Raw genomic sequence first — 57,425 nt, 5'->3', positions numbered from 1 at the left:
ACAACACGTTGTGGAAACGGAATGTCGATCCCGGCAGTTTTCAATCGATCGCGGGACTGCTCGTTAAACATGAACATCACATCCCAATAATCCGCCGTTTTAACCCATACACGCAGGGAAACAGTGATCGAACTGTCGCCCAGGGTCGAAATCACCGCCTGAGGCTCCGGATCAGTCAGGACCCGTGGATCCTTGGCCAGCTCCAGCAGCACTTCACGGGCCTTCTGCAGGTCCGCTTCGTAATCAACCCCCACATCAAACACGACCTTGCGGGTTGGCTGACGGTTGGTATTGGTGATGATGCCGTTCGACAGGTTACCGTTTGGCACGATGATGGTTTTGTTGTCGCCAGTGCGCAGCACGGTGTGGAAAATCTGGATGCTGTCGACAGTACCGGCCACGCCCTGGGCTTCGATCCAGTCACCGATACGGAACGGACGGAACAACAGAATCAGCACGCCGCCAGCGAAATTCGCCAGGCTGCCCTGCAAGGCCAGGCCAATGGCCAGACCCGCCGCACCAATCGCCGCCACGAACGAGGTGGTTTCCACACCGATCATCGACGCCACGCTGACGATCAGCAGCACCTTCAGAATGATATTCGCCAAGCTGCTGATAAAGCCTTGCAGCGCCAGGTCGGCATTGCGCAATGCGATCAGGCCGCCAAGCTTCTGGGTCACCTTGTTGATCAGCCACCAACCGATGGCCAGGGTGATCACGGCCAGCAGCACGCGACTGCCGTATTCCATGATCATCGGGATCCAGGCTTGGGATGCCTTGACCAGATTATCGACTTCAGCATTCAAATCCATGTACGTTCTCCTGATTTGCGGCTATCCGGCACGCGAAAAATAGCGGCAGAAAGACCGACCCGATCCGGGTCAATCAGTTCTGCCGTTGCTTGGGCCTCGGACGCCGAAAACGCCGAGAGGTTCCCGTGTCCGGGATCAGTCGCGGAAGTTGTTGAACTGCAGTGGCATGCCGAATTCCTTGGCCCGCAGCACGGCGATGGCTTCCTGAAGATCGTCACGTTTCTTGCCGGTGATGCGCACTTGCTCACCCTGAATGGCGGCCTGCACCTTCAACTTGGCGTCTTTGACGTGAGCGACGATTTTCTTCGCCAGCTCTTTGTCGATGCCTTCCTTGAGGATGGCGTCCTGCTTCATCAGTTTGCCGGAAGCAAACGCATCCTTGACCTCAAGGCACTGCACGTCGATTTTGCGCTTGACCAGGGCCAGCTTGAGGATCTCAATCATCGCTTCGAGCTGGAAATCGGCTTCAGCGGTCAGGTTGACGGTCAGGTCCTTTTCCTTGAACTCGAAGCTGCCCTTGCCTTTCAGGTCATAGCGACGATCGAGTTCCTTGACGGCGTTCTCGACCGCGTTGGTGACTTCGTGTTTGTCCAGTTCGGATACCACGTCGAACGACGGCATGTAATCTCTCCAATAAATAGGGGGCGCTCGATCAAGAAGGAGCACACCTGGCTTGCGGTAAAAATCCGCGCTGATTATAACGGGTCTTTCCCATCATTCACTGCGAGCTGTCCATGCGCGCGTCAAACAGAGCAAAAAGCTGATGTCCACCACCTGGCATGTCCTCGGCGCCGGCAGCCTCGGCACGTTGTGGGCCACTCGTCTGGCACGGGCCGGGGTGCCGGTGCGGCTGATCCTGCGTGACGTCGGGCGGTTGCAGGCCTATGAAGCGGCCGGCGGCCTGACCCTGGTCGAGCATGGCGCGGCGCAGCACTACCCGGTGCCCGCCGAAACACCCGACAGTACGGAGCCGATCAACCGGCTGCTGGTGGCCTGCAAAGCCTACGACGCCGAACACGCTGTGGCGCAACTGGCGCCGCGCCTGGCGCCCGGGGCCGAGCTGATCCTGTTGCAGAACGGCCTGGGCAGTCAGGACGCCGTGGCGGCGCAGGTGCCCCAGGCACGCTGCATTTATGCCTCCAGCACCGAAGGCGCTTTCCGCGAGGGTGATTGGCGCGTGGTGTTCGCCGGGCATGGGTTTACGTGGCTGGGGGATGCCAGTCATCCCGTTGCGCCGATCTGGCTTGAGGACTTGAGCAACGCCGGCATTCCCCATGAGTGGAGTCCCGAGATCCTCACCCGCCTGTGGCGCAAACTGGCGCTCAATTGCGCAATCAATCCATTGACCGTACTGCACGATTGCCGCAACGGTGGCTTGCAGGAACACCATTGTGAAGTCGCCACCCTCTGCGGCGAACTCGGCGAACTGCTCGAGCGCTGCGGTCAGCCGGCGGCGGCCGAGAACCTGCAACAGGAAGTCGAACAGGTCATTCAAGCCACTGCAGCCAATTATTCGTCGATGTACCAGGACGTCAGCAACCAGCGGCGCACCGAAATCAGTTACCTGCTGGGCCATGCCTGCAAAGTCGCCGCCCGCCATCAATTGAATCTGCCCCACCTCAATCAACTGCAACAGCGCCTGATTGCCCGCCTGCACAGCCTTGGATTGCCCAGCGACTAAGCAGCGGCTACGCTGGCCACTTGTTCCTTTGCAGCGATAAACCTGATGCCATTGCGCCAGCGCCTCGAAAACCTGCCGGTCGGCCAGAAACTTCTGGCCGCCCTGTTGGTGCTGTTGACCACAGTTCTGCTGGTCGCCAACCTGACCTTTATCAGCGCCGCGTATTACATCTCCCAGGAAAGCATGGCGCCGCAAGCCTTGCAGACCATCGGCCGCCTGGTGTCCAACCCGAGCCTGATTTCCGAAGCACTGACGTCACCGCAAAGCGCTCAGCGCCTGCTCGACGAACTCAACAGCTACTCACCGTTGCGTGCCGCTGCGTTGTACGACGGCCGGGGCGAACGCCTGGCACAACTGCAGCATGGCGATCACCTGAAATTGCCGGAGCGTTACCGGCATATCGAATCCTGGCAGGCCACCGAGTTTCGCAGCAATCAAATCATCACCCTGCCCCGCCCGGGCGCCGCACCGGGCCATTTGCTGTTGGTGGCCAGCAGCGAACTGCCGATGGCGTTCTATACCGGGACCCTGACCGCCAGCCTCGGGATTCTGATCTTCAGTGTGCTGCTGTGGCTGGTCATCGCGCGGCAGATCAAACGCCTGATTACCCGGCCGATTCATCAGCTTGAAGAGCTGTCGCGCCAGGTAACCCGAGAAGAAAATTACGCCCTGCGAGCCTCCCGGGGCAATCACGATGAAATCGGCAGCCTCGCCGAAGCGTTCAATACCATGCTGTCGCGCATCGAAGCCCGGGAGCAGCAGCTCAAACGCGCACGGGACGATTCCCAGGCCGCCTATGACCAGGCGCAGGGCCTGGCCGAGGAAACCCGCCACACCAACCGCAAACTGGAGCTTGAAGTCCAGGTGCGCAGCAAGATCGAGAAGAAACTCACCGGGTTCCAGAACTACCTCAACAGCATCATCGACTCCATGCCCTCGGCGCTGATCGCCCTCGACGAACAGCTCTACGTGACCCAGTGGAATCAGGAAGCCAGCGCCCTGTCCGGGACGCGCCTGGACGAAGCCTTGAACCAGCCGATCTTCCTCGCCTTCGAGCCACTCAAGCCGTTTTTGCCGCAACTCAAGCAAACGGTCGAGCAACATACGGTGGCCAAGATCGAGCGCGTGACCTGGTTCAAGGATGACGAGCCCCGGCACTATGCTCTGACGTTTTATCCGCTGATGGGCGGCGCCGGACGTGGCGTGGTGATCCGGATCGACGACATCACCCAGCGCCTGTCCCTCGAAGAAATGATGGTGCAGTCGGAAAAAATGCTTTCCGTCGGCGGCCTCGCCGCTGGCATGGCCCATGAGATCAATAACCCGCTCGGTGCGATCCTGCACAACGTGCAGAACATTCGCCGACGCCTGTCCCCCGAACTGCCGAAGAACCTCGAACAGGCCGAACACATCGGCGTCGAGCTATCGACCGTCAATCAATACCTGCAAGCCCGGGAAGTGCCGCAGCTACTCGACGGCATCCAGCAGGCCGGTGCCCGGGCGGCGAAGATTGTCACTCACATGCTCAGCTTCAGCCGCCGCAGCACGCGGCAAATGGCGCCGTGCGATCTTCCGGCGTTGATCGATCAGGCGGTGGAAATCGCCGGTAACGACTTCGACCTGGCCATCGGTTTCGACTTCAAGGGCCAGGCCATCATCCGCCAGTTCGATCCCGCGCTTGGCCCGGTGCCCGGTACTGCCAACGAACTGGAGCAAGTACTGCTCAACCTGCTGAAGAACGCCGCCCAGGCCATTCACCTGCGTGAAGACGACAGCGAGCCGGGACGGATCATACTGCGCACCCGGCTCAATCCGCCTTGGGCGGAGATACAAGTCGAGGACAATGGCATCGGCATGAGCGAAAGCGTGCGCAAGCGCACCTTCGAACCGTTTTTCACCACGAAGGAAATCGGCCAGGGCACCGGCCTCGGGTTGTCGGTTTCGTACTTCATCATCACCAATAACCATAAAGGGCAGATGGAGGTGCAGTCGACCCTCGGCCAAGGCACCTGCTTCACCTTGCGCCTGCCATTGGCGGGCACCCCGCTCGTCTCTCAAGAATTCAATCAGCTTTCGAGGTAACCATGGGCTTTCGCTTGTCGAAGATTTACACCCGCACCGGCGACAAAGGCGAAACCGGCCTGGGCGATGGCCGCCGCGTACCGAAGGATCATCCACGGATCGAAGCCATTGGCGAGGTCGATTCGCTGAATAGCCAGGTTGGCGTGTTGCTGGCGGGGCTGACGGCTGAACGTGCCGAGTATCCGGGATTGCAGGAAGTGATCGAGGTGTTGGCGCCCTGCCAACATCGATTGTTCGACCTTGGCGGTGAACTGGCGATGCCGACATATCAGGCGTTGAACGGGGCTGAAATCGGACGCCTGGAAGCGGCGATCGATGTATGGAATGAAGAATTGGGGCCGCTGGAGAATTTCATTCTGCCGGGTGGCTCGGCGCTGATTGCCCAAGCCCACGTTTGCCGTAGCCTGGCGCGCAGTGCCGAGCGGCGTTGCCAGCAGTTGAATACGATTGAGCCGTTGGCCGGGGTTGGCCTGGCGTATATCAATCGGTTGTCGGACCTGTTGTTTGTGGTGGCAAGGTTGATTGCCAAGCGTCAGGGGGTGGCGGAGATTCTTTGGCAGGCGGCGGCGAAGCCTGAGGTTTAGTCGGCGCCTAGGCCCTCTTCGCGGGCAAGCCCGCACACAGTGATCGCGTCGAACACAAAATCTGTGTCCACCGCTAAACCTGTGGGAACGGGCTTTCCCGCGAAGAGGCCGGCAGCATCACCGCATAATCAGGCCTCAGGCCAAAAAGCCCGAATCCCCGCCACACCTTGGGCACCTGCCGCCCAAGCCTTCTGAACTTCCGCCGGGCCAACACCGCCCAGCAAAAACACCGGTTTGCTGAAGCCCTCAATCAAGGTCGAAACCTGTTCCCAGCCCAGCGGTTCAGCCCCCGGATGTGTCAGCGTCGGCTGCACCGGCGACAAGGTCACGAAGTCCACGCCCATTTCTTCGGCCAGCGCCAACTCTTCGGCGTTATGGCAGGACGCGGCCAACCAGCGCGAAGCAGGCAATGGCCGACCGGCCGCCGCGTATTTGCGCAACTGGGCCGAGGTGATGTGCCAACCGGCGGACGGGAAATCGCCCAGCCACTCGAACGGCCCCTTGATCATCAGCTGCGCCTTGCCGGCACACAGACCTGCCGCGTCAACGGCCAGGTCGCGATACTTCGGGTCGTAACCGTTGGGTGCGCGTAGCTGGATCAACTTGATACCGCCGGCAATGGCTTTCTGGATACCGCGCAGCAAGGCCGGGGTTTCCAGATCTTCCGGGGTGATCAGATACTGCTCAGGCAACCGAGCCGCCGCGACGATCGGCCGGTTGGCTTCAGGGAACTCGTAACCCGACAGTTCACGGGCGCTGACCCAGGCCAATGGCTGACCTTCAGCGCCGTGTGGCTCGCCGGTAAACGCCGATACTTCCCAGACATCCAGCAATACCTGCTTGTCCGGGTAATCGTGGCGAACCTTGATCAACGGGCGCGCCGCGCTGACGACGATGCCCAACTCCTCATTCAATTCGCGGGCCAGCGCGGTTTCCACCGACTCATCGGCTTCGACCTTGCCACCGGGAAACTCCCACAAACCGCCCTGATGCTGGGTATCGGCACGGCGAGCAATCAGGATCTTGCCGCTGTTATCACGGATAACGGCAGCGGCTACATGGACTCGTTTCACCGCTCGATTTCCTCCAGTCCGGCCTTCTGCCAGGCCTTGAACGCTGGCCATTGGTAGAGGGTTTCAACATAGGCTTCGTCTACCGCAGACAGCTTCACCTGATAGGTGCGCAGGCGTACGGCGATGGGTGCAAAAAATACGTCGGCCAGACTGATGCGACCGAACAGATACGGCCCGGCTTCAGTAGCGGCAGCACGGCACTCGGCCCACAACGCCGACATGCGCTGGATCTCCGCCTGCACGTCTGCCGGGACGGGCGTCAGTGGTGCGTCATGGCTAAGGTCGAACGGCATGTTGCCGCGCATGGCGAAGAAACCGCTGTGCATCTGCGCACAGGCTGAACGCGCCTGGGCTCGAGCGGCGGTCTCGGTAGGCCACAAGTTCGCGTCAGGGAACTGTTCGGCCAGATACTCGGCAATGGCCAGGGAATCGGCGATGGTGCCGTGTGCGGTTTTCAGCAGCGGGACTTTGCCGGTCGGCGAATGCTTGAGCAGACGCTCGCGGGTGTCGGGCTGGTTCAGTTTGATCAGCGTTTCGGTGTAGGAAGCGCCGGCCAGATCGAGGGCCAGAGCACCACGCAGGGACCAGGAGGAAAGCAGTTTGTCACCGATGATCAGGTGCAGGCTCATGTTCGGGACCTTTTGATGGGAGACAGGCCAAAATCTTTAGCGTCTGGTCATCCGCCATCGCGGGCAAGCCCGCTCCCACAGTGACCGCGTTGAACACAGTATTTTGTGTTCGCCACTGTAACTGTGGGAGCGGGCTTGCCCGCGATGGGGTCGACACGGTCTTAAGTACGATACTCGGCGTTGATTTTCACGTACTCGTGGGACAGGTCGGTGGTCCAGATGGTTTCGCTGCAATCGCCGCGACCCAGTTCGATACGGATGGTGATTTCTTCCTGCTGCATTACCGCCGCGCCCTGGGCTTCGGTGTAGGTCGCAGCGCGGGCGCCACGGCTGGCGATGCACACTTCGCCGAGGAACACGTCGATCTTGCTCACGTCCAGGTTCGGCACGCCGGCACGGCCAACGGCCGCCAGGATGCGGCCCCAGTTCGGATCGGAAGCGAACAGCGCGGTCTTGATCAGCGGCGAGTGAGCCACGGTGTAACCGACGTCCAGGCATTCCTGATGATTAGCGCCGCCGTTGACTTCAACGGTGACAAACTTGGTCGCGCCTTCGCCGTCACGCACGATGGCCTGGGCTACGTCCATGCACACTTCGAAAACCGCCTGCTTCAGTTTGGCGAACAGCTCGCCTTCGGCGCGGGTGATTTCCGGCAGTGCAGCCTGACCGGTAGCGATCAGCATGCAGCAATCGTTGGTGGAGGTGTCACCGTCGATGGTGATGCGGTTGAACGACTTGTTGGCGCCGTCGAGCATCAGGTTTTGCAGTACATCGCGGGACACTTTGGCGTCGGTGGCGATGTAGCCGAGCATGGTCGCCATGTTCGGACGGATCATGCCCGCGCCTTTGCTGATGCCGGTCACGGTGATGGTTACGCCGTCATGCTGGAACTGACGGCTGGCACCTTTTGGCAAGGTGTCAGTGGTCATGATGCCGGTGGCGGCCGCTTCCCAGTTGTTGACCGACAGGTCGTCGAGGGCCGCTTGCAGTGCGCCTTCGATTTTCTCGACCGGCAACGGCTCGCCGATCACGCCGGTGGAGTACGGCAGCACCTGGCTGGCATCCACGCCAGTCAGCTCGGCCAGCTTGGCGCAAGTGCGCTCGGCAGCCGCCAGCCCTGGCTCGCCGGTACCGGCGTTGGCGTTGCCAGTGTTGGTCAACAGGTAACGCACGGCACCTTGCACGCGCTGTTTGGCGAGGATTACCGGGGCGGCGCAAAAAGCGTTCAGGGTGAACACGCCCGCCACCGTGGAGCCTTCGGCACAGCGCATGACCACGACATCCTTGCGCCCCGGGCGCTTGATACCGGCCGAGGCGATACCGAGTTCAAAACCGGCAACCGGGTGCAACGTTGGCAAAGGACCAAGACCAACAGCCATGAATGCGCTCCTAACTAGATGATGTCTGCACCGCTCGGCAGGAACGGTGGTTTAAATGGCAAAACGCCGCGACGGCTTGAGCCGGTCGCGGCGCGGGTATTTCAGCGATTGAAACGGGTTTTACTGGATCTGCCCGTGGCAATGCTTGAATTTCTTGCCCGAACCGCAGTAGCACAGCTCGTTGCGGCCCAGCTTCTGCTCGTTGCGAACCGGGGCGGTGGCGAGGGCAACATCGACCTCTTCACCCAACACTTCCGGCTGCTCCAGACCAGGGGCTTCTTCGTGCAGGAACTGCATGCGCGCCGCCAGTGCTTCGGCTTCCTGTCGCAGGCGAGCTTCTTCTTCGGCCGGATCTTCGCGACGAACCTGAACGTGCGACAGCACACGGATCGAGTCGCGCTTGATCGAATCCAGCAGCTCGGAGAACAGCGTGAACGACTCGCGCTTGTATTCCTGCTTCGGGTTCTTCTGGGCATAGCCACGCAAGTGGATGCCGTGACGTAGGTGGTCCATGGTCGACAGGTGGTCTTTCCACAGGTCGTCGAGTACGCGCAGAACGATTTGTTTCTCGAAGGTGCGCAGCGCTTCGGCGCCCGCCTGGTCTTCTTTCTCGTTGTAGGCGGCAATCAGTTCCTGCATCAGTTTTTCGCGCAGGGTTTCTTCGTACAGGTGATCGTCTTCGTCGAGCCACTGCTGAATCGGCAGTGCCACACCGAAATCGCTCTGCAACGTCGCTTCCAGACCCGCCACGTCCCACTGCTCAGGCAGCGATTGCGGTGGAATGTGGGCGCTGACGGTCGCGTCGAGCACGTCCTGACGGAAATCGGCGATGGTTTCACCGATGTTGTCGGCGGCCAGCAACGTGTTACGCATGTGATAGATCACTTTACGCTGTTCGTTGTTGACGTCATCGAACTCGAGCAGTTGCTTACGAATGTCGAAGTTGCGGCCTTCAACCTTGCGCTGAGCCTTTTCGATGGCGTTCGTCACCATGCGGTGCTCGATCGCTTCGCCAGGCTGCATGCCCAGGGCTTTCATGAAGTTCTTCACCCGGTCAGAGGCAAAGATGCGCATCAGGCTGTCTTCTAGCGACAGGTAGAAGCGGCTGGAACCGGCGTCGCCCTGACGACCGGCACGACCACGCAACTGGTTGTCGATACGGCGCGATTCGTGACGCTCGGACGCAATCACCTGCAAACCGCCCGACTCGAGCACTTGCTGGTGACGCTTCTGCCAGTCGGCCTTGATCTGGGCAATCTGCTCAGGTGTCGGGTTTTCCAGCGAGGCCACTTCCACTTCCCAGTTACCGCCCAACAGGATGTCGGTACCACGACCGGCCATGTTGGTAGCGATGGTCAGTGCGCCTGGACGACCGGCCTGGGCAATGATTTCGGCTTCTTTTTCGTGGAACTTGGCGTTCAGGACCTTGTGTTCGATGCCTTCCTTCACGAGCAGGCTGGACATGTGCTCGGACGTTTCGATGGTCGCGGTACCCACCAGCACCGGGCGACCGGCAGCCATGCTTTCCTTGATGTCGGCGACGATCGCGGCGTATTTCTCGTCGGCGGTCAGGAACACCAGGTCGTTGTAGTCCTTACGGGCCAACGGCTTGTTCGGCGGAATGACCATGACCTGCAGGCCATAGATCTGGTGGAATTCGAACGCTTCGGTGTCGGCTGTACCGGTCATGCCGGACAGCTTGTTGTACAGACGGAAATAGTTCTGGAACGTGGTCGATGCCAGGGTCTGGCTTTCGGCCTGGATGTTCAGGTTTTCCTTGGCTTCGATGGCCTGGTGCAGGCCTTCGGACAAACGACGGCCCGGCATGGTACGACCGGTGTGTTCGTCAACCAGCACGACCTGACCGTCCTGCACGATGTATTCGACGTTGCGATGGAACAGTTTGTGCGCACGCAGGCCGGCGTAAACGTGAGTCAACAGGCCCAGGTTGTGCGCCGAGTACAGGCTTTCGCCTTCAGCCAGCAGGCCGATGCTGGTCAGCGTTTCTTCAACGTACTGGTGACCGGCTTCGTTGAGTTCGACCTGACGGGTCTTCTCGTCGACGGTGTAGTGACCCGCCTTGGTGACTTCGCCTTCGACTTCTTCGACGTGCAATTCCAGCTGCGGGATCAGTTTGTTGATCTCGATGTACAGCTTGGAGCTGTCCTCGGCCTGACCGGAGATGATCAGCGGCGTACGGGCTTCGTCGATGAGAATGGAGTCGACTTCGTCGATCACGGCAAAATTGAGTTCGCGCTGGAATTTTTCTTCCATGCTGAACGCCATGTTGTCGCGCAGGTAATCGAAACCGAATTCGTTGTTGGTGCCATAGGTGATGTCGGCGGCATAGGCAGCGCGCTTCTCTTCCGGCGGCTGGAACGGCGTGACGACGCCGACCGTCAGGCCGAGGAATTCATACAGCGGACGCATCCAGTTGGCGTCACGACGGGCCAGGTAGTCGTTCACCGTCACAACGTGCACGCCCTTGCCGGACAACGCATTGAGGTAAACGCCCAGTGTTGCCACCAGGGTCTTGCCTTCACCGGTACGCATTTCGGCGATCTTGCCTTCATGCAAGGTCATGCCGCCGATCAGCTGGACGTCGAAGTGGCGCATGCCCATGACACGCTTACCGGCTTCGCGGGCGACCGCAAAGGCTTCTGGCAGCAGCTTGTCGAGGGTTTCCCCTTTGGCGATGCGGGCCTTGAACTCATCAGTCTTGGCACGCAATTGATCGTCCGAAAGGGCCACCATTTGCTCTTCGAAGGCATTGACGAATTGCACCGTCTTGAGCATGCGTTTGACTTCACGCTCGTTCTTGCTTCCAAAAAGTTTCTTTAACAAAGGCGCAAACATATCGGCAGGATCTTCCACACTAAAGGGATGGAGGGCGGCCCCGTGAGTCGCCCGTGCAGCCCTCATGGCCGCATGCGAACGAACATTCTACCCGGAAACGGTGGTGAGGAAAGTGGCGATATTCCACGATGCTGGCACTGCGCTTTGACGGGGCTCACTTAAAATAGGGGCGTTTTGCTCAACTTCAACCCATCCAGGGCAGAAGTTAGTTATTGATTTAATGGGTAAAGCATCCACAAAAGCAATGGGCGAGTGCATTCGGCGCTTTCTGCTACCATGGCGGCTCTGTTACTTCAGGTGTCTGATCATGGCATTTCGCCCTCTTACGGCCAGAGCACCCGCCGTTCTCCTTCGCGAAGCCAAGCCGCTCAAAGCCATTCTCGGCCACGCTCAACGCCTGGGTCATCTGCAACGCCTGCTGGAAAGCCAGCTGCAACCCGCCGCTCGCGAGCATTGCCATGTCGCGTCTTGGCGCGAAGGCAGTTTGCTGCTGATCGTGACGGACGGCCATTGGGCCACTCGTCTGCGCTACCAGCAAAAACGCCTGCAACGGCAACTGCAGATGTTCGACGAGTTCGCCAGTCTCACGCGAATCCTGTTCAAGGTGCAGCCGCCGACCGTTCAGCAAGGTGCGGCCGGACACACCATGGATTTGTCCAATGACGCGGCGGCGACCATTCAAGCGACGGCCGATGGCATCAGTGATCCGAACCTGCGGGCGGCGCTGGAGCGATTGGCGGCGCATGCCCGGCCCAAGGTTTAACCGCCAGATCAAAAGATCGCAGCCTGCGGCAGCGCCCACTGGGGGAACTGCCGCAGGCTGCGATCTTTTGCATTCAGCGGCGTTTGTTGCCACCTAATAAAGACCCCATCAAGCCGCGCACCAACTGGCGACCTATCTGATTCGCCGCCTGCTGCATCGCGGACTTCAGCGCCTTACCCGCCGCCGTGCCGAGAAACTCCCCAGCCTGCTCGGTGAAGCTTGGCTCTTGCGCAGCCGGTTTGCCCGGTGCCGCCTCGGGCTCTGGCGCCAGTCCTTTGCGGCCCATCAGCACCTCATAAGCCGACTCGCGATCAATCGGCTTGTCGTACCGCCCCTTGCACGGCGAACCCGCTATCAGCAGCGTACGCTCGGTCTCGCTCAATGGCCCGATTCGCGATTGTGGCGGTGCTACCAGCACGCGCTGGACCCTCTCTGGCGTGCCCTTTTCCTGCAACGTGCCGACCAGCGCCTCACCAGTACCCAGCTCTGTCAGCACCGACAGCGCGTCGAACGCCGGGTTGGGCCGGAAACCGTCAGCCACCGCCCGCAGGGATTTCTGCTCCTTGGCGGTGAACGCGCGCAAGCCGTGCTGCACACGCAAGCCAAGCTGTGCCAGGACATCGTCCGGCAGGTCGCCCGGCGACTGGGTAACGAAATACACACCCACGCCTTTCGAACGAATCAGCCGCACCACTTGTTCCAGCCGATCCTGCAACGCCTTGGGGGTGCCGGTGAACAACAAGTGCGCTTCGTCAAAAAACAACGCCAGCAACGGTTTGTCCGAATCGCCGCGCTCCGGCAATTGCTCGAACAGTTCGGCCAGCAGCCACAACAGGAATGTCGCGTAGACCTTCGGCGCTTCATGCACCAGCCGACTGGCATCCAGCAGATGAATGCGGCCACGCCCGTCGACCGTCGGCTGCAGAATGTCTTCGAGTTGCAGCGCCGGTTCACCGAACAGCGCCTCGGCGCCCTGCTGTTCGAGTGTCGCCAGGCGGCGCAGCAGGGCCTGGCTGGAACCGGTGGTCATCAGCGCCGCATCATCGCCGAGCAGCTCCGGATGGTCCTTCAGGTGATTGAGCAGTGCCTTCAGGTCTTTCAGGTCCAGCAGCAACAAGCCTTCGCGGTCGGCGACCTTGAACGCGGCGTACAGCGCCGACTGCTGGCTGTCTGTCAGCTCCAGCAGGCTGCCCAACAGTAACGGCCCCATTTCGCTCAAGGTTGTGCGCAATGGATGACCGGATTGCCCATGAATGTCCCACAAGGTCACCGGATAAGCCTGAGGCTTGTGGTTCAGCCAGGGCATCCCGGCGATTCGCTCGGCGATCTTGCCCTGGGGATTGCCGGCGGCGCCCAGGCCACACAAGTCACCTTTGATATCGGCGGCGAATACCGCTACGCCGGCATCGCTGAAAGCTTCGGCCATGCGTTGCAGGGTCACGGTCTTGCCGGTCCCCGTTGCCCCCGCAATCAAACCGTGGCGGTTGGCCAGGCGCATGGCCTGGGCGATAGGTTGCCCCGAGAGATCGGCGCCGATAACAAGTTGCAATGAATCAGGCATTTGGTCACCCATGGTTAAACTTTGATCGATCACTGCCGATATCAGAGGCTGAACTGCGTTGATAATCCGCTAGGGCGAGGACGGAATTTTCAACCTGATTTCACCGTCGCCCGTGACGTGTTCCTTTTATAAAAGCACGCCGTGGGCATTGAGACCTTATCGGAGCCTCAATCCATGAATAAAAATATGCGCTTCAGCCATAAAATCCTGCTTGCCGCCGCCCTCATCGTTACTGCTGTTTTCGCTTCATTTACTTTGTATAACGACTACAAGCAACGTAATGCGATCCGTAATGACCTGGACAACTACCTGCATGAAATGGGCAGTGTGACTGCCAACAACATCCAGACCTGGCTGAACGGAAGCAGCCTGTTGATTGAAAATCTCTCACAAAACGTAGCTCTGAATGCGGACACGAGCAACATTACCAAGCTGCTCGAACAGAAGGCGCTGGCCTCGGCCTTCATGGGCGTCTTTATGGGCAGCGCCGATGGCGTCTTTATCATCCGTCCGGACGCCAGGATGCCAGAGGGTTTTGACCCCCGCATCCGGGATTGGTACAAGAGCGCCCAGCAAGCAAGCGGTTCGGTATTGACCGAACCCTACATCGATATGGCCACCGGTCAACAAGTCATTTCCATCGTCCACCGCGTATTCAAAGACGGTCAAAACATCGGCGCACTCGGCGGCGACCTGAGTATGCAAATGATCATAGACAGCCTGAACGCGCTGGACTTTGACGGCATGGGCCATGCCTTCCTGGTCAACGCCGACGGCAAGATCCTGGTGCACCCGGACAAAACGCGGGTCATGAAATCCCTATCCGAGGCTTACCCGGACAACACCCCTCGCATCAGCAGCGAATTCAGTGAAACCGAGGTCGATGGCAAAACCCGCATCGTCACGTTCACCCCCATCAAAGGCCTGTCTTCGGTCAACTGGTACATCGGGCTTTCGGTAGACAAAGACAAAGCCTTCTCGAAGCTCAGCCAATTCCGCACCTCGGCAATCATTGCGACCATTATTGCGGTAGCGATAGTCATCGCACTGCTGGGCATGCTGATTCGTCTGCTGATCCAGCCGCTGCACGTCATGACCCGCGCCATGGCCGACATTGCCGACGGCGATGGCGACCTGACCAAACGCCTGACCATCGTCAACAACGATGAATTCGGTGCCCTCGGCACGGCGTTCAACCGTTTCGTCGAGCGCATCCATGGCTCGATCCGCGAAGTGTCTTCGGCCACCGGCCAGGTCAACGAAGTGGCCTTGCGTGTGGTGGCCGCCTCGAACTCATCAATGTTCAACTCTGACCAGCAGGCTTCGCGCACCAGCAGCGTGGCTGCGGCAATCAACCAGCTCGGCGCCGCCACCCAGGAGATCGCCCGCAACGCCGCGCAAGCGTCGAACCAGGCCACTGACGCCCGCCACCTGGCCGAAGACGGTCAACAGGTTGTGGATCGCAGCATTGCCGCGATGAACCAGCTGTCGAGCATGCTCAGCGCCTCGAGCAGCAACATCGAGTCGCTGAACAGCAAGACCGTGAACATCGGACAGATTCTCGAAGTGATCACCAGCATTTCCGAGCAGACCAACTTGCTGGCGCTCAATGCCGCCATCGAAGCGGCGCGGGCCGGTGAAGCCGGGCGCGGGTTTGCGGTGGTGGCCGATGAAGTGCGCAACCTCGCGCACCGCACCCAGGAGTCAGCGCAACAGGTGCACACCATGATCGAGGAACTGCAAGTGGGTGCGCGCGAGTCCGTCAGTACCATGAGCGACAGCCAGCGTCACAGTCAGAACAGCGTCGACATCGCCAATCTGGCGGGTGAGCGTTTGGGCAGCGTGACCCAGCGAATCGGTGAAATCGACGGCATGAACCAGTCGGTGGCGACCGCAACCGAAGAGCAGACGGCGGTGGTCGAGTCGATCAACGTCGACATCACCGAAATCAACACGCTAAACCAGGAAGGTGTAGAAAACCTGCAATCGACGTTGCGGGCGTGTTCGGACCTGGAACAACAGGCGGCGCGGCTGAAGCAGTTGGTCGGTAGTTTCAGGATCTAAGGCGCTTTCACCGGCCCCATCGCTGGCAAGCCAGCTCCTACCGGGATCTTTGTGACACTGGAGATCGACTGTAGGAGCTGGCTCGCCAGCGAAGGCGGCCCGCAACCCACCGCAAAAACTCCGTTGTTCCCCTACCCTCCAAACCCCAACCGAACATCTATTCTTCATTAAGGTCAACCCATGGAGAGCAACGGACCGGAGGAGTGTTCATCGTGCATATCGCTGACATAACCATGTTTTACGCCCCTGCCAGCGGTGGCGTGCGCACGTATCTGGATGCCAAACATCATCGTCTGTGTACAAGGCCCGGCATTCGCCACAGTTTGTTGATCCCCGGGGCGGTTTTCAGTGAACAAAACGGCGTCTATACCGTTCCGGCGCCCGCCCTGCCTTTCGGCAAGGGTTATCGATTCCCTCTGCGTCTCGCCCCCTGGCGCAATGTCCTGCAAGACCTGCAACCCGAACTGATCGAGGTTGGCGACCCTTACCTCACCGCTTGGGCAGCCCTCGACGCACGCCGTCAACTGGATGTGCCCGTGATTGGTTTCTATCACTCGGACCTGCCCCTGCTGGCCAGCAACCGCATGGGCAACTGGGTGACCACCAATGTCGAAGCTTATGTCAGCAAGCTTTACGGCAACTTCGACCGGGTGCTCGCGCCCAGCCAGGTCATGGCCGACAAGCTCACCCATCTCGGGGTGAAAAACGTTTTCGTCCAACCCTTGGGCGTCGATTTGCAGACTTTCCATCCCGATAAACGCGATCCAGGCATCAGGACCGAACTGGGTCTGGACGAAAACACCCACCTGTTGATTTTTGCCGGGCGTGGTTCCAAGGAAAAAAACCTGCCGGTGCTGCTGCAGTGTATGAAACGCCTGGGCCGGCGTTATCACTTGTTGCTGGTTGGTTCGTCGATGCCGACCACGGTGCCGGGCAATGTCACCGTCATCGATGAGTTCTGCCCCGCCGCGCAAGTCGCCCGCTTGATGGCCAGCGCGGACGCATTGCTGCATGCAGGCGATCAGGAAACCTTTGGCCTGGTGATACTCGAAGCCATGGCCAGCGGGATTCCAGTGGTGGCGGTGGCGGCGGGTGCTTTTCAGGAGATTGTCACCGCGCAATGCGGCCTGCTGTGTGCACCGAACGATCCGCTGGCGATGGCCAACGCCGTGCGTGAACTGTTCGCTCAAGGCACTGCGGCCGTTGGCGTGCAGGCACGTCGGCATGCCGAGCAGCACTACGCGTGGGACACGGTGGTCAACAGTTTGCTCGGTCACTATCACGCCGTACTCGGCACTCAATGGCCGCGAGTGGCCAATGGTTGAGCCAATGAACACGCCCAGCCTGTTATTGGTCCTGCACGATGTAGCACCGCAAACCTGGGCCGATTACCAACCCTTTGTCGACGCCGTGGATGCACTGGGCAATGTACCCATCACCTGGCTCGTGGTGCCGAACTTCCACAAGCACAACGACCTGCACGACCATCCGGACTTTCGTCAACGCCTTGAAGAACGAATCAAGCGCGGCGACGAACTGGCGCTGCACGGCTATTTCCATTGCGATGACGGATCGTCGGTGAACAATCCGAGAGACTGGTTCATGCGCCGGATCTATACCCACGAAGGTGAGTTTTACAGCTTGTCCCAAGAGGCCGCCCTCGCCCGCCTGCACGAGGGCATCGCCATGTTTGATCGTTACAACTGGCCGCTGCAGGGTTTTGTCGCGCCGGCCTGGTTGATGAGTGAAGGCACCCGTCAGGCCTTGCGCCAACTGCCATTGAGCTACACCAGCGACCCCCAACATCTTTATCGGCTGCCGGATTTCACGACGATCGACGCACCCGGGCTGGTCTGGAGTGCGCGCAGCGCCTGGCGTCGCGGGCTATCCAAGCTCGTCAGCGACGAACGCGAACTACGCTGGCGCCAGGCACCGGTGATCAGGCTGGGCCTGCACCCGGTGGACATGCGCCATGAGTTCTCGCGGACCTACTGGCTACACACCCTCAAGCGCCTGCTCGAAGACGGGCGAATACCCATGACCAAGGCGAACTGGCTGGCCCTGCAAAGCCGGGACAGGGAGCACGCCGCATGAGTCGCGGGATCCTGCTGGTGATCGGCCTGCTCGCGGCGGTGCTGATCCCGTGGCTTTTGGGCGGCAGCGAAACCTGGTCGCGATTGAGTGGTTTTCCACTGAGCGGATTGCTGGTCATGTTTGCCATGATCCTGCTGTGCTGGGTCTTGAACACCCTGCGATTGCGCCTGTTACTGGGGGATCAGCGTAACAAGGTCAGCCCGATCAAAAGCCTCGGGGTGGTCATGGCCGCCGAGTTCGCCTACTGCGCCACGCCTGGCGGTAGCGGCGGGCCGCTGACCATCATGGCCCTGCTGGGGCGCAATGGTGTGCGTCCAGCCAGAAGCAGCGCCGTGTTCGCCATGGACCAGTTGAGCGATTTGCTGTTTTTCCTCTGTGCGCTGAGCGGGATTCTGATCTATGCGCTGTTTCAGCACCTGAGCCAACGCATGGAGTGGCTGTTGATCGTCAGTGCGGTATCGATGTTCGGCGGCTTGATCAGTTGCGTGCTCGTGGCCCGCTATCACCGCCTGCTGATTCGCCTGAGCGGCCGGCTGCTGGTCCGTCTCAACGTCCAGTCCGCCACGCGGATGCGCTGGGCGCGCAAGCTCCTGAATTTCCTGGCGGCATTTACCGACACGCTGAAACTGCCGTTCCAGACGCTGATTACGGTGTTTGGCTTGACGTGCCTGCATTGGATATTGCGCTACAGCGTGCTGTATCTGGCGCTGCGCGGGCTCGGAGCAGACCTGCAATGGGCCTGGAGCTTTTTGATCCAGATGCTCTCACTCAGTGCAGGGCAATTCAGCCTGTTGCCGGGCGGGGCCGGCGCGGCGGAACTGACCTCGGCGGCGCTGTTGGCGCCCATGGTGGGCAAATCCACGGCAGCGGCAGCGATTCTGATCTGGCGGGCGGTGACCTATTACTTCTACTTGCTGGTCGGTGGGCCGGTGTTTTTGCTGATGCTCGGGCGGCCGCTGCTCAAGAAATTGATGAAGCTCAAGCAAGCCTGATCATCTACAGGTCCGCGATCTTATCGTCCGGCTCATGTTGCATCCGCTCCCACAGTTCGGCGGCTCCGGGAAATTCCGTTCCATCCTCCGGGCTCATGTCGTCCGGGTCATATCGACTCAAACAGCCCTCGCCCAACGTGGCGGGTGCCTTGGAAGTAGCTTTGTCCAGTGGATCGACCATGGTCATGTCCTCAGTGCAGAAACGGCGAAGGGCCTGAAGCGATTGAACGCCCAGGCCCTTCGAATTTCAACCGTGTCGTGGGGAAATCAGAACACGACGGTTTTGTTGCCGTGTACCAGCACGCGATCTTCCAGGTGATAACGCAGGCCGCGGGCCAGCACCATCTTCTCGACGTCACGGCCGAAACGCACCATGTCTTCAATGCTGTCGCTGTGGCTGACACGCACCACGTCCTGCTCGATGATCGGGCCGGCGTCCAGCTCTTCGGTCACGTAGTGACAGGTCGCGCCGATCAGCTTCACACCGCGCAACGACGCTTGATGGTACGGCTTGGCCCCCACGAACGACGGCAGGAAGCTGTGGTGAATGTTGATGACCTTGTGTGCATATTCGTTGCACAACTGCGGCGGCAGGATCTGCATGTAACGGGCCAGGACCACCACTTCGGCATCGTGCTGTTTGACCAGACGGGACACTTCGGCGAAGGCCGGTTCCTTGTCCTGGGGATTGACCGGCACGTGGTAGTACGGAATCCCGTGCCACTCGACCATGCTGCGCAGGTCATCGTGGTTGGAGATTACGCAGGCGATTTCGCAGTCCAGCTCATCGCTGTGCCAGCGATGCAGCAGGTCGGCGAGGCAGTGGGACTCGCGGCTGGCCATCAATACCACGCGCTTCTTCTGCTCGGTATCGGTGATGCGCCAGTCCATCGAGAACTCTTCGGCAATCGGCGCAAACGCTTCGCGCAAGGCTTCGATACCGAAAGGCAGCGAGTCGGCACGAATCTCGTGACGCATGAAGAACCAGCCACTGAGATTGTCCGAGTGGTGGCTCGCTTCAGTGATCCAGCCGTTATGTGACGCCAGAAAGTTACTGACTTTAGCAACGATGCCGACGCGGTCGGGGCAAGAAATCACCAGCCGAAAAGTGCGCATGAGGGGGAAACTCCAGAACTTCGCAAAGGCAGCCATTCTAGCGATTGCGCAGCAAAACTGCAGTATTGATGATGTGCAATGCTGCCCGATGGTTGCCGGCGAGGTTCCTGTCGGCATACCAGGCGTGTGCACCAGCCGTGCAGTTAGCTTTCTACAAGCACGGGTTTGTAAATATCTGTAGCGAATGCTTCAAACTATTTAACTGCATCGAAAAGCTGTAGCGAATTTCCGGTTATTTAATTAAATAAACCCGCTTTAATGTTTACTTGATGAAACACCCTGACTATTATTGCGGCACTGTCACCCTGCCATCCAGCGCCCCACATAAGGTAGTAACCATGTCCTTGATCAACGAATATCGCGCCACCGAAGAAGCTATCAAAGAGCTGCAAGCCCGTTTGAAGAACCTGTCCCAAGACGACAAACTGCAAACCGAGCTGGAATTCGAAGGCAAACTGCGCACCCTGATGGGCGAATACTCCAAGTCCCTGCGTGACATCATTGCTTTGCTGGATCCAGAATCCAAAACCAAAGCTCCACGCGGCGGCGCAGTAAAAACTACCGGCACCAAGCGTGCTCGCAAAGTTAAACAATACAAAAACCCGCACAACGGCGAAGTCATCGAAACCAAAGGTGGCAACCACAAGACTCTGAAAGAGTGGAAAGCCAAGTGGGGCGGTGACGTGGTTGAAGGCTGGGCTACCCTGCTGGGCTAAGCCGCCACACCTGTCGCAGATAAATAGGCGACGAAAAATAACGCCAGCTTATCGCTGGCGTTTTTTATGCCCGGAGTTCAGGCCCCGGGTATTTTCGATTTCAAAGATTCAAACGTTTGCGCAACCCTTGAACATGTTGCTGCCATTCACTCAGTACCTGTTGCTGAAACGATGTCGCAGTAACGGCCAGTTGGGCTGCGGCCTCTGCAAAACTTTCCAGGGTATTGGGCGCACCCCATTCAGGGTTCGACAAGCGCTTCTGACAGAAGACCCGCCAGCGCTCTTGCTCTTCAGAATTCAGCGTTTCTGGAAAGTTGCGTGCGCGATATCGAAACAATAATTCAGGCAAACGTTCATCATCGAAAGGCCATTGCTCTTGTGCTAATTGCGCAGGGTCCACCGAGCGCACTTGTTCACATAGACGTCGATCCCGGTCACCGATAAATCCATCGTATAACTGTTGTTCCGGGTCCTGACTGACAGAAAAATCCTCGCGGGCATAAATGGCCGCAACTTTATCCAGCCAGACTTGCTGCGCGTCACTTAGCCGCAGTGCACGTTGCTGATACAGCGGCATATCCAGCCCGAGACGCTGCTGATCTTGCGGACGAAGTACCGACAACGGCGCCACCACCGGGCATTTATTGATGTGGATGAGCTTGAGCGGCACTGGCAACTCACCCTCGGCCAAATCATCGCGACGGGTATACAAACGCTGGCGCAAGGCGTCGGCATCCAGATCGAGCAAGCCCTGCGGGTCGAGATGCAGATCGCAGACAATCAGCGCGTTCTTGTTACGCGGATGCCAGGCCAGCGGCAGCACCACCCCCACATAATGACGCGCCGCAGAGAAGCGCCCGGAAATATGCACCATCGGTTGCAACAGTCGAATCTGGTCCAGCACCTTTTGTTTACTGCGCAACTTGAACAGCCATTCATATAACTTCGGCTGCTTTTCCCGAATCAAACGCGCCAGGGCGATCGTCGCGCGGACATCCGACAGCGCTTCGTGGGCATTGCCATGGTCGATGCCATTGGCGGCGGTCAGGCGTTCAAGCTTGAGCGTCACCCGCCCCTCGTCATCTGTCGGCCAGACGATACCGTCGGGACGCAAGGCATACGCGGCACGTACCACGTCGATCAGATCCCAGCGGCTGTTGCCGCCCTGCCACTCACGCGCGTACGGGTCGAAAAAATTGCGGTACAGGCTGTAGCGGGTCATCTCGTCGTCGAAACGCAAGGTGTTGTACCCCGCGCCACACGTGCCCGGCGCTGCCAGTTGGGCATGCACACGGGTCATGAAGTCGGCTTCGCTCAAACCTCGCTCGGCCAGATTCGCAGGGGTAATGCCGGTGATCGCGCAGGCTGCCGGATGCGGCAGGATGTCGTCACTGGGCTGGCAATAGAGGTTGACCGGCTCGTCTATTTCATTGAGTTCGAAGTCAGTACGCAGCCCCGCCATTTGCAGGGGGCGGTCGCAACGGGGGTTGATGCCCGTCGTTTCATAGTCGTACCAGAAGATGGAGGTCACAGGCGTTTCCTGAACTGAAGATCGACGAAGTCTAGGCGCTCACGTCCCGCTCCGGCCAGCAATCTTGTGATTCAAACATCTGCGGTTACTCAAACCGCACTACATAGTTATGTCGTTTTCCCCGGTGAGGCTGCTAGCATCGGGGAACGAGACAATCCCGATCAGGCCACATCATCAGGTTGCCCATGCTCGAGACCACAGCACTGCGAAGGAAAGCGACGCTGTCCCCGCCACTGGATACGCGGTATCAAGTTGAAACGCCTGAAGGCATCGACTTGCCTCTGCGACCCGCCGGGCTGATGGTGCGTGCGCTGGCGTTCTCCATCGACCTGGCTTTGCGCGGGTTGATCCTCGGCCTGCTGTTCGTTGTGCTGGCAATGCTCGGAAAACTCGGCGCCGGACTGGGCTCGCTGCTGATCTTCGGCGTGAGCTGGTGGTACATGGTGCTATTCGAAGTGCTTAACCAGGGCCGCTCACCGGGCAAGCAATGGATGGGCCTGCGAGTGGTGCAAGACGACGGCACACCGATTGGCTGGTCCGCGTCACTGTTGCGAAACCTGCTGCGGTTTGTCGATTTGCTGCCGTTCGGCTACTTCCTCGGGGCCATCAGCTGCCTGCAGCATCCCGGCTTCAAACGCCTCGGCGATGTGGCGGCCGGCACGCTGGTGATCTACCGCGAACAGCCGCTCACCCGCCCACAACTGCCGCCCGCCGAACCCCGTCGCCCGGCATTTGCCCTGAGCCTGAGCGAACAACGCGCCATCCTCGGATTCGCCGAACGCCAGGGCGAACTCTCCGCGGCCAGGGTCAATGAACTCGCCTCGATCCTTGCGCAACCGCTTCAGGTTCCAGCGCCACACGCCGTGGCCGAGCTCAATGGCATCGCCCGCGGCTTGTTGGGTCCGGCATGAAGCAAAACCTTTTCGAACATCGGCACATGGCCGAGTGGGAGCAGTTTTCCCTCACGCTGCAACGATTGGAGCGGGACCGCAAGGCCGACGGCGTCGGTAATTTCCCGGCTGACTATCGTCGTCTCTGCCAGCATCTGGCGCTGGCTCGGGAGCGCGGCTACAGCAGTTTCCTGATCGATTCGTTGCAGCAACAGGTCCTGCGCGGGCATCAACAACTGTATCGCCATCGCAGCCGGCTGGGCGCCAATGTGCTGGCTTTCATACTTGCCGGTTTTCCCCGACTGGTGCGCGAACAGTGGCGCTTTGTACTGGCCGCCAGCCTGATGTTTTTCGGCAGCCTGATCGGCATGGGGCTGTTGGTGTACCTGTTCCCGGACCTGATCTACAACCTGATCCCGGCCGAGCAGGTCAGCGAGATGCAAAGCATGTACGATCCAAACGCCGAACATCTGGGGCGTTCGGCGGAGCGCGCGGCCAGTGAAGACTGGGTAATGTTCGGCTACTACATCATGCACAACATCGGCATCGCCTTTCAGACCTTTGCCAGCGGTTTGCTGTTTGGCTTGGGCAGCGCGTTTTTCCTGTTCTTCAACGGCCTGATGATCGGTGCAGTGGCCGGGCATCTGACGCACATCGGTTTTGGCCAGACCTTCTGGTCATTCGTGATTGGCCACGGCGCCTTCGAATTGACCGCCATCGCCCTCGCCGGGGCGGCCGGCCTGCAACTGGGCTGGGCATTGATCGCACCGGGGCGCCTGCCCCGCGCTGAAGCCCTGCGCCTGGCGGCCCGCAAGAGCGTCCTGCTGATTTGCGGGGTCATGTTGTTCCTGTGGATTGCAGCCTTCATCGAGGCCTACTGGTCGTCGATGACAACACCAACGCCCATGACCAAATACCTGGTCGGCGCGGTGCTCTGGATGTTGGTCGCGGTCTATCTGCTGTTTGCCGGACGGGTCCGCCATGCGCCTGAGTGACGCCAGTGTGGTGATCCGCCCACGCCCGACCTGGGAAGCCATGGACCTCGGCGTCCTGTTGAGCCAGCGCCATCGACGCTTGCTGATGACCAGTTGGGCAATCATCACCTTGCCGGTTTTTGCCCTGTTGAGTGCTTTGCTGTGGGAGTCGCCATCCCTTGCCGTATTCATTTTCTGGTGGCTGAAACCGGCCTTCGAACGCCTGCCGCTGTACATTTTGTCCAAAGCCATGTTTGGCGAAACGCCCACACTGAAACAGGCCCTTTGCCAATGGCCACGACTGCTCAAGCCGCAACTGCTGGCCAGCCTGACCTGGCGACGCTTGAGCATGAGCCGCAGTTTCCTGCTGCCGGTGGTGCAACTCGAAGGCCTGAGCGGCGAGGCGCGTCAACAGCGCATGCAGGTGTTGTTGCAGCGCGATGCCGGCGCCGCGCGGTGGCTGACGTTGATTGGCGTGCACCTCGAAACCGCGCTGTGGATCGGTTTGATGGCGCTGTTCTATCTGCTGTTGCCACAGCAGGTCGCGCTCGACTGGAGCTGGCAATCGCTGATCGCCGCGGCCACCCAGGACTGGATCTGGCTGGAACATCTGACCAATGCCTTCTACGCCCTGGTGTTGGTGGTGTGGGAACCGATCTATGTGGCGTGCGGTTTCAGCCTCTATCTCAACCGCCGAACCGTGCTGGAAGCCTGGGACATCGAGCTGGTGTTCCGCCGCATGCGCCAGCGCTTGAACGGCACCGCCGTTGCTGTCCTGCTGGCGGCGATCCTGTTGATACCCAGCGGACACGATGCCAGGGCCGCCGATGCACTGGCCACACCCGACAGTCCGCGCTTGCTGGAACAACCACTGACCAGCCAGGCGTCCCGGGACAGCATCAGGGCAATCCTTGACCAGCCGCCGTTCAAGAACAAGGAAACGGTGATCAGTTATCGATTTGGCGAGGACAAGGGCACCGCCGAAAACCCGGATGACGACAACACGCCACAATGGCTCAAGGCTTTGTTCCGGCTATTCGAGAGCCCGCGTTTTGGCGCCCTGGCCTCGCTGATCGAAGCCTTGCTGTGGGGCGTCGTGATCGCCGCCATCGGCTTGTTGATCTGGCATTACCGCGACCTGTTGCAGGCGTTTGTAAGCCGCCGCCCGAGCCCTGGCAAAAAAGCCATGCGATCGCTGCCGCAACAGGCGTTCGGCCTGGATCTCAGTCGCGAGACCTTGCCCGCCGACATCGCCACCAGCGCCGAAAACCTTTGGCAGAATCATCCGCGAGAAGCGTTGGGCTTGCTCTATCGCGCCCTGCTGAGCCACCTCCTGCACGACTTCGACATCGCCCTGAAAGCCGCCGACACCGAAGGCCAGGTGCTCGAGCGCGTCGAACGACTTCAACAACCGGCCTTGCTGGCCTTCAGTAAAAAACTGACCGGGCATTGGCAAAACATGGCCTACGGGCATCGCGTGCCCGCCGCGCATTTGCAGCGTGAATTGTGTGACGGCTGGCGTGCGTTGTTCGGCCCTGGAGCGACGCATTGAATCGGCGCAACTGGCTGATGATGCTCGGTACGCTCGTCGCCGTGTTGCTGGTTGCGCTGGGCGTGTACCTGTATTTCAAGGCCACGCCCTACCCGGAAGAAATCGATCACGGCCCTTCGCCCGAGGCGCAGGCCAATCCTTACCTCGCCGCCGAGCACTACCTGCGCAAACAGGGCCTGGTTGTCAGCCACGCCAACGGCATCGATGTTCTGCCGAGCCTCGAGCCGCATCAGCACAGCCTGTTATTGCTGGGCGACCGCTACAACATGAGCCCACGGCAGATTGATCAATTGATGAACTGGACCCGGGCCGGAGGGCGCCTGTTGTTCGTCGCCCAATCGCTGTGGGATGAGAAGACCGGGCAAAGCAATGATTTGTTGCTCGACCGGGTGCAACTGCACCAGTCCCTGAGCAAAGACCTCAAGGATCCGCCGCCCGATGGCGACAAAGATCCCTATCCGCAATTGACCAAGTTGTACCTGGAAAACGAAGACGCCCCGGCCTATGCCAGCTTCGACACCCAATTCCATCTCGAAGACCCGAAGAGTCTCGCCCAGGCCTGGGCCAACAGCGGCAAGGCCACGCACATGATGCAACTCAACCACGGGCTTGGTTCGATCATTGTGGTCACCGACGCCGACCTGTGGAAAACCCCGGCGATCGATCAATACGACAACGCCTGGCTGCTTTGGTACCTGACCGCCGATACCGACGTGACCTTGCTGTTCAACACTGATCACGACAGCCTGTGGACATTGTTGCTGCGATATTTCCCCCAGGCACTGGTTGCCTTGCTGGCGCTGATTGGCCTGGGTCTCTGGCATGCCGGTGTGCGCCACGGGCCCATGCTGGAACCGCTGCCGAAAGCGCGCCGACAATTGCTCGAACATCTTCGCGCCAGTGCCGATTTCATGTTGCGGCGCAATGGGCAGCAGAGCCTGCTGCAAGCGCTGCAACAAGACATTCTGCGGCGCATCCGCCGACGCCATCCCGGCTATGACCAACTCGGCGTTGCCGAACAATGGCTGGTGCTCTCACGCCTTACCGGCCAGCCCACACGCGCTATCAGCCAGGCCATGAGCCCACGGACGAAGCAGCGACTGTCCAGCGCTGAATTCAGCCGCCAGGTCGCCCACCTGCAAACCTTGAGGAATGCGTTATGAACAAGCACCTGGACAGCAATCGCTGATGGGGTTGTCATCGGTAATGATGCCTCTTAAACACCTATACCGCTGACCCTGAGCGCAATCGCTCTGAGCATTAATATTTTAAGAGAGTATTGCCAGCGGCACTCCCCCATTACCGACAAGATTTCCAGCCACATTCGGTCATAACCCTCGCAATGGGAGTTTTCTGCCTAGACTTGCTCTTGTCCGCCGTACCGATGCTTTTTTCAGGGCATGGAGCTGTACGGAAAACGAAAACAAGAGGAATCCCCCAATGTTTAAACCTATGTGGAAAGCAGTCGCCTGCGCCTTTGCCCTTGTCACCATGAGCACGGCCATGGCTGCAGACCCGGTCATTATAAAATTCTCCCACGTCGTCGCAGAGCAGACACCCAAAGGCCAGGGTGCCCTGCTGTTCAAGAAGCTGGTGGAAGAACGCTTGCCCGGCAAGGTCAAAGTCGAGGTCTACCCCAACTCCTCGTTGTTTGGCGATGGCAAAGAGATGGAGGCCTTACTGCTCGGAGACGTACAGATGATTGCTCCGTCGCTGGCCAAGTTCGAGCACTACACCAAGACCGTTCAACTGTTCGACCTGCCTTTCCTGTTTGATGACATCACCGCTGTTGACCGCTTCCAGCTGAGCCCGCAGGGCCAGGCGTTGCTCAAGTCCATGGAGGACAAAAACATCACTGGACTGGCCTATTGGCACAACGGGATGAAACAACTGTCCGCGAACAAAGCGCTACGAGTGCCCGGTGATGCCCGTGGCCTGAAGTTCCGGGTGCAGGCCTCTGCAGTGCTTGAGGAACAGTTCAAGGTCATACGCGCCAATCCGCGCAAAATGAGCTTCGCCGAGGTTTATCAAGGCTTGCAGACCGGTGTCGTCAACGGCGCGGAGAATCCTTACTCGAACATCTACAGCCAGAAAATGCATGAAGTGCAGAAGTTCATCACCGAATCCAACCACGGCGTACTGGACTACATGCTGATCACCAACACCAAGTTCTGGAACGGTTTGTCGCCGGAGCTTCGCAGCGAGCTGGACAAGATCCTCGTCGAAGTCACCGCCCATGTGAACAAAGAGGCTGAGAAGCTGAACCAGGATGCCAAGCAGAGCATCATCGCGGCCAAAACCACCGAGATCATTATCCTGACGCCTGAGCAACGCGATCAATGGCGTGTCGCGATGAAACCGGTGTGGAAGAAATTTGAAGGCGATATCGGCGCCGAGCTGATCACTGCCGCAGAAGCCGCCAACCAGGCCCAATGATCGGTCGTCGGCAGGTGTTGCCGCCCTGACAGCACCTGCCTGACGTCTGCTACAGGAGATGCCATCCATGAATGCTCTTCGGCGCGTCTGGGAACACTTCGAGGAAGGCTTCATTGTCTTCCTTCTGGCGGCCATGACGTTGGTAACATTCGTCTACGTTGTCCTCAACAACCTCTACACCCTGTTCTACAGCCTCGCCGAGAGCTGGCAAGGCGCCAGCGAATCGCTGTTCGCCATCGGCGACGGGGTCATGGGAATGGCACAGGCCATGACCTGGAGCACCTCAATGACCAAGGCCCTGTTTGGCTGGCTGATTTTTTTCGGATTGTCATATGGCGTGCGCACAGCCGGCCATATCGGCGTTGACGCGCTGGTCAATCTGGCCAGCAAACCGGTGCAACGGTTCATTGGCATCATCGCCTGCCTTTTCTGCCTGACTTATGCCGGATTGCTCAGCATTGGCAGTTTTGGCTGGATCCAGACCCTGATGGAGGCCCAAATAGGCGCCGAAGACCTGGGCCAGTACGGGATCATGCAATGGCACATCGGGTTGATCGTCCCCGTAGGGTTCGCCCTGGTGTTCATCCGGTTTGCTGAAATTCTCGTGCGCATCCTTCAAAAAAGGCAGACCGGCCTTGGCCTGGCTGATGAGGCCGCCGATGCGTTGAAGCTGACTGAACACGAGGATGACAAGTCATGACCATTGCCTTCCTGTTTGTATCACTGTTCGTGCTGATGTTCATCGGCGTTCCCATTGCCATCTCCCTGGGATTGGCGGGCTCACTGACCATTGTTTTTTTCAGTCCTGACTCCGTGCGCTCACTGGCGATCAAACTGTTCGAGACGTCGGAGCACTACACCCTGCTGGCCATCCCGTTCTTTCTGCTCGCGGGGGCCTTCATGACCACCGGTGGCGTCGCTCGGCGGCTGATTGACTTTGCCAATGCCTGCGTCGGCCATATCCGTGGTGGTCTGGCCATCGCTGCCGTGTTGGCGTGCATGTTGTTCGCTGCACTTTCCGGATCGAGCCCGGCCACTGTGGCGGCGGTGGGTTCAATTGCCATTGCCGGCATGGTCCGCTCCGGTTATCCGCAGGCCTTCGGCGCGGGGATCGTCTGTAACGCGGGGACCCTGGGCATCCTGATACCACCCTCGATCGTCATGGTGGTCTACGCGGCCGCGACCGAAACCTCTGTCGGCAAACTGTTCATGGCGGGCGTGTTACCAGGCCTGCTGCTGGGACTGGCGTTGATGGTGGCGATCTACATCGTCGCCGTGAAGAAAAATCTGCCCGCCATGCCGCGCGCGACGTTCCGTGAATGGCTTGGCACGGCACGCAAGGCGATCTGGGGTCTACTGTTGATGTTCATCATCCTGGGAGGTATCTACTCCGGGATGTTCACCCCCACTGAAGCGGCGGCAGTGGCGGCGGTGTACTCGGCCTTCATCGCCTTGTTCGTCTACAAAGACCTGACGTTCCGCGAGACACCAAAAGTCCTGCTGGACTCGGCCAAGCTGAGCATCATGCTGATGTTCATTATTGCCAACGCCATGCTCTTCGCGCACGTTTTGACCACTGAGCAGCTACCGCAACAGATCACCGCGTGGGTGATTGAAGCGGGGCTGACACCGGTAACGTTCCTGCTGGTGGTGAACATTGTGCTGTTGATCGCCGGGGCCTTTATGGAACCCTCGGCCATCATCCTGATCCTGGCACCGATCCTCTTCCCCATCGCCATGAAGCTGGGTATCGATCCGATTCACCTTGGCATCATTATGGTGGTGAATCTGGAGATCGGCTTGATCACGCCGCCCGTGGGTCTGAACCTGTTCGTGACTTCTGCTGTGACGGGTATGACACTGCCGGCAACCATCAGAGCCGCCATGCCCTGGCTAATGATCCTGCTCCTGTTCCTGATCCTGATTACCTACGTGCCCTGGATCTCCCTGGTTTTGCCAAACTGGCTGGGCATGAGTTGACACCTGCCTGTCCGGGTACTGGACGTTCGTATCCGGACAGGGCTTTCACATTTATGCTTGTGGCCACTTATGGTTGCCCTGAGTCCGTCCAGCAACTCCATAGCTCCACGGAGGACGGGTTGCTGACGGGTGGCCCCAGCCACTCGTCCATCTCATGACATTGCTGATCGAAGCATAACTGGTAGTCACCTGCTTGCGGGGAGCGCCCCAGACTCAGAGGCTGCAAGGGCGGCAGCTGACGTTGAAAGTGCCAACTGCCTTTTTCCAACCTGGCCCCTGAGGGAATTTCCATGCCTGCGCCATTTCCCTTGACCCTGGCTTCAGTGAGCACAAGTCCCTGTTCCGAGACACGGTAGTCTTCTTCCCAACGAATTTTTTCGATGGTGTGATTCCAGGCCAGTGTAAAGCTTGAGATTGGGAGTTGGGCCCAGGCGACTCCCGCCAGCCCCAGGCACAAGCCGATCATGCTCTGGCCAGTCCGCCACGGCGAGACCGCCAGACATGCTGAAGTATCAGCAACACACCCAGCACAAAACCGATTTCGTCGGTCAACGGCAGCGCAACAACCAACAAAGCACCTGCCGCGAAACACAATAATCGCTCCCAAACCGGCATCTTCTGTTGCAGATAACCTGTGGACGCCATTCCCCAAAGGCCAACGGCCAACATCGTCTTGACCAACATATAGGCAGTCATCCACAAATTGTCGCCTTGCATCATCAGCGCAGGGTTGTAGACCGCCATGAACGGAATGACAAAGCCGGCCAGAGCAATACGAACCGCCCACAGACTGATCTTGAATCCTGTTTCCTTGGCGATGGGCGCTGCGGCAAAGCATGCCAAGGCAACCGGTGGAGTAAGGTCTGCAAGAATTCCGAAATAGAAAACGAACATGTGCGACACGATCAGCGGTACACCCAACTCCAACAGCGCGGGTGCTGCAATCGAACTGGTGATGATGTAGTTGGGAATCGTCGGGATACCCATACCCAACACCAGGCAGGTGACCATCGTCAGTATCAGTGACAACAACAGGTTATCCCTGCCTATGGCCAGTATGTAACCGGCGAAGGTCGAGGCTATGCCCGTCAATGACACTACGCCGATGATGATTCCCACCAGCGCGCAAGCAATCCCGACCGGCACCGCATGACGAGCACCTTCGACCAGGGCATGCAGGCAAATACTCAGGGTTTCCCGGCCTCCCTGAATGAACCAGCAGATGACCACCAACGTGGCGATCACCGCAAAGATCACGCCGATACCCAACTGGAAAAAACCGACACAGAGGACACCCAGCGCGATCCAGAACGCACACCGCAACGCGAAACTGGACACCCGAAGAATGATTGCCGAACCGAGAATAACGATGGCTGTCAGCGCCAGGCCCACCATTCCGGAGAACAGCGGAGTACGTCCGGAAAACAGCAGGTAGACCAGGACAAAAAGCGGAATCAGTAAATACCAGCTTTCCTTTACTGCTCCCCATGCACTGGGACATTGGTCTTTGGGTAGCCCTTTAAGGTCGGAGCGTTTTGCCTCAAGGTGAACCATCCAGAACACCGAACCGAAATACAGGATGGCTGGAATTAACGCCGCTTTGGCGATCTCTACGAACGGGACATTAATTGTTTCCGCCATAATGAAGGCCACAGCTCCCATCACGGGTGGCATCAGCTGGCTGCCCATGCTCGAAGTCGCCTCTACGCCGCCAGCAAATGCTGCCTTGTAGCCGAAGCGCTTCATCAATGGAATCGTGAACTGTCCTGTCGTGACAACGTTGGCAATGCCGGAACCTGTAATCGTCCCCATCAAAGCCGATGACGCGACCGATACTTTTGCCGGCCCCCCGAGTTTGTGGCCAAACAGTCCCATCGCGAAGTCAGTGAACAATTTGATCATGCCCGCCTGTTCGAGAAAGGAACCGAACAAAATGAACAGGAAAATATAGGTAGCGGAAACGTAAGTGGGTGTCCCGTAGAGACCTTCGGTGCCGAATGACAACTGGTTGACGATTTGGTCGAATCCGTAGCCTCGATGTGCCAGGTCGCCTGGCAGGTATTCACCCAATAAACCGTATGCCAAAAACAGTCCACAGATGACGGGCAATGCGATACCCATCACCCGACGAGCCGCCTCGAACACCAATACGATCAACACCAGCCCAACCACCATGTCTGCCGATGTCAGGTCACCTGAACGCTGGATCAAATCCGCCTCGAAGAACCATTGATACAAGGCAGTGGTAATCCCGGCGAGGCTCAATATCCAGGCCAACGGCTGCCAGGGACGTGCTCTGCCATACGCCGGGAAACTCAGAAACACTACCCACAGCAGGAAACCAACGTGCACCGCGCGCAGCACCTGGCTGGAAACCGGTGCAAACGCAGCGGTGACAATCTGGAAAACTGAAAACAACAACGCCACGTAGAACAGCGTCTTAGGCCAGTCGCGCGGGTTGGCGGCGATGCCATGAAGATCTTCGCTCATTGGGTACCTGCCTCAAAACTGCATAGAAAGGTTTGAGCCGCTCTATCGCGCTAGCGACCATCCCCCGCGGAGCTTTTTTTGAATCAAAGCGCTCCAGCTTCCTTGTAGTAGCGCTCGGCGCCGGGGTGAAGTGGAATGGGCAGATTCCTGGCAGCGTTTTGCAACTTGATGTCCTTGGCGGCTGAGTGAGAATTACCCAGGCGAGTGAGGTTTTCGAACATCAGTTTGGTCATCTGATAAGCAACGTCATCCGGAATGTCCTCGCGTGTCACCAAGATATTGGTGATCGCCACCGTAGGCACTGGTTCGGGCTGTCCGTCATAGGTATTGGCGGGTATTTGTGCAGGCTGATACGCGGCATTGCCGATTTTCGAAACCACGTCAGCAGGGATGGAGACGTAGTTCAATGGCATGGTTGAGGAAAGGTCGCGGATGGCCGCCATTCCTAACCCCGAGGACTGAAGCGTGGCATCTAACTGACGGTTTTTGATCAGCTCGACCGACTCTGCAAAGGGCAGGTATTGGACTTTGCTCATATCTTCATACGTCAGTCCCGCAGCTTTGAAGATCGCACGTGCATTCAGCTCTGTACCGGACTTCGGGGCGCCGACGGAGATAGTTTTCCCCTTCAGATCCGCCAAGGTTTTGATGCCGGATTCTTTGTTCGCAACAATTTGAATGTAATTCGGATAGGCTCCTGCAATGGCTCGCAACTTTGTCAGCGGGGCCTTGAATCCGGCATCCTCCACGCCATTTTTTGCATCAGCCACAGAGTCCCCCAGCGCCAGAGCGAGCTCCCCACGACCCGCTTGTAAAAGGTTGAGATTTTCCACCGAGGCCTTGGTCGCCTGGACAGACGTCTTCGCCCCCGGGATCCCATCGCCGTATATCTGTGACAGCCCAACCCCAATGGGGTAATAAACCCCGCTGGTACCGCCTGTCAGGATATTTATGAACACAGGTGCGGCGTTAGCTGCGCACGAGACTGTCAACGCAGCGGTGGCCGCAAAGAGGCTAAAGCGCTTGTTTATTCGCATGAAAAACTCTCCGTCTTGTTATGGCTGTATGCAGAGTCTTTCTACTGTAGTCGAAACCAACGCCATGAGTGGGGAGCTGAGTCAGCCTGTTAACCACATTGAAGACGCCTGAAGTCTCAAACTCACATCAGGTAGGCTAATACCTCCAAAAGACCGGCAACACATTCTCCAGCGCTCAAATAACGGACGCCATAGGATTGCAATGATGTAACTTGGCAGCCACTCACTCGTGCCACGTGAAAAAATCATGGAAAAAGTTAAACAAGGTAAGTGACTGATTTTATGGAAAATAAACCGAATGCAACCGTTAGCAAGGCGGCAGAAGTCGTGAGCGAACCGATCGAGCCCGATGCACCCAGCCATGCCGCGCAACAACGGCAACGCGCCAGCCAGTTGGCTCAGGCAATTCGCGTCGAACTGCGAAAAGCCGTGATCGGCCAGGACAGCGTGATCGACGATGTGCTCACGGCGTTGATTGCCGGTGGTCACGTGCTGCTCGAAGGTGTGCCCGGGCTGGGCAAGACCTTGCTGGTGCGAGCGCTGGCGCGTTGTTTCGGGGGTGAATTTGCGCGCATCCAGTTCACCCCGGACCTGATGCCCAGCGACGTTACCGGGCATGCGGTGTACGACCTTCAGACCGAGCAATTCAAACTGCGCAAAGGGCCGCTGTTCACCCACCTGCTGCTGGCCGACGAGATCAACCGCGCACCGGCGAAAACCCAGGCGGCGTTGCTCGAAGCCATGCAGGAGCGGCAAGTCACCCTTGAAGGTCGCGCCCTGCCGATTGCCCAACCGTTCATGGTGCTCGCCACGCAAAACCCCATCGAACAGGAAGGCACTTACCCGCTGCCGGAAGCCGAGCTGGATCGCTTCATGCTCAAGGTACGCATGGACTACCCTGACGCCGAGCAGGAATTGAACATGGTGCGTCAGGTCAGCCGATCGACCCGTGCCGACATGCTCGATGTGCAACCGCTGCGCACAGTGCTCCAAGCCAAGGATGTACTGGCCTTGCAACGCATCGCCAGCGACTTGCCGCTGGATGAGCAAGTGCTCGACTACGCCGTCCGTTTGGCCCGTACCACCCGCAGCTGGCCGGGCCTGACCCTCGGCGCCGGGCCTCGGGCCTCCATTGCGCTGGTGCGTTGCGCCAGGGCGCGGGCGTTGTTGCGCGGTGGCGAGTTCGTCATTCCGGATGACATAAAAGGCTGCGCCCTGGCGGTGCTGCGCCATCGCGTGCGCATCGCCCCGGAGCTGGATATCGAGGGACTTGAAGTCGATCAGGTGTTGCGCCAACTGCTCGACCAAGTGCCGGCGCCGCGCTTGTGAAACCCACCCGCCTGCTATTGCTCTGGCTGGGTGTTTTGCTGGCCATCGGCATCGTGCTGGGCGCGTTGCAGGCGCTGGACGTTGCGTTGCCGACGTATGTGTCGCGGATCAACTGGGGCTTGTTGCTGGCGCTATTGGCCCTCGCATTGCTCGACGCCATCCGCCTCAAACGACTGCCCTCCCCACGCGTTTCACGACAGATGCCCGGCAGCCTGGCGATTGGTCGCTGGAGCGACGTGCGCCTGACGGTCGAACATGACTTCGCCCAACCGCTGGACATTCAGGTGTTCGACCACGTGCCGCCAGGCCTGAGCTTCGAAAGCCTGCCGCTGACGCTGACCCTGCAACCCGGCCAGCAAAGCTTTATGGCTTATCGGCTACGCCCGCTCAATCGCGGTCACTTCAGTTTTGAACACTGCGAAGTCAACCTGCCCGGCCCGTTGGGCCTCTGGTCAGACAAACGCTTGCTGAGCCTGACCGATGACACCCGCGTCTACCCCGACTTCGCCCGCCTCTATGGCGGTCAGTTATTGGCTGTGGACAACTGGCTGAGCCAGCTCGGCGTGCGCCAGCGGCAACGCCGGGGCCTGGGGCTGGAGTTTCATCAGTTGCGCGAGTTTCGCGAGGGCGACAGCCTGCGCCAGATCGACTGGAAAGCCACTGCTCGACAACGCACACCAATAGCCCGGGAGTATCAGGACGAGCGCGACCAACAGATCATCTTCATGCTCGACTGCGGTCGCCGCATGCGCAGTCAGGATGACGAGCTTTCGCACTTCGATCACGCGCTCAATGCCTGCCTGCTGCTGAGTTATGTCGCATTGCGCCAGGGTGACGCGGTCGGTCTCAGTACGTTTGCCAGCGACACATCGCGCTACCTCGCGCCGGTGAAAGGCACCGGGCAACTCAACACCCTGCTCAATACCGTTTATGACCTCAACAGCAGCCAGCGTGCCGCCGACTATCAAGCCGCCGCCACGCAACTGTTGGCACGGCAAAAACGCCGGGCCCTGGTGGTGCTGATGACCAATCTGCGCGATGAGGACGATGAAGAACTGCTGACGGCCGCCAAGCGCCTGGGTCAACAGCACCGAGTGCTGATTGCCAGCCTGCGCGAAGACCTGCTCGATAACCTGCGGGAAACACCGGTGCAGACCTTGCCCGAGGCATTGGCTTACTGCGGCACGGTGAATTATTTGAATGCACGGGCCGAACTCCATGAGCGGTTGAGCGCTCATGGAGTGCCGGTGCTGGATGCGCGACCAGGGGAATTGGGCACGCAGTTGGTCACGCAGTATTTAAGCTGGAAGCGTGGCGGCAGTGTTTAAGATAAGAAGACCGCAGCCTCTCAGGCCGAAGCCGGCAACGGCAGAAAACTGAAATACTGCTTCAACGCCTCCACCAGTTGCCCATACTCAGGCGGCGCCCGCTGCAGGCTGAACCCGGCGTCATAATGGTGAGGGGTCGCGTCTTCGTGGCACCACAGGCAACACGCCCGCAGGTCAATGACCTGTTGGCAGCGGTCGCCGACGGGAATCTTCAGGCGCAAATCGAAGTCAGCACCGATCATCATCGGCAACTGACTGATAAGCATCAGCCCGTCTTCGGAGACATTGCCCAGAAATCCGATGGGCTTGTCTGTAATGCTGTTGAACACTTTCAGAAAATACGGCAGTTGATGCCGCTCGATCCGGCGGTCAGTGAACATGCTGAATTCGCTACGCAAGGCCCTTAAGCAGGGCCGCACTAATGCTTCGGAACGGACCTGCCCGCAGTTGCTGAAATGGCAAAGCGGCCCGCTCTCCCCGATCCTGGTGCGACAGTCCGTGAACCGCTGTCGCTTACTCCTGCCGATCACAGGTGTTACGACGGTTTAGAAACAACGCTCTAATACCGGTCTATTCGACTATAGCTCACCACCACCGGTCGGCCAGCTATTGGATGACAACCTGCATCAGAACCGCGTCGGGCGCACCGCCGCGGCACTGCGTGTCGGGTAATGGCCCAGGCTCTGCAATGTTTCCAGGCGGGCGCGGGCACGGTAGGCGTATTCGCTTTGCGGATACGAGGCGATGATGAATTGATAGGTCTGGGCCGCGTCGATAAACATCTTCTGCCGTTCCAGGCACTGGCCGCGCATCATCGATACCTCCGGCCACACATAAGGCCGCGCCCGACTGGCGCGCTCGACCTTGGACAACTCGAGCATCACTTGTTCGCAATTGCCCCGGTCGTAAGCACTGTAGGCAAGATTCAAATGATGGTTCATCGAGAAACGGGTGCAGCCCGTGACACTGAGGACACTGATGGCAAGGGCGGCAATGAGCACGAATCGCATGGGGGATCTCCTGTCTTGAACGCTGTATCGACCCGTCAGCGGAAATCTTCAGGCAGCCTGGCGCAAAGTTGTTCGGTTCAATAAAGAAAGCGATAAGTAGTGCAAACGAACAATGACTACAACTGCGGAGCATAGTAGCCTCACTCAGCGCTTGAACTCAGGAGTCTTTGCATGTCCGTCCGTCGTACCAAAATCGTCGCCACCCTTGGCCCGGCCAGTAACTCGCCGGAAGTTCTCGAACAGCTGATTCTGGCTGGCCTGGACGTCGCCCGTCTGAACTTCTCCCACGGCACCCCCGACGAGCACAAGGCTCGCGCCAAGCTGGTGCGTGACCTGGCTGCCAAGCACGGTCGCTTCGTCGCCCTGCTGGGTGACCTGCAAGGCCCGAAAATCCGTATCGCCAAATTCGCCAACAAGAAGATCGAGCTGAAGATCGGTGATCAATTCACCTTCTCCACCAGCCATCCTCTGACCGAAGGCAACCAGCAAGTGGTCGGCATCGACTATCCGGACCTGGTCAAGGACTGCGGCGTGGGCGACGAGCTGCTGCTCGACGACGGCCGCGTGGTCATGCGCGTCGATACCGCCACGGCTACCGAGCTGAACTGCACCGTGACCATCGGCGGCCCGCTGTCCGACCACAAAGGCATCAACCGTCGCGGTGGCGGCCTGACCGCTCCGGCCCTGACTGAAAAAGACAAGGCTGACATCAAGCTTGCTGCGGAAATGGAAGTCGACTACCTCGCGGTGTCTTTCCCGCGTGACGCCGCCGACATGGAATACGCCCGTCAACTGCGCGACGAAGCCGGCGGTACCGCCTGGCTGGTGGCGAAGATCGAACGCGCCGAAGCCGTGGCCGACGACGAAACCCTCGACGGCCTGATCAAGGCATCCGACGCCGTGATGGTGGCCCGTGGTGACCTGGGTGTGGAAATCGGCGACGCCGAGCTGGTGGGCATTCAGAAGAAAATCATTCTGCACGCACGCCGCCACAACAAGGCTGTGATCGTCGCGACCCAGATGATGGAGTCGATGATCCAGAACCCGATGCCGACTCGCGCCGAAGTGTCCGACGTCGCCAACGCCGTGCTCGACTACACCGACGCCGTGATGTTGTCGGCTGAAAGTGCTGCCGGTTTGTACCCGCTGGAAGCCGTGCAAGCGATGGCGCGCATCTGCGTCGGCGCTGAAAAGCACCCGACCAGCAAGACTTCCAGCCACCGCATCGGCAAGGAATTCACCCGCTGCGACGAGAGCATTGCTCTGGCGACCATGTACACCGCCAACCACTTCCCGGGCGTGAAAGCGATCATCGCGTTGACCGAAAGCGGCTACACCCCGCTGATCATGTCGCGCATCCGTTCCTCGGTGCCGATCTACGCGTTCACCCCGCACCGTGAAGCCCAGGCCCGCGCGGCGATGTTCCGTGGCGTGTACACCATCCCGTTCGACCCGGCTTCGCTGGCACCGAACGAAGTCAGCCAGAAAGCGATCGACGAGCTGGTCAAGCGCGGCGTCGTACAGAAAGGCGACTGGGTCATCCTGACCAAGGGCGACAGCTACCACACCACCGGCGGTACCAACGGCATGAAGATCCTGCACGTTGGCGACCCGATGGTCTGAGTGACCGAACGCTGAAAAAACAAAAGCCCCGCCATGTGAATGGCGGGGCTTTTTGTTTTCTGATCCAACAGGTGTGTCGTCTGATCTGGCCCCATCGCCGGCAAGCCAGCTCCCACAGGTTTTGTGAACACCACATACTACTGTGGGAGCGGGCTTGCCCGCGATGAGGCCCGTACAGGCGACGCTCATCTCAATGCCTGTTGATAAACCCTGCCAACGCCGCCATCGCTTCCGGCGAACGCAGCCGTTGGGTAAACAACGCACCCTCTTCTTCTATAACCTTGCGCAGCAGCTCCCGATCCGGCGCCCGCATCAACTGCTTGCTGATGCGCACCGCTTGCGGCGGCAGCGATTCGAAACGCAACGCCATCTCCCGCGCCTTGGCCAACGCCTCTTCGCCACTGCCCAAGGCTTCGGATGCAATGCCCCACGCAGCCGCCTGTTCACCATTGAATCCCTCACCGAGCAGCAACAACTCAGACGCTTTCGCATGCCCAAGCAACCGCGGCAAAATCAGGCTCGAGCCGAACTCCGGGCACAATCCCAGGTTGACGAACGGCATGCGCAACCGCGCATCGCGGCTGACATACACCAAATCGCAATGCAGCAGCATCGTCGTGCCAATGCCCACCGCCGCACCGGCCACGGCGGCCACTACCGGTTTGCGGCATTCGAGCAGGTTGAGCATGAAATGGAACACCGGGCTGTCGAAGTTGCCCGGCGGTTGCTGGATGAAGTCAGCGATGTCGTTGCCGGCAGTGAAACACTCACTGGAGCCGGTGATCAGTACCGCATTGATTTCAGGGTCGCTGTCGGCCTGTTTCAACGCTTCGGCCAGGTGGCTGTACATGGCGCGGGTCAGGGCGTTTTTCTTGTCGGGGCGATTGAGGCGCAGGGTCAGCAGGCCGCGTTCGCGTTCAATCTGGATGGCATCAGTCATGGTCGGTCTCGCGTCTGAAAATCAGCGCTCAACCACGGGGCAGGAACACATCGGCCAGCAGTTGATTGCGCGGCAGTCCCGCCAGGTAAAGACGCCGGGCAAAGGCGTCGACGCTGTCGGGGGCTCCGCAGAGTAAGGCCAGGGTTTGCCGGGAAACAAGCCGCAGTTGCGCCAAAGCCGCGGGTAACTCGGCCGGGGTCCAGAGCTCGATGCTCAGGTTCGCACGGCTGGCCGCCATGGCTTGCAGGGGCTTGGCCAGATAATGCTCGTCAGCATCATGGGCCAAGTGAATGACGCGTATCTGGCCTTGGTGATCCTGACGCAAAGCCTCACGCAACACACCGAACAACGGCGCCAGTCCGGTGCCGGCGGCCATTAGCCACAGCGGCCGAGCGTGCCAGTCGGGATCGTAATGCAACGCCCCGCCTCGCAACTCGCCGAGGCGCAGCGGATCGCCGATCTTCAACTGACGGGCCGCATCACTGAACTCACCGGGCTCGCGACAATCGAGGTGAAACTCGAGAAAGCGGTCATCCTCGGGCAGACTGGCCAGGGAATAAGGCCGCGCCACGTTCCCCGCCCACAACACCAGGTGCTGGCCGGCCCCGTAGCGCAACGGCCGCTGTGGAGTCAGGCGCAGGCGCAACACACTGGGGCTCAACCAGTCGACCGCCGCGACCTCGGCCGGACGCCCATCCTGCTGCGGGTCGAAGGTGTGCACCTGCAAGTCCTCGACCACCTGACACTGGCACGCCAGACGCCAGCCTTGCTGGCGTTGCTCCGCGCTTAAAGCATCGGGGCGGCTGTCGCTCGGCAGTCCTTGCACGCACTGCACCAGGCACGCATGACAACTGCCGGCGCGACAGCTATAGGGTACTGCCACGCCGTTCTGATTCAGTGCATCCAGCAGATTGCTGCCTGCAACAACTGGCCATTGGCGATCACCGACGCGTAACTCAGGCATCGACGTTTTCCCACGCCGCCGCGCAACGGTTACGACCGTCACGCTTGGCCCGATAAAGCGCCTGATCGGCTCGCTGCAAGGCGTCGTCGAGGTCGTCGCCGAGCTCAAGCAACGTCATGCCGGCCGACAGGCTGAGACCGCCGACATTCAGGCCAAGCAATTGGACATCGGTAAACGCAACGCGCAGCCGTTCACAGCACGAGGTCAGACTGTCGGCATCGCAATCGGGCAACAGCACCACGAACTCTTCGCCGCCATAGCGGGCCAGAACGTCGCCGTCGCGCAAGCAGGCCGTGGCCACACCGGCAAAGGCTTGCAGCACCTGATCGCCCGCGGCATGGCCATGCAGATCGTTGATTCGTTTGAAGTGATCCAGGTCGATCAATGCCAGGCCATGCATGACGCCGGCGTCCATGGTATTGAGTTCACGGGAGGCCAGGCGCAGGAAATGCCGGCGGTTGAACAGGCCGGTCAGTTCATCGGTGGCGACGAGGTCTTCGAGCTGGCGCATCATCCCGCGCAGCGTGTCCTGATGCGCCTGCAAGGCAAAGCGTCGCTGGCGCATACGGTGTCGCGAAGCCTGGACAAAACCGGCATACAGCACCAGCCAGACCAGCACGATCAACAACACGCACACCTGCAACGCCGACAGCGCCGGGTTGTCCAGCTGCATGTGGTAGCCCTCCCACAGCGTGATGGCGCTGAAACTGAAGAACACCAGCAAGGCACAGCGCACAAATGAGCGACGGGACAGGTGAAACAGCCCGAACAGCAGGATCAAGACATAAAAAACCAGGAACGCTCCACGAGCGTCGTCCAGGTGGGCGATCAACCAGGTTTGCCAGCCCAGCCCCAACAGCACCTGGACCTCAGTGAGGCTGGGATCGGCGAAGCGCAGGTTGCAGCCGCTGTAAAACACCGCGAACAACGTGGCCTGGCTGATCACCACCAGTGCGCTGCCGATGGCGACGCTTGTCAGCGATTGCTGATAGTGCCCGGTAAAAAACGCCAGCCACAACAACAGCAAAGCCAAGGCATAGGTGCCGGCTGCGAGGGCAAAACGTTTGAGCAACAGTCGCTGGATGGCGTTATGGGTCAATCGTTGACTCACCGAATGAAGGAGACTGACAGAGCGTCCTACTCTACAGGCCGTGTGCCACTTTAGTGGTGCGGCCGATAAATGACCATTCAATTTTCGGACCGGATAACTGGCGTCAAATACATGGCCCGAATACACGCCCCCAAAATCATCGTGCTTTGACTGCTAGCTTCAAGCTAGCAGCGTGTAACTGCTTCTATGCGACCAAGGTTTGACCACGGGCGCGTGTGCCCGCCAGCTAGGCGCGGTATACTGCCGCGCCTTTTTAGCGTCGCGCCAGCAGCCCCGGCGTGCCTTGAAAGGTGCTTGCAACCGACCGATACACCCAAGCTGCAAGCACCTTATTGAATGTTCCCGTCTTTTAGAGGAGCGCGACTCATGACCGTGATCAAGCAAGACGACCTGATTCAGAGCGTTGCCGACGCCCTGCAGTTCATTTCTTATTACCACCCCGTGGATTTCATCCAGGCGATGCACGAAGCCTACCTGCGCGAAGAATCGCCAGCGGCCCGCGATTCGATGGCTCAGATCCTGATCAACTCGCGCATGTGCGCCACCGGCCACCGCCCGATCTGCCAGGACACCGGCATCGTGACCGTGTTTGTCCGCGTGGGCATGGACGTGCGTTGGGATGGCGCCACCATGGGCCTGGACGACATGATCAACGAAGGCGTTCGTCGCGCCTACAACCTGCCGGAAAACGTCCTGCGTGCTTCGATCCTCGCCGACCCGGCGGGCGCTCGTAAAAACACCAAAGACAACACCCCGGCCGTGATCCACTACTCCATCGTTCCGGGTAACACCGTGGAAGTGGATGTGGCGGCCAAGGGCGGCGGTTCCGAGAACAAGTCGAAAATGGCCATGCTCAACCCGTCCGACTCGATCGTCGACTGGGTGCTCAAGACCGTTCCGACCATGGGCGCCGGCTGGTGCCCACCGGGCATGCTCGGCATCGGCATCGGCGGCACCGCCGAGAAAGCCGCCGTGATGGCCAAGGAAGTGTTGATGGAATCCATCGACATCCACGAACTGAAAGCCCGTGGCCCACAGAACCGCATCGAAGAAATGCGTCTGGAGCTGTTCGAGAAGGTCAACCAGCTGGGCATCGGCGCCCAGGGCCTCGGTGGCCTGACCACCGTGCTCGACGTGAAGATCATGGATTACCCGACCCACGCCGCTTCGTTGCCGGTGTGCATGATCCCGAACTGCGCCGCCACCCGTCACGCGCACTTCGTGCTCGACGGCTCCGGCCCGGCCTCGCTGGAAGCGCCACCGCTGGACGCCTACCCGGAAATCGTCTGGGAAGCAGGTCCGTCGGCCCGTCGCGTCAACCTCGACACGCTGACCCCGGAAGAAGTGCAGAGCTGGAAGCCGGGCGAAACTGTCCTGCTTAACGGCAAAATGCTGACCGGTCGCGACGCCGCGCACAAGCGCATGGTCGAGATGCTGAACAAGGGCGAAACCCTGCCGGTGGACCTGAAAGGTCGCTTCATCTATTACGTCGGCCCGGTTGATCCGGTGCGCGAAGAAGTGGTTGGCCCGGCTGGCCCGACCACCGCGACGCGGATGGACAAGTTCACCCGTCAGATCCTCGAGCAGACTGGTTTGCTGGGCATGATCGGCAAATCCGAGCGCGGCCCGACCGCCATCGAAGCGATCAAGGACCACAAAGCCGTTTACCTGATGGCAGTCGGCGGCGCGGCTTATCTGGTGGCGCAAGCGATCAAGAAATCCCGCGTGGTGGCTTTCGCCGAACTGGGCATGGAAGCGATCTACGAGTTCGACGTGAAAGACATGCCAGTGACTGTTGCGGTCGACAGCAAGGGCGAGTCGGTACACATCACCGGTCCTGCCATCTGGCAGCAAAAGATCAGTGAAAGCCTGGCGGTAGAAGTGCAGTAAGCGCTTCGACTGACCGAAAAAGGCGACGGGGATTACCCTCTGTCGCCTTTTTTATTGCCTACGCACGCCCCCTCTTGCAGAGTGAGTCGGCTCGCGCCTGCAAGGGGCGACCCATGTTAATGTGCGCCCCCACCGTTTCCTTGTGTAATGCCCAGCATGTTCGAGTTATCCCGCCCCTTGCGCCTGACGGTCTATACCGTTGTCATCATTGCTGGCGCCACGCTCGTTGCCACCTTGGCCATGCGCCACACCGTACGCCAATCCATGGTCGAAGACGCGGCCCGGGCTAACCAGCAATTGGCGCTGTACGCCACGTCCCTGCATACCCTGATCGAACGTTACCGCGCCCTGCCCTCGGTGCTGGCGCTGGACCCGCAATTGCGCGATGCCCTCAAAGGCCCGGTGAGCCCCGAGCAGCAGGATCTGCTGAACCGTAAACTGGAAAAGATCAACGGTGCTGCCGACTCCTCGACCCTGGAACTGCTCGATCGCACCGGCCTCGCCGTGGCAGCCAGCAACTGGCGGTTGCCCAGCAGTTACGTCGGCCACAATTACGGTTTCCGCCCTTACTTCAGCCAGACCCGCACCCAAGGCACCGGGCGTTTTTATGCCGTGGGCGTGACCAGCGGCATACCGGGCTACTTCCTGTCCAGCGCCGTGACCAACGACGATGGCCAGTTTCTCGGCGCCATGGTGGTCAAACTGGAGTTTCCCGAACTGGAACGCGAATGGCGTCAGGGCAGCGACACGCTGCTGGTCAGCGACGCACGCGGGATCATCTTCATCGCCAATCAACCGGGTTGGCGCTATCGTCATTTGCAGCCGCTGAGCGCCAGCGATCACGCCGAACTCAAGGCGACCCGGCAGTACGACAAGCAGCCGCTGACGCCACTGGAACACCAACCGCTGCGCCATTTCGACGACAACAGTGCCCTGACGCGGGTCAATGGCCCGGACGGCCGTGCCGATTACCTGTGGGAATCGCTGCCGCTGGCCGCCGAAGGCTGGACGTTGCACCTGCTGCGCCGTCCGCAGGTCGCCTTCGAAGACAGCCGCAACGCCGCACTCGCCGCTGCCGGGCTGTGGCTGACGCTGGTGTTCCTGCTGCTGTTTCTCAACCAGCGCTGGCGCCTGGCGAAGATTCGCCAACGCAGTCGCGAAGAACTTGAACAACTGGTGGAAGAACGCACCCGCGATTTGCGCACCGCCCAGGAAGGCCTGGTGCAATCCGCCAAGCTGGCCGCACTCGGTCAGATGTCGGCGGCGTTGGCCCATGAAATCAATCAGCCGCTGACGGCACAGCGCATGCAACTGGCCACCCTGCGCCTGCTGCTTGATCATGGTCGCGTCGATGAAGCGTATCAGGCGCTCAAACCGGTGGACGACATGCTGACGCGCATGGCAGCCCTCACCGGGCACCTGAAAACCTTCGCCCGCAAAAGCCCCAGCGGCCTGCGCGAACGCCTGGACCTGGCGGCGGTGGTTGACCAGTCTTTGCAACTGCTCGACACCCGTCTGCGCGACGAGCAAGTCAGCACCGTGCTGCACATGACTCGCCCGGCATGGGTGCGCGGGGATGCCATTCGCCTCGAGCAAGTGTTGATCAACCTGCTGCGCAACGCCCTGGATGCGATGCAGGATAAACCCTGCAAACGCCTGGAAATCCGCCTGCAGGCTGATGAACAATTGTGGCGACTGAGCGTCATCGACAACGGCAGCGGCATCGCCGAAGAAAACCTGCCCAAGGTGTTCGACCCGTTTTTCACCACCAAACCGGTGGGCGACGGGCTGGGCATCGGCCTGGCAGTTTCATTCGCCATCGTCCACGAATCGGGCGGGCGTTTGAGCGCGGATAATCACGGCAATGGCGCGGTGTTCACGATGACCCTGCCGATCGACCTGGAGGCCCATGGCTCATGCTGAATTCTGTGATGGTGGTCGACGACGAAAGCAGCATCCGCAGCGCCGTCGAGCAATGGCTGAGCCTCTCGGGTTTTGAGGTGCAGCTGTTCAGCCGCGCCGATGAATGCCTGGCGCAGTTGCCGAAGCATTTTGCCGGGGTGATTCTCAGCGACGTGCGCATGCCCGGAATGAGCGGCCTGGAACTGCTGGCCGAAGTGCAACGTCGCGACGCCGACTTGCCGGTGATCCTGCTGACCGGCCACGGTGATGTGCCGATGGCCGTCGATGCCATGCGTGATGGAGCCTACGACTTTCTCGAAAAACCCTTCAGCCCGGAAACCTTGCTCGGCAGCTTGCGCCGGGCGCTGGACAAGCGCCGGCTGGTCCTGGAAAACCGCGCCCTGCATGAGCAAGCGGACAACCGCGCCAAACTCGACACCACCCTGCTCGGGGTGTCCCGTGGTTTGCAAACCCTGCGGCGGCAGGTGCTGGATCTGGCGGCATTGCCAGTCAACGTCTTGATCCGCGGCGAAACCGGCAGCGGCAAGGAGCTGGTCGCCCGCTGCCTGCACGACTTCGGGCCACGCGCCGACAAACCCTTTGTCGCGTTGAACTGCGCAGCCATCCCCGAGCAACTGTTCGAGGCCGAACTGTTCGGCCATGAAAGCGGCGCATTCACCGGCGCCCAGGGCAAGCGCATCGGCAAGCTCGAATACGCCGACGGCGGCACATTGTTCCTCGATGAAATCGAAAGCATGCCGCTGGCGCAGCAGGTGAAACTGCTGCGCGTGTTGCAGGAGCAGAAGCTTGAGCGCCTGGGTTCCAATCAAAGCATTCGTGTAGATTTGCGCATCATCGCCGCGACCAAACCGGATCTGCTCGACGAAGCGCGGGCCGGGCGTTTTCGCGAGGACCTGGCCTATCGATTGAACGTCGCCGAATTGCGTCTGCCACCGTTGCGCGAACGCCGTGAAGACATTCCGTTGCTGTTCGAATTCTTTGCCCAGAACGCCGCCGAACGCCTGGGACGCAAATTTCCGCCGCTGAGCGGCGCGCAATTAAGTCACCTGCTGAGCCACGACTGGCCGGGCAATGTGCGCGAACTGGCGAACGTCGCCGAGCGTCAGGTATTGGGGCTTGGCGAGCCGGAACCGATGGGCATCGAACCAGGCCAGTCACTGGCGGCGCAGCAGGAGGCGTTTGAAGCGCAATGCCTGCGTGCAGCGCTGACCCGGCATAAAGGCGACGTGAAAGCGGTGCTTGAAGAACTGCAACTGCCGCGTCGGACCTTCAATGAAAAGATGCAGCGGCATGGGTTGAGCAGAGAGATGTTCCTCTAGCGTCCGGATGGGCCACATCGCTGGCAAGCCAGCTCCCACAATGTCCGAGATGCACGCAGAAAGTTGTGCACCACACAGACCTGTAGGAGCTGGCCAGCCAGCCCTCACAGTGTCCGAGATGTATGCAGAAAGTCGTGTACAACACACAAACTGTGGGACCTGGCAAGCCAGCCTTCACAGTGTCCAAGATGCATGCAGAATGTTGTGCACGACACGGAAACTGTGGGAGCTGGCTTGCCAGCGATGAGGCCAGAGCAGGCACTGTAAATTCACCAGCCCCATCAGCAATTTTCCGCTCACCCCCAACAAAACATGAGCGGATTTCCGCTCACCAATCATCCCTACCCCCTCTAAACCGCCCCTCTCCCCGTTGGCACAGCTCCTGCTATAGCCCCCGCAGGCTGCGTTTAATCGCACTCCACAAAAACAATTAAACGAAGGATCCTTCAATGGATAACTCCAACGCCCTGCCCCTTGGGTCGGCTGCCATGCCGGCTAAAGAAAGAACCACCAGAAGTCGCATCAAGTCGATCTTCAGCGGCTCGGTCGGCAACATGGTCGAGTGGTATGACTGGTACGTCTATGCCGCTTTCTCCCTGTACTTCGCCAAGACCTTTTTCCCCAAAGGCGACACCACCGCACAACTGCTGAACACCGCCGCGATCTTCGCCGTGGGCTTCCTGATGCGTCCGATCGGCGGCTGGCTGATGGGTTTGTACGCCGACAAAGTCGGGCGTAAAAAAGCCCTGATGGCCTCGGTTTACCTGATGTGCTTCGGCTCGCTGCTGATCGCCCTGAGCCCAAGCTACGAAACCATCGGCATCGGCGCACCGATCCTGCTGGTGTTCGCGCGCTTGCTGCAAGGTCTGTCGGTCGGTGGCGAGTACGGCACCTCTGCCACTTACCTCAGCGAGATGGCCACCAAGGAACGCCGTGGCTTCTTCTCCAGCTTCCAATACGTGACTCTGATTTCCGGCCAGCTCATAGCGCTGGGCGTGCTGATCGTCCTGCAGAACCTGCTGACCACCGAAGAGCTGTACGCCTGGGGCTGGCGTATTCCGTTCGCCATCGGCGCGTTGTGTGCCGTGGTCGCGCTGTACCTGCGTCGCGGCATGGAAGAAACCGAGTCGTTCACCAAGAAGGAAAAGGCCAAGGAAAGCGCGATGCGCACCTTGATGCGCCATCCGAAGGAACTGATGACCGTGGTCGGCCTGACCATGGGTGGCACCCTGGCGTTCTACACCTACACCACTTACATGCAGAAATACCTGGTGAACACCGTCGGCATGAGCATCTCCGACTCCACCACCATTTCCGCCGCCACACTGTTCCTGTTCATGTGCCTGCAACCCATCGTCGGCGGGCTGTCGGATAAAATCGGTCGCCGGCCAATCCTGATCGCCTTCGGCATTCTGGGCACGCTGTTCACCGTGCCGATCCTCACCACCCTGCACACCATCACCACCTGGTGGGGCGCGTTCTTCCTGATCATGGCGGCGCTGATCATTGTCAGCGGCTACACCTCGATCAACGCGGTGGTGAAAGCCGAGCTGTTCCCGACTGAAATCCGCGCCCTGGGCGTTGGCCTGCCGTACGCCCTGACCGTTTCGATCTTCGGCGGCACCGCCGAATACATCGCACTGTGGTTCAAGAGCATTGGCATGGAAACCGGTTACTACTGGTACGTCACCGCGTGCATCGCCGTGTCGTTGCTGGTGTACATCACCATGAAAGACACCCGCAAGCATTCGCGGATCGTCACGGACTAAGCCCGGACGCGTAACAGCCAAGGGGCAGACCGTCGAGGTCTGCCCCTTTTTTATTGGGCTCGAGCGCTGGGTGAAAAATCCTTCACTCCCGAAGAAGGCCGATTAATCACGAGTTAATGCTCGCCTTCCATCCTGTACATGTCCGATTCGATTAACTGCGATGCGCGCTCTCAGACCCTGAAAGTGAAAATGTCTGCCGGCCTTAATATCAATTTAATCGATTGTTACTAGCATTATTTTGCGCTTTTTAATCAGTTTAATTGGCGTAGCATGAAACCCATGCCAAGACACAAGACGCCAAAGAACCTGGAGAAATGAAGATGAAAACCAAACTGTTCCTCGCCATCGCCCTGTCCGTACTGGCCGCCAACACCTTCGCCGCCGACGGTTTCGATCGCACCGGCTCCGCTGTTGCAGCGGACGGTTATGACCGCACAGGTTCCGCCACTGTCGCTGAAGACGGCTACGACCGCACCGGCGGCGCCACTGTCGCTGAAGATGGCTACGACCGTACCGGCGGCGCTTCCGTCAGCTGATCCGTTCAAGCGGCACCAGAGCCCGGCTTCGGCCGGGCTTAGTCATTTCTGGAGCACCACAAAACTCCAGGCACACCAAACAGCCCTGCATGGGCACTTGGTCTGACTGGCAATCAGCGGCGCGGCCTTGCACTATTGTCGATATTCACAAGCAGCCTTCAGGAAAACTGGCCCATGCCCGACGACATCCACTATTACGAACCCGCCAACGGCCACGGCCTGCCCCACGATCCGTTCAATGCGATCGTCGGCCCCCGCCCCATCGGCTGGATTTCTTCGCAGGATGCCGACGGGCGCTTGAATCTGGCGCCGTACAGCTTTTTCAACGCCTTCAACTACATTCCGCCGATCATTGGGTTTTCCAGCGTCGGGCGCAAAGACAGCCTGAACAACATCGAACAGACCGGCGAGTTCGCCTGGAACCTGGCCACCCGGCCATTGGCCGAACAGATGAACCAGAGCTGCGCCATGGTCGAGCCGCACGTCGATGAATTCGAATTGTCCGGCCTGACTCCCGTGGCGTCGAAAATCATTCAGGTGCCACGGGTTGCCGAAAGCCCGGTGTCCTTCGAATGCAAGGTCACGCAGATCATTCAGTTGCAGCGCGCGGACGGAAATGTGGTGCCGAGCTGGCTGATCCTCGGCGAAGTGGTCGCCGTGCATATCGCCAAATGGCTGTTGAAGGATGGGGTGTACGACACCGCCGCGGCAGAACCGATCCTGCGCGGCGGCGGGCCAGCGGATTACTTTCAGCTGGGACCTGAGGCATTGTTCAAGATGTACCGCCCGGGAGCGGTGAAGTAACTACCAGATCAGCTCGCCGTCTTCGCCAACACCCTTGAGATGGGTCAGTTGCAGGGCGGCGGCTTCGTCCGCTTCTTTGGCGGTCTTGAAGGTCTGCTCTTCCAGCAGTTTGTTGAAACGAGGTGCACCGGCGCCGCCAATGGCTTTGGTGGCGATTGCCGCGTAATACCCGCCTTCACGGGGGATTACGGCCGATACTGCTTCAAAGGTTTCAAAGGCTTTGCGTGCCATGTCGCGCATCCTGGCTGGTTGAGAATGCAGCCATTAAACCCTCAACCGGCCAGTTTGTGTACTGCTGCTCCGGACTGACGCAGGGCCTGCGCCTCCGACACATCCTTGAAAGTGTGAAAATCCAGACTGTTGACCACCAGTTCCTGCACCAGCTCGGCGAAAATCTCCATGGCCGGGGTACTGAAGTACGCGGTCATCGCCTGTTGATTGCTCCAGAAACCGGACACCAGCCACAGCTCTGGATCGCATTGCGAGTGTTGCAAGGCAAAGTTCAGGCAGCCAGGCGCTGCGCGAGACGGTTCGATCAACGCGCTCAGGCGCAAACCAAGTTCTTGTGAACGCCCGGCGCGCGCTCGAACGAAAGCCATATGACTGACGGGGATTTGCTTGGACATGGTTCAACCCTCCCGGGGAGTCGAGTGGCAGCCATGGGACGGGCTGCGACAGGATCAAAGGTTAAGGGCCATGGCGCGTATGTCGTTAGTCGATTTCTGCCGTCGCGTTGCACAATCCTGCGAAAGTGCATGGGCTGCCTGTAACAATATGTAAATCCCTGGCTGCGTTCTGCCAGACCAGTTTCAAGCAAGTTTGGCGCTCTACGTTCTGACTTACCGGGGCGACAAAACAACCCCGTGCAGAATCAGGCAAGCATTCGACAGGATGTATCTACCGCTCAAGCTTGCACAAACATATGCTTTGCCCCATCACTCCTGCCCCTGCCGAGGATGCCTTGCATGTCGTCACTCGATCATTTTCAAGCCCCGCTGGACACCGACATGGAGAAGCAGCGCGCGGAACTGGCGGCGATCATTCGTCGCAACACCGCCGAAGATGGCAGTTATGCCACCGCCGTCGATTCGCTATTCATGTCGCGCCACAGCCAGAACCACGAGTTCGCCCCGGTGCTTGCGCAACCGGCGCTGTGCATCATGGCTCAGGGCCGCAAAGAAGTGCGGCTGGCTGACGAGTACTTCAATTACGATCCGCTGAATTACCTGGTGGTCTCGGTCTCGATGCCGCTCAGCGGTCGAGTGGTGAATGTCTCGGCCGAGGAGCCGATCCTGGCCGTACGGCTGGACATCGACCCGGCAGAAATCAGCGCACTGATTGCCGATGCTGGCCCGATCGGCGTGCCGACTCGCCCGACCGGACGCGGGTTGTATGTCGAGCGACTCGACACCGCGATGCTCGATGCCGTGCTGCGTCTGGCACGATTGCTCGACACACCGAAAGACATCACCATGCTCGCGCCGCTGATTCGTCGGGAAATTCTCTATCGGCTGTTGCGCAGCCAGCAGGGCCATCGGCTGTACGAAATTGCCATTGCCAACAGTCAGAGCCATCGCATCAGCCAGGCGATCAAGTGGCTCAATGGCAACTATGAACAGCCATTGCGCATCGATGACCTGGCCAAGGAAGTGAATTTGAGCGTGTCGACGCTGCATCACCGCTTCAAGGCGATGACCGCGATGAGTCCGTTGCAGTATCAAAAGCAGCTGCGCCTGCAAGAGGCGCGGCGCTTGATGTTGGCCGAAGGATTGGAAGCTTCGGCGGCGGGGTATCGCGTCGGCTATGAAAGCCCCTCGCAGTTCAGCCGCGAGTACAGCCGGTTGTTCGGGGCGCCGCCAGTGCGGGATCTGGCGCGGTTGCGGTTGTCAGTTTGATCCAGAGTTTGTGTGGGTTGTGCCGGCCTCATCGCTGGCAAGCCAGCTCCCACAAAGATAATTGGTGGCCACAACATTGTATGAACACCGCCGAACCCTGTGGGAGCTGGCTTGCCAGCGATGAGGCCGGCTAAGGCAATAGAAAGCTTGGATCAGGCCCCGAGTACCCGGCACGCCTCGGCCGGAAGGGTAACCGACACCGGATGCCCAACGTTCAAACCAAACCCCTGACACGGCGTGCTCAGCGCCGTAAACGACACCCCGGAACACTCCACCGTGGTCTCGATCGTCGCGCCGATATCCCGCACAAACGTCACCTTGCCCAGCAAGCGATTGCCCGCGGTGGCCTGCGGCGCCGACAGTTGCAGGTCTTCCGGACGGATCAGCATTTTCACTTTTTCCCCCACCACAATACTGCTGCAGATCGGCACTTGCAGGGCATCGCCGCCCGGCAGACTGACCTTGCCGTTGCCCAGTGCGGTGGCCGGGAAGATGTTGCCCGAGCCGATAAAGTCTGCGACAAACTCGTTGGCCGGATGGCGGTAAATCTCGATCGGCGTGCCCACCTGCTGCACCTTGTGTTCACCCAACACTACGACGATATCGGCCATGGTCATGGCCTCGCGCTGGTCGTGGGTGACCATGATGGTGGTGATGTTCAGACGTTGCTGCAGCTGACGGATTTCCACCTGCATTGACTCGCGCAACTTGGCATCCAACGCCGACAGCGGCTCGTCGAGCAAGAGGATTTTCGGGTGCGAAGCAATTGCGCGGGCAATCGCCACGCGCTGGCGTTGGCCACCCGAGAGTTTGGCCACCGGACGATTGATCATCGCTTGCAGCTGGATCAGTTCCAGCAACTCCACCACCCGCGCCTGCTGATCAGCCTTGCTCACGCCACGCAGTTTCAGCGGATAAGCGATGTTCTCCCCCACCGTCATGTGCGGGAACAGTGCCAGCGACTGGAACACCATGCCGAAATTACGCAGATGCGCCGGGGTGTGGCCGATGTCCTCGCCGTCCAGGCGAATCTCGCCGCCGCTCAGGGTTTCCAGCCCCGCGATCATCCGCAACAAGGTGGTTTTGCCACAGCCCGACGGGCCGAGGAAACACACCAGTTTGCCCTCCGGCAAATGCAGGTTTACATCTTTTACCGCGCAGGCCGAGCCGTAATGTTTCTCGACGTTTTCCAGAATCAGACCAGACATAAGCATCACCTCAAGAATCAGAACGAAACGCCACCTTCACCGACCAGCTTCTCCAGCGCCCAGATCAGGACGAAGTCGATCAGCACGATCAGCACGGCAAACGAAAATACGGTTGGGTCGAGCGAAGACACGGTGCGGCTGTACATCCAGATCGGCACGGTCATGACGTCGATGGTGTAGAGGAAATAGGTCACGGTGAATTCGTTGAACGAGACGATGAACGCCAGCAGCATCCCCGCCAGAATCCCCGACTTCATCAACGGCACCACCACATCGACAATCGCCCGCAGCGGTGAAGCGCCGAGCATTTGCGCGGCCTCTTCGACTTCACTGCCGATGGAGAGCATCGCCGCCGTGCAGTTCTTCACCACGAACGGCAACGCCAGGATGACGTGGGCAATGACCAGCCGCGAGGTGGTCATGTGGAACGGCAGGCTGTCGAACACCAGCAGCAACGCCAGGCCCAGTACCACCATCGGGAACACCAGTGGCAACGACATCAGTTGCAGCGCCACGGCCTTGCCGCGGAACTCGCAACGGGTCAACGCATAGGCGGCCGGCACGGCGATGAGGGTGGCGAAGATCATGGTCAGGCACGCCACCATCAGGCTGGTAGTCATGGCCTGGCCGAGGCTCAACACATCGCTGGCGTCCGGCGAAACGAAGGTGTGCCAGGCGGCCTCGTACCATTGCAGGCTGTAGCTGCTCGGCGGGAAATCAAGGTTCGATGCGCCACTGAACGACATGACGATCATGGTCAGGATCGGCAGCACCGCCAGCAGCAGGATGAAACCGGAAAGGATGCCGGCAAACTTGCCGGTCTCGCCGGGCAACAGCCCATAACGCTTCTTGCTCAGGGTACTCATTGCGAAGCCTCCAGCATGCGCCGACGACGGCCGGTGATGTATTCGGACAGGGTCATGATCGCCAGCGTGGTGACGATAAGCACCACACCGGCGGCGGACGCGGCGGGCCAGTTCATCAGCGGGGCGATCTGGTCATGCACCATCACCGCGAGCATCGGCACGCGACGACCTCCGAGCAGCAAGGGCACGACGAAGCTGCTGGCGTTATAAGCAAAAACCAACGTGGCACCGGTAATGATCCCCGGCAGGCTCATCGGCAACACCACCTGGCGGAACACCTGGAAACGACTGGCACCGAGGGTAGCGGCGGCCTCTTCGTAACTGCGGGCAACGCCGCGCATGGCGCTGGCAATCGGCAGCACGGCCAACGGGAAAGCGGTTTGCACCAGGCCCATCAACACGCCGTTCTGGTTGTACAACAGCATGATCGGACGCTTGATCAGGCCCAGCCCCATCAGCGCCTGATTGAGCATGCCGCCCGGGCCGAGAATCACCAGCCAGCCGTAACTTTGCAGCAGCAGGTTGACCAGCAGCGGCAGCAACACGGCCGCGAGGAAGATCCGCCGCACGAACGGTGAAGTCAGTCGCGACATGGTGTACGCCACCGGTATCGCCAGTATCACGGCGATCACCGCACTGATCAGCGCCAGGCGCAGGGTCAGCATCAGCGATTTGAGGTAATAGGGTTCCAGCAACTGGGCGTAACTGGCCAGGCTGAACCCGGACCATTCCGCGCCCTTGGTGCCGACACTCATGCGCAGGACCAGCAGGCTGGCGGCGATCAGCACGCCGAGAAACAGCATGGATGGCGTGAGGAAAAACCAGGCACGCGCGGTCGGTGAAACACCGCGATTCGGGCGCGATTCAGCGGCGCTGACCGAATGGGTCAAAGGTTGGTGTTCCATAGCAAAGGTCTCGTCAATGGAAGATCAGGCGCATGGCGAGTGCTGCGCACTCGATCGCTGGCAAGCCAGCGCCTACAGGTCATGCGCTGTTCTTGTAGGCGCCGGCTTGCTGGCGATGAGGCTCGAAGAGCCTCCCTGTCATTCAGATCAGGAAGAAAAGATTTCCGTGTAACGACGAATCCATTGGTCATGCACAGTCGCCAGGAAGGCGTTGTCGTGCATGATCGCCTTCTCGGCAATCTGTTCCGGCGTGAGGATGTAAGGGCTCTTGCGTGCTTCGGCGGAGATGATCGCCTTGGCGTTGACCGGGCCGTTGTAGATGTCCTCGGCCATCTTGCCCTGCACCAGCGGGTCCAGAGAATGGTTGATGAAGGCGTACGCCATGTCGGTGTCGCCCGGACGGTTCTTCGGCATCACCGAGAGCATCAAGTCGGTGTAGAAACCTTCCTTCATGCCGAACGTGGCGCCCAGGCCGTAGTTCGGATCGCGGATCTGTTTCGGGAAGAAGGCCGGGGCGTAAAGGCCACCCATATCCAGCGAGCCGGTGCGGAACAGTTCGGCGATCTGGTTCGGGTTTTCGCCCAGGGTCACCACGCGATCCTTCAGCTCGGCGAGTTTCTTGAAGCCAGGCTCGATGTTGTGCTCGTCACCACCGGCCAGTTTGGCGGCGATGATGATCAGGTCCATGGCCTCGGTCCAGTTCGGCGGCGGCAGGAAAATGTTCGGCGCCGCGTCGGCATCCCACAGGGACGCGTAGCTGGTCGGAGCTTCTTTCTGGGTGCGGGTGCTGTAGACCAGGCTGTTGCACCACAGCAGGTAACCGATGCCGTGACCGTTGGCGCCAGTGCGGTATTTTTCCGGCACATCGACGATGTTGGGAATGCGGTTGAGGTCAGGCTTTTCCAGCAGGTTGGCGGCGGCCAGGCCTTCGGCGCCGACGCCGGCCAGGGTGATGATGTCGTACTGCGGACGATCGCCGCCGGCCTTGAGCTTGGCGACCATTTCCGAGGTACTGCCAGTGCGGTCGGCGATGACCTTGCAGCCGTACTTGTCTTCGAATGTCGCGGCGATATTGCGCAGGGCAGCCAGCCCGGTGTCATCGGACCAGGTCAGCAGACGCAGGGTCTTGCCAGTGAAGCGTGTATCGCTGGCATTGGCCTTGACGAACGGCAGGCTCATTGCCGCCGCTGCCACCGAGGCTACGCCCACGGTCTTGATGAATTGACGTCTGTTCAGATCATGCTCGCCCATTACGGACTCCCTTTGTTTTTGTAGGTATAAGGCAGGTCGAAACTGTTGCATCCGCGCGGCTGGATCAACGTTGTCCCTCGTATTTTCGGGGGCTTTACCGGGCCAGTGAGTTCATCCTGAGGTCGTGCAAAACACCTGACTATCGATAAAAACTCATCGAAGCCATGACGCTGACGCATGCCTCTTCGAGAGGCATGCGCTCACCTTTTTCGTGCCTTCAGACGGCGCGAATCACGTGCTTGATTTCCTGAAAAGCCTGCAAGCCCCACGGCCCCAGTTCGCGGCCGATGCTGCTCTGCTTGTAGCCGCCCCAGGCGGTCTGCGGGAAGATCACTTGCGGCGCATTGATCCACACAAGGCCCGCCTGCAAAGCGTTGGCGACTCGATCAGCGGCTTCGGTGTCACGCGTGACCACACTGGCCACCAGACCGAACTGACTGTCGTTGGCCAGGGCAATCGCTTCGGCTTCGCAGGCGAAACTGCGCACGCAGATCACCGGGCCGAAAATCTCTTCACACCACAGCGCACTGTCGAGGGGCACGTTGGTGAAAACCGTCGGCTGCAAAAAATATCCGCGGGGCAAATCCGCAGGACGATTACCGCCGCACACCAGCCTCGCCCCGGCGCTCAAGCCGCGATCGATATGGCCGAGTACGCGCTGGTATTGCGCCTGATTGACCAGCGCGCCCATTTCCACGTTCGGGTCGAACGGGTCGGCCACGCGAATGGCTTCGGCACGGGCCTTTACCCGGGTGAGGAATTCATCGGCCAGTTCATCGGCGACCAGCACGCGGCTGGTGGCGGAGCACATCTGCCCGGCGTTGAAGAAACCGCCGCCACAGGCCACTTCCACCGCCAGGTCGAGGTCAGCATCGGCCAGTACCAACAACGAAGATTTACCGCCCAGTTCCAGGCTCACGCCCTTCACGGTTTCTGCGGCGCGTTGCATGACTTGCACACCCACCGCGTTGCTGCCGGTGAAGGAAATTTTTGCGATACGCGGGTCCGCCGACATGGGAGCGCCGACCGCCAGCCCCGTGCCGCAGACCAGGTTGAACACCCCTGCTGGCAACCCGGCTTCAGCGATGATTGCTGCCAGTTCCAGCTCCGGCAGCGGCGTCACTTCTGATGGCTTGAGCACCACGCAGCAGCCGGCGGCCAGGGCCGGGGCAAGCTTCCACGCGGTGGTAACCATCGGGAAATTCCACGGCACGATCAAGCCGACCACACCGCACGGCTCGCGGCGCAAGCGCGCGCTGAAATCGGCGGTCGGCAACTCGATGGCGCTGTCCTGTTTCGCCTCCAGGCCTTCGGCGAGACCGGCGTAATACTCGAAGGTGGCGATCACGTCATCGACGTCGATGGCCGCTTCGAACAGCGGCTTGCCGTTGTTGCTCGACTGCAAGTACATCAGCTGTTCGCGCCGGGCCTGCACGCCCGCAGCGATGTTGCGCAGGATCGC

51 protein-coding genes (2 of these 51 running past the window's edge) are annotated in these 57,425 nt (G+C 59.7%); 26 read left to right on the top strand and 25 right to left on the bottom strand.

From position 1 onward, the window contains the following. Together KHO07_RS06050 and KHO07_RS06045 are read right to left on the bottom strand one after the other, a co-directional pair. Positions 1 to 812, bottom strand: the 5' portion of a protein-coding gene (locus KHO07_RS06050; protein ID WP_212626708.1) for a mechanosensitive ion channel family protein. The gene continues 31 nt to the left of window position 1, outside the view; the window shows 812 of its 843 coding nt (coding positions 1–812); it begins with the start codon at positions 810 to 812; its stop codon lies beyond the left edge, outside the window. A gap of 135 nt (positions 813 to 947) precedes the next feature. After that, positions 948 to 1,433 (bottom strand): YajQ family cyclic di-GMP-binding protein, encoded by a 486-nt coding sequence (locus tag KHO07_RS06045; protein ID WP_075945454.1) that lies wholly within the window; start codon positions 1,431 to 1,433, stop codon positions 948 to 950. A gap of 142 nt (positions 1,434 to 1,575) precedes the next feature. Between KHO07_RS06045 and KHO07_RS06040 the strand changes: the two genes are divergently transcribed. From KHO07_RS06040 to KHO07_RS06030, 3 genes are read left to right on the top strand one after another with little or no spacing between them, the layout of a single operon-like run. Further along, complete coding sequence (locus KHO07_RS06040; protein ID WP_212626707.1) at positions 1,576 to 2,493, top strand: putative 2-dehydropantoate 2-reductase; 918 nt, start codon at positions 1,576 to 1,578, stop codon at positions 2,491 to 2,493. 45 nt (positions 2,494 to 2,538) lie between these two features. Then, positions 2,539 to 4,575: a HAMP domain-containing sensor histidine kinase gene (locus KHO07_RS06035; RefSeq protein ID WP_212626706.1), complete on the top strand. Its 2,037-nt coding sequence runs from the start codon at positions 2,539 to 2,541 to the stop codon at positions 4,573 to 4,575. Between the two features lie 2 nt (positions 4,576 to 4,577). Continuing rightward, positions 4,578 to 5,159, top strand: coding sequence for a cob(I)yrinic acid a,c-diamide adenosyltransferase (locus tag KHO07_RS06030; RefSeq protein WP_212626705.1), 582 nt, complete (start codon positions 4,578 to 4,580; stop codon positions 5,157 to 5,159). A gap of 128 nt (positions 5,160 to 5,287) precedes the next feature. Here KHO07_RS06030 and KHO07_RS06025 read toward each other — a convergent pair whose 3' ends face one another. The 4 genes from KHO07_RS06025 to secA all read right to left on the bottom strand — a co-directional run bounded on the left by KHO07_RS06025 (position 5,288) and on the right by secA (position 11,096). Then, positions 5,288 to 6,232 carry a Nudix family hydrolase gene (locus tag KHO07_RS06025; RefSeq protein ID WP_212626704.1) on the bottom strand — a complete coding sequence of 315 codons (945 nt, stop codon included), beginning with the start codon at positions 6,230 to 6,232 and terminating at the stop codon, positions 5,288 to 5,290. After that, entirely contained in the window at positions 6,229 to 6,861 is a 633-nt protein-coding gene (locus tag KHO07_RS06020) for a glutathione S-transferase family protein (protein ID WP_212626703.1), read from the bottom strand. Before KHO07_RS06020 ends, KHO07_RS06025 begins: the two co-directional genes overlap by 4 nt. Before the next feature lie 161 nt (positions 6,862 to 7,022). Beyond that, positions 7,023 to 8,240: a bifunctional glutamate N-acetyltransferase/amino-acid acetyltransferase ArgJ gene (gene argJ, locus KHO07_RS06015; protein WP_212626702.1), complete on the bottom strand. Its 1,218-nt coding sequence runs from the start codon at positions 8,238 to 8,240 to the stop codon at positions 7,023 to 7,025. Between the two features lie 120 nt (positions 8,241 to 8,360). Then, complete coding sequence (secA, locus tag KHO07_RS06010) at positions 8,361 to 11,096, bottom strand: preprotein translocase subunit SecA (RefSeq protein WP_150733705.1); 2,736 nt, start codon at positions 11,094 to 11,096, stop codon at positions 8,361 to 8,363. A gap of 307 nt (positions 11,097 to 11,403) precedes the next feature. Here secA and KHO07_RS06005 point away from each other — a divergent pair, with 307 nt between their 5' ends. Then, a complete protein-coding gene (locus tag KHO07_RS06005; RefSeq protein WP_075945462.1) occupies positions 11,404 to 11,859 on the top strand; it encodes a DciA family protein in 456 nt (151 codons plus the stop codon). A gap of 73 nt (positions 11,860 to 11,932) precedes the next feature. Here the strand turns inward: KHO07_RS06005 and KHO07_RS06000 are convergent, their stop codons facing one another. After that, a complete protein-coding gene (locus KHO07_RS06000) occupies positions 11,933 to 13,420 on the bottom strand; it encodes a helicase HerA-like domain-containing protein (protein WP_212626701.1) in 1,488 nt (495 codons plus the stop codon). Positions 13,421 to 13,594: 174 nt separating this feature from the next. On the opposite strand from KHO07_RS06000, the gene KHO07_RS05995 reads away from it, so the two are divergent. From KHO07_RS05995 to KHO07_RS05980, 4 genes are all read left to right on the top strand, one after another. After that, a complete protein-coding gene (locus KHO07_RS05995) occupies positions 13,595 to 15,484 on the top strand; it encodes a methyl-accepting chemotaxis protein (RefSeq protein ID WP_212626700.1) in 1,890 nt (629 codons plus the stop codon). Between the two features lie 203 nt (positions 15,485 to 15,687). Beyond that, positions 15,688 to 16,809 carry a glycosyltransferase family 1 protein gene (locus tag KHO07_RS05990; protein WP_212626699.1) on the top strand — a complete coding sequence of 374 codons (1,122 nt, stop codon included), beginning with the start codon at positions 15,688 to 15,690 and terminating at the stop codon, positions 16,807 to 16,809. After that, positions 16,802 to 17,578, top strand: a complete 777-nt coding sequence (locus tag KHO07_RS05985; protein ID WP_212626698.1) for a polysaccharide deacetylase family protein — start codon at positions 16,802 to 16,804, stop codon at positions 17,576 to 17,578. Before KHO07_RS05990 ends, KHO07_RS05985 begins: the two co-directional genes overlap by 8 nt. Then, positions 17,575 to 18,570, top strand: a complete 996-nt coding sequence (locus KHO07_RS05980) for a lysylphosphatidylglycerol synthase transmembrane domain-containing protein (RefSeq protein ID WP_150733710.1) — start codon at positions 17,575 to 17,577, stop codon at positions 18,568 to 18,570. Before KHO07_RS05985 ends, KHO07_RS05980 begins: the two co-directional genes overlap by 4 nt. Positions 18,571 to 18,574: 4 nt before the next feature. Here KHO07_RS05980 and KHO07_RS05975 read toward each other — a convergent pair whose 3' ends face one another. Next, entirely contained in the window at positions 18,575 to 18,751 is a 177-nt protein-coding gene (locus KHO07_RS05975) for a hypothetical protein (RefSeq protein ID WP_212626697.1), read from the bottom strand. 86 nt (positions 18,752 to 18,837) lie between these two features. Next, positions 18,838 to 19,686, bottom strand: coding sequence for a formyltetrahydrofolate deformylase (purU, locus tag KHO07_RS05970; RefSeq protein WP_075945467.1), 849 nt, complete (start codon positions 19,684 to 19,686; stop codon positions 18,838 to 18,840). A gap of 338 nt (positions 19,687 to 20,024) precedes the next feature. Here purU and mvaT point away from each other — a divergent pair, with 338 nt between their 5' ends. After that, a complete protein-coding gene (gene mvaT / locus KHO07_RS05965; protein WP_007933316.1) occupies positions 20,025 to 20,402 on the top strand; it encodes a histone-like nucleoid-structuring protein MvaT in 378 nt (125 codons plus the stop codon). 100 nt (positions 20,403 to 20,502) lie between these two features. Here the strand turns inward: mvaT and sbcB are convergent, their stop codons facing one another. Next, positions 20,503 to 21,933, bottom strand: coding sequence for an exodeoxyribonuclease I (sbcB, locus tag KHO07_RS05960; protein WP_212626696.1), 1,431 nt, complete (start codon positions 21,931 to 21,933; stop codon positions 20,503 to 20,505). A gap of 185 nt (positions 21,934 to 22,118) precedes the next feature. Here sbcB and KHO07_RS05955 point away from each other — a divergent pair, with 185 nt between their 5' ends. The 7 genes from KHO07_RS05955 (at position 22,119) to dctM (ending at position 29,765) form a co-directional block, all read left to right on the top strand. Then, positions 22,119 to 22,844, top strand: coding sequence for an RDD family protein (locus KHO07_RS05955; protein WP_150733713.1), 726 nt, complete (start codon positions 22,119 to 22,121; stop codon positions 22,842 to 22,844). Further along, a complete protein-coding gene (locus KHO07_RS05950; protein WP_212626695.1) occupies positions 22,841 to 23,818 on the top strand; it encodes a stage II sporulation protein M in 978 nt (325 codons plus the stop codon). The genes KHO07_RS05955 and KHO07_RS05950 overlap by 4 nt, the downstream gene beginning before the upstream one ends. Beyond that, positions 23,805 to 25,349, top strand: a complete 1,545-nt coding sequence (locus tag KHO07_RS05945; protein WP_212626694.1) for a DUF4129 domain-containing protein — start codon at positions 23,805 to 23,807, stop codon at positions 25,347 to 25,349. Before KHO07_RS05950 ends, KHO07_RS05945 begins: the two co-directional genes overlap by 14 nt. Continuing rightward, positions 25,346 to 26,512 carry a DUF4350 domain-containing protein gene (locus KHO07_RS05940; RefSeq protein WP_212626693.1) on the top strand — a complete coding sequence of 389 codons (1,167 nt, stop codon included), beginning with the start codon at positions 25,346 to 25,348 and terminating at the stop codon, positions 26,510 to 26,512. The genes KHO07_RS05945 and KHO07_RS05940 overlap by 4 nt, the downstream gene beginning before the upstream one ends. Positions 26,513 to 26,789: 277 nt before the next feature. Beyond that, entirely contained in the window at positions 26,790 to 27,785 is a 996-nt protein-coding gene (locus tag KHO07_RS05935) for a TRAP transporter substrate-binding protein (RefSeq protein ID WP_150733717.1), read from the top strand. 67 nt (positions 27,786 to 27,852) lie between these two features. Continuing rightward, positions 27,853 to 28,485 carry a TRAP transporter small permease gene (locus KHO07_RS05930; protein ID WP_212626692.1) on the top strand — a complete coding sequence of 211 codons (633 nt, stop codon included), beginning with the start codon at positions 27,853 to 27,855 and terminating at the stop codon, positions 28,483 to 28,485. Further along, positions 28,482 to 29,765: a C4-dicarboxylate TRAP transporter large permease protein DctM gene (dctM, locus tag KHO07_RS05925; protein ID WP_150733719.1), complete on the top strand. Its 1,284-nt coding sequence runs from the start codon at positions 28,482 to 28,484 to the stop codon at positions 29,763 to 29,765. Before KHO07_RS05930 ends, dctM begins: the two co-directional genes overlap by 4 nt. Before the next feature lie 67 nt (positions 29,766 to 29,832). Here dctM and KHO07_RS05920 read toward each other — a convergent pair whose 3' ends face one another. From KHO07_RS05920 to KHO07_RS05910, 3 genes are all read right to left on the bottom strand, one after another. Next, the gene (locus KHO07_RS05920; protein ID WP_212626691.1) at positions 29,833 to 30,231 is read right to left on the bottom strand and encodes a DUF1850 domain-containing protein; all 399 of its coding nucleotides are present in this window, start codon (positions 30,229 to 30,231) and stop codon (positions 29,833 to 29,835) included. After that, entirely contained in the window at positions 30,228 to 32,255 is a 2,028-nt protein-coding gene (locus tag KHO07_RS05915; protein ID WP_212626690.1) for a TRAP transporter permease, read from the bottom strand. The genes KHO07_RS05920 and KHO07_RS05915 overlap by 4 nt, the downstream gene beginning before the upstream one ends. Positions 32,256 to 32,338: 83 nt before the next feature. Next, a complete protein-coding gene (locus KHO07_RS05910) occupies positions 32,339 to 33,292 on the bottom strand; it encodes a TAXI family TRAP transporter solute-binding subunit (protein ID WP_150733722.1) in 954 nt (317 codons plus the stop codon). A gap of 327 nt (positions 33,293 to 33,619) precedes the next feature. Between KHO07_RS05910 and KHO07_RS05905 the strand changes: the two genes are divergently transcribed. Continuing rightward, entirely contained in the window at positions 33,620 to 34,621 is a 1,002-nt protein-coding gene (locus KHO07_RS05905) for a MoxR family ATPase (protein ID WP_212626689.1), read from the top strand. Beyond that, entirely contained in the window at positions 34,618 to 35,949 is a 1,332-nt protein-coding gene (locus KHO07_RS05900; protein ID WP_212626688.1) for a DUF58 domain-containing protein, read from the top strand. The genes KHO07_RS05905 and KHO07_RS05900 overlap by 4 nt, the downstream gene beginning before the upstream one ends. 20 nt (positions 35,950 to 35,969) lie before the next feature. Here KHO07_RS05900 and KHO07_RS05895 read toward each other — a convergent pair whose 3' ends face one another. Both KHO07_RS05895 and KHO07_RS05890 read right to left on the bottom strand, forming a co-directional pair. Continuing rightward, positions 35,970 to 36,329 (bottom strand): PilZ domain-containing protein, encoded by a 360-nt coding sequence (locus tag KHO07_RS05895; protein ID WP_212626687.1) that lies wholly within the window; start codon positions 36,327 to 36,329, stop codon positions 35,970 to 35,972. A gap of 246 nt (positions 36,330 to 36,575) precedes the next feature. After that, on the bottom strand, positions 36,576 to 36,959 hold the full coding sequence (locus KHO07_RS05890; RefSeq protein WP_150733726.1) for a tetratricopeptide repeat protein: 384 nt from the start codon (positions 36,957 to 36,959) through the stop codon (positions 36,576 to 36,578). A 171-nt stretch (positions 36,960 to 37,130) separates the two neighbouring features. Here KHO07_RS05890 and pyk point away from each other — a divergent pair, with 171 nt between their 5' ends. Continuing rightward, positions 37,131 to 38,582 carry a pyruvate kinase gene (pyk, locus tag KHO07_RS05885; RefSeq protein WP_150733727.1) on the top strand — a complete coding sequence of 484 codons (1,452 nt, stop codon included), beginning with the start codon at positions 37,131 to 37,133 and terminating at the stop codon, positions 38,580 to 38,582. A gap of 190 nt (positions 38,583 to 38,772) precedes the next feature. Here the strand turns inward: pyk and KHO07_RS05880 are convergent, their stop codons facing one another. From KHO07_RS05880 to KHO07_RS05870, 3 genes are read right to left on the bottom strand one after another with little or no spacing between them, the layout of a single operon-like run. Next, positions 38,773 to 39,522 (bottom strand): enoyl-CoA hydratase-related protein, encoded by a 750-nt coding sequence (locus tag KHO07_RS05880; RefSeq protein WP_212626686.1) that lies wholly within the window; start codon positions 39,520 to 39,522, stop codon positions 38,773 to 38,775. Positions 39,523 to 39,550: 28 nt separating this feature from the next. Then, a complete protein-coding gene (locus KHO07_RS05875; protein WP_212626685.1) occupies positions 39,551 to 40,486 on the bottom strand; it encodes an iron-sulfur-binding ferredoxin reductase in 936 nt (311 codons plus the stop codon). Continuing rightward, the gene (locus KHO07_RS05870) at positions 40,479 to 41,585 is read right to left on the bottom strand and encodes a GGDEF domain-containing protein (RefSeq protein ID WP_212626684.1); all 1,107 of its coding nucleotides are present in this window, start codon (positions 41,583 to 41,585) and stop codon (positions 40,479 to 40,481) included. The genes KHO07_RS05875 and KHO07_RS05870 overlap by 8 nt, the downstream gene beginning before the upstream one ends. A gap of 378 nt (positions 41,586 to 41,963) precedes the next feature. Between KHO07_RS05870 and KHO07_RS05865 the strand changes: the two genes are divergently transcribed. From KHO07_RS05865 to KHO07_RS05840, 6 genes are all read left to right on the top strand, one after another. Then, the gene (locus KHO07_RS05865) at positions 41,964 to 43,487 is read left to right on the top strand and encodes a fumarate hydratase (RefSeq protein ID WP_150733731.1); all 1,524 of its coding nucleotides are present in this window, start codon (positions 41,964 to 41,966) and stop codon (positions 43,485 to 43,487) included. 156 nt (positions 43,488 to 43,643) lie between these two features. Then, positions 43,644 to 45,410 (top strand): ATP-binding protein, encoded by a 1,767-nt coding sequence (locus KHO07_RS05860; protein WP_212626683.1) that lies wholly within the window; start codon positions 43,644 to 43,646, stop codon positions 45,408 to 45,410. Beyond that, entirely contained in the window at positions 45,404 to 46,729 is a 1,326-nt protein-coding gene (locus tag KHO07_RS05855) for a sigma-54 dependent transcriptional regulator (protein ID WP_212626682.1), read from the top strand. The genes KHO07_RS05860 and KHO07_RS05855 overlap by 7 nt, the downstream gene beginning before the upstream one ends. A 449-nt stretch (positions 46,730 to 47,178) precedes the next feature. Continuing rightward, the gene (locus KHO07_RS05850; protein WP_150733734.1) at positions 47,179 to 48,498 is read left to right on the top strand and encodes an MFS transporter; all 1,320 of its coding nucleotides are present in this window, start codon (positions 47,179 to 47,181) and stop codon (positions 48,496 to 48,498) included. Positions 48,499 to 48,818: 320 nt separating this feature from the next. After that, positions 48,819 to 49,034 carry a hypothetical protein gene (locus KHO07_RS05845; RefSeq protein ID WP_150733735.1) on the top strand — a complete coding sequence of 72 codons (216 nt, stop codon included), beginning with the start codon at positions 48,819 to 48,821 and terminating at the stop codon, positions 49,032 to 49,034. Between the two features lie 174 nt (positions 49,035 to 49,208). Further along, a complete protein-coding gene (locus tag KHO07_RS05840; protein WP_150733736.1) occupies positions 49,209 to 49,838 on the top strand; it encodes a flavin reductase family protein in 630 nt (209 codons plus the stop codon). Here KHO07_RS05840 and KHO07_RS05835 read toward each other — a convergent pair whose 3' ends face one another. Together KHO07_RS05835 and KHO07_RS05830 are read right to left on the bottom strand one after the other, a co-directional pair. Then, positions 49,839 to 50,069, bottom strand: a complete 231-nt coding sequence (locus KHO07_RS05835) for a hypothetical protein (protein WP_075945483.1) — start codon at positions 50,067 to 50,069, stop codon at positions 49,839 to 49,841. Between the two features lie 41 nt (positions 50,070 to 50,110). Beyond that, a complete protein-coding gene (locus KHO07_RS05830) occupies positions 50,111 to 50,464 on the bottom strand; it encodes an antibiotic biosynthesis monooxygenase family protein (protein ID WP_150703964.1) in 354 nt (117 codons plus the stop codon). Between the two features lie 339 nt (positions 50,465 to 50,803). On the opposite strand from KHO07_RS05830, the gene KHO07_RS05825 reads away from it, so the two are divergent. Further along, positions 50,804 to 51,733 carry an AraC family transcriptional regulator gene (locus KHO07_RS05825; RefSeq protein WP_150733737.1) on the top strand — a complete coding sequence of 310 codons (930 nt, stop codon included), beginning with the start codon at positions 50,804 to 50,806 and terminating at the stop codon, positions 51,731 to 51,733. A gap of 152 nt (positions 51,734 to 51,885) precedes the next feature. Here KHO07_RS05825 and KHO07_RS05820 read toward each other — a convergent pair whose 3' ends face one another. From KHO07_RS05820 to KHO07_RS05800, 5 genes are all read right to left on the bottom strand, one after another. Further along, positions 51,886 to 52,941, bottom strand: coding sequence for an ABC transporter ATP-binding protein (locus KHO07_RS05820; protein WP_150733738.1), 1,056 nt, complete (start codon positions 52,939 to 52,941; stop codon positions 51,886 to 51,888). 17 nt (positions 52,942 to 52,958) lie between these two features. Beyond that, complete coding sequence (locus KHO07_RS05815; protein ID WP_212626681.1) at positions 52,959 to 53,807, bottom strand: ABC transporter permease; 849 nt, start codon at positions 53,805 to 53,807, stop codon at positions 52,959 to 52,961. Next, on the bottom strand, positions 53,804 to 54,712 hold the full coding sequence (locus tag KHO07_RS05810; RefSeq protein WP_150733740.1) for an ABC transporter permease: 909 nt from the start codon (positions 54,710 to 54,712) through the stop codon (positions 53,804 to 53,806). The genes KHO07_RS05815 and KHO07_RS05810 overlap by 4 nt, the downstream gene beginning before the upstream one ends. A gap of 147 nt (positions 54,713 to 54,859) precedes the next feature. Next, positions 54,860 to 55,963, bottom strand: a complete 1,104-nt coding sequence (locus tag KHO07_RS05805) for an extracellular solute-binding protein (protein WP_056852708.1) — start codon at positions 55,961 to 55,963, stop codon at positions 54,860 to 54,862. A 217-nt stretch (positions 55,964 to 56,180) separates the two neighbouring features. Further along, on the bottom strand, positions 56,181 to 57,425 hold the 3' portion of the coding sequence (locus KHO07_RS05800; RefSeq protein WP_212626680.1) for an aldehyde dehydrogenase family protein. 204 nt of this gene lie beyond the right edge of the window; 1,245 of the gene's 1,449 nt are visible here — the last part of the coding sequence; the start codon falls outside the window, past its right edge; its stop codon occupies positions 56,181 to 56,183.

Source organism: Pseudomonas sp. PP3 (assembly GCF_905336995.1).
GTDB classification, from domain to species: domain Bacteria; phylum Pseudomonadota; class Gammaproteobacteria; order Pseudomonadales; family Pseudomonadaceae; genus Aquipseudomonas; species Aquipseudomonas reinekei.
The sequence above is the reverse complement of the archived record's forward strand: the minus strand, read 5'-3'. Positions and strand labels throughout refer to the sequence as shown.

What these genes read in the sequence shown, in the direction of transcription:
- KHO07_RS06045 (WP_075945454.1), bottom strand. Translation starts at nt 1,433, where the DNA reads ATGCCGTCGTTCGACGTGGTATCCGAACTGGACAAACACGAAGTCACC.
- KHO07_RS06040 (WP_212626707.1), top strand. Translation starts at nt 1,576, where the DNA reads ATGTCCACCACCTGGCATGTCCTCGGCGCCGGCAGCCTCGGCACGTTG.
- KHO07_RS06035 (WP_212626706.1), top strand. Translation starts at nt 2,539, where the DNA reads ATGCCATTGCGCCAGCGCCTCGAAAACCTGCCGGTCGGCCAGAAACTT.
- KHO07_RS06030 (WP_212626705.1), top strand. Translation starts at nt 4,578, where the DNA reads ATGGGCTTTCGCTTGTCGAAGATTTACACCCGCACCGGCGACAAAGGC.
- KHO07_RS06020 (WP_212626703.1), bottom strand. Translation starts at nt 6,861, where the DNA reads ATGAGCCTGCACCTGATCATCGGTGACAAACTGCTTTCCTCCTGGTCC.
- argJ (WP_212626702.1), bottom strand. Translation starts at nt 8,240, where the DNA reads ATGGCTGTTGGTCTTGGTCCTTTGCCAACGTTGCACCCGGTTGCCGGT.
- secA (WP_150733705.1), bottom strand. Translation starts at nt 11,096, where the DNA reads ATGTTTGCGCCTTTGTTAAAGAAACTTTTTGGAAGCAAGAACGAGCGT.
- KHO07_RS06005 (WP_075945462.1), top strand. Translation starts at nt 11,404, where the DNA reads ATGGCATTTCGCCCTCTTACGGCCAGAGCACCCGCCGTTCTCCTTCGC.
- KHO07_RS06000 (WP_212626701.1), bottom strand. Translation starts at nt 13,420, where the DNA reads ATGCCTGATTCATTGCAACTTGTTATCGGCGCCGATCTCTCGGGGCAA.
- KHO07_RS05995 (WP_212626700.1), top strand. Translation starts at nt 13,595, where the DNA reads ATGAATAAAAATATGCGCTTCAGCCATAAAATCCTGCTTGCCGCCGCC.
- KHO07_RS05985 (WP_212626698.1), top strand. Translation starts at nt 16,802, where the DNA reads ATGGTTGAGCCAATGAACACGCCCAGCCTGTTATTGGTCCTGCACGAT.
- KHO07_RS05980 (WP_150733710.1), top strand. Translation starts at nt 17,575, where the DNA reads ATGAGTCGCGGGATCCTGCTGGTGATCGGCCTGCTCGCGGCGGTGCTG.
- KHO07_RS05975 (WP_212626697.1), bottom strand. Translation starts at nt 18,751, where the DNA reads ATGGTCGATCCACTGGACAAAGCTACTTCCAAGGCACCCGCCACGTTG.
- purU (WP_075945467.1), bottom strand. Translation starts at nt 19,686, where the DNA reads ATGCGCACTTTTCGGCTGGTGATTTCTTGCCCCGACCGCGTCGGCATC.
- mvaT (WP_007933316.1), top strand. Translation starts at nt 20,025, where the DNA reads ATGTCCTTGATCAACGAATATCGCGCCACCGAAGAAGCTATCAAAGAG.
- KHO07_RS05955 (WP_150733713.1), top strand. Translation starts at nt 22,119, where the DNA reads ATGCTCGAGACCACAGCACTGCGAAGGAAAGCGACGCTGTCCCCGCCA.
- KHO07_RS05950 (WP_212626695.1), top strand. Translation starts at nt 22,841, where the DNA reads ATGAAGCAAAACCTTTTCGAACATCGGCACATGGCCGAGTGGGAGCAG.
- KHO07_RS05945 (WP_212626694.1), top strand. Translation starts at nt 23,805, where the DNA reads ATGCGCCTGAGTGACGCCAGTGTGGTGATCCGCCCACGCCCGACCTGG.
- KHO07_RS05935 (WP_150733717.1), top strand. Translation starts at nt 26,790, where the DNA reads ATGTTTAAACCTATGTGGAAAGCAGTCGCCTGCGCCTTTGCCCTTGTC.
- KHO07_RS05930 (WP_212626692.1), top strand. Translation starts at nt 27,853, where the DNA reads ATGAATGCTCTTCGGCGCGTCTGGGAACACTTCGAGGAAGGCTTCATT.
- dctM (WP_150733719.1), top strand. Translation starts at nt 28,482, where the DNA reads ATGACCATTGCCTTCCTGTTTGTATCACTGTTCGTGCTGATGTTCATC.
- KHO07_RS05920 (WP_212626691.1), bottom strand. Translation starts at nt 30,231, where the DNA reads ATGATCGGCTTGTGCCTGGGGCTGGCGGGAGTCGCCTGGGCCCAACTC.
- KHO07_RS05915 (WP_212626690.1), bottom strand. Translation starts at nt 32,255, where the DNA reads ATGAGCGAAGATCTTCATGGCATCGCCGCCAACCCGCGCGACTGGCCT.
- KHO07_RS05910 (WP_150733722.1), bottom strand. Translation starts at nt 33,292, where the DNA reads ATGCGAATAAACAAGCGCTTTAGCCTCTTTGCGGCCACCGCTGCGTTG.
- KHO07_RS05895 (WP_212626687.1), bottom strand. Translation starts at nt 36,329, where the DNA reads ATGTTCACTGACCGCCGGATCGAGCGGCATCAACTGCCGTATTTTCTG.
- KHO07_RS05890 (WP_150733726.1), bottom strand. Translation starts at nt 36,959, where the DNA reads ATGCGATTCGTGCTCATTGCCGCCCTTGCCATCAGTGTCCTCAGTGTC.
- pyk (WP_150733727.1), top strand. Translation starts at nt 37,131, where the DNA reads ATGTCCGTCCGTCGTACCAAAATCGTCGCCACCCTTGGCCCGGCCAGT.
- KHO07_RS05880 (WP_212626686.1), bottom strand. Translation starts at nt 39,522, where the DNA reads ATGACTGATGCCATCCAGATTGAACGCGAACGCGGCCTGCTGACCCTG.
- KHO07_RS05875 (WP_212626685.1), bottom strand. Translation starts at nt 40,486, where the DNA reads ATGCCTGAGTTACGCGTCGGTGATCGCCAATGGCCAGTTGTTGCAGGC.
- KHO07_RS05865 (WP_150733731.1), top strand. Translation starts at nt 41,964, where the DNA reads ATGACCGTGATCAAGCAAGACGACCTGATTCAGAGCGTTGCCGACGCC.
- KHO07_RS05860 (WP_212626683.1), top strand. Translation starts at nt 43,644, where the DNA reads ATGTTCGAGTTATCCCGCCCCTTGCGCCTGACGGTCTATACCGTTGTC.
- KHO07_RS05855 (WP_212626682.1), top strand. Translation starts at nt 45,404, where the DNA reads ATGCTGAATTCTGTGATGGTGGTCGACGACGAAAGCAGCATCCGCAGC.
- KHO07_RS05850 (WP_150733734.1), top strand. Translation starts at nt 47,179, where the DNA reads ATGGATAACTCCAACGCCCTGCCCCTTGGGTCGGCTGCCATGCCGGCT.
- KHO07_RS05845 (WP_150733735.1), top strand. Translation starts at nt 48,819, where the DNA reads ATGAAAACCAAACTGTTCCTCGCCATCGCCCTGTCCGTACTGGCCGCC.
- KHO07_RS05840 (WP_150733736.1), top strand. Translation starts at nt 49,209, where the DNA reads ATGCCCGACGACATCCACTATTACGAACCCGCCAACGGCCACGGCCTG.
- KHO07_RS05835 (WP_075945483.1), bottom strand. Translation starts at nt 50,069, where the DNA reads ATGGCACGCAAAGCCTTTGAAACCTTTGAAGCAGTATCGGCCGTAATC.
- KHO07_RS05830 (WP_150703964.1), bottom strand. Translation starts at nt 50,464, where the DNA reads ATGTCCAAGCAAATCCCCGTCAGTCATATGGCTTTCGTTCGAGCGCGC.
- KHO07_RS05825 (WP_150733737.1), top strand. Translation starts at nt 50,804, where the DNA reads ATGTCGTCACTCGATCATTTTCAAGCCCCGCTGGACACCGACATGGAG.
- KHO07_RS05820 (WP_150733738.1), bottom strand. Translation starts at nt 52,941, where the DNA reads ATGTCTGGTCTGATTCTGGAAAACGTCGAGAAACATTACGGCTCGGCC.
- KHO07_RS05815 (WP_212626681.1), bottom strand. Translation starts at nt 53,807, where the DNA reads ATGAGTACCCTGAGCAAGAAGCGTTATGGGCTGTTGCCCGGCGAGACC.
- KHO07_RS05810 (WP_150733740.1), bottom strand. Translation starts at nt 54,712, where the DNA reads ATGGAACACCAACCTTTGACCCATTCGGTCAGCGCCGCTGAATCGCGC.
- KHO07_RS05805 (WP_056852708.1), bottom strand. Translation starts at nt 55,963, where the DNA reads ATGGGCGAGCATGATCTGAACAGACGTCAATTCATCAAGACCGTGGGC.